This is a genomic window from Anaerococcus lactolyticus ATCC 51172 (genome assembly GCF_000156575.1).
In the GTDB taxonomy this organism is placed as follows: domain Bacteria; phylum Bacillota; class Clostridia; order Tissierellales; family Peptoniphilaceae; genus Anaerococcus; species Anaerococcus lactolyticus.
This window is the reverse complement of sequence record NZ_GG666045.1, coordinates 250,359-308,029: the sequence shown is the minus strand read 5'-3', so window position 1 is coordinate 308,029 and position 57,671 is coordinate 250,359. Positions and strand designations below refer to the sequence as shown.

Genomic DNA, 57,671 nt, shown 5'->3' with positions numbered 1-57,671 from the left:
AAAAAGTTCAACTTGTTGGTGATGACCTATTCGTTACAAACACAAAGAAACTTTCAAAGGGTATAGCTGAAGGCGTTGCTAATGCAATTCTTATCAAAGTTAACCAAATTGGTACTCTTACTGAAACACTTAATGCCATTGAAATGGCAAAAGAAGCTGGCTATACAGCAATAGTTTCTCACAGATCAGGTGAAACTGAAGATACTACAATCGCTGATTTAGTAGTAGGAGTTAATGCTGGTCAAATCAAAACAGGTGCACCTTCAAGAACAGACAGAGTTGCTAAATACAACCAACTTCTAAGAATTGAAGATGAACTTTGGGATGATGCAAGATTTAAAGGCTTAGATGCTCTTTATAACTTAAAATAATAATTTTTATAAAGACTTGTTCTTAATGGGCAAGTCTTTATTTTTATAATAAATATTGAAATATGAGCCTATTTGTGGTATTATAAAACAGTATGAACGGAGGTGTCTATATGTCAAATTTTCTTGCAGTAATAATGATGATTGCATCTGCAATAGTGATTGTTGCAGTTACTCTACAAGATCCTAAAACTGACGGACTAGGAGCATTATCTGGAACACAGACAAATGTTTTTGGTAAAAGTGCACATAAATCAAAAAATGAAATGCTAGATAAGGTTGTAATTTTTGGAGGAGTACTTTTATTTTTAGGAAGTATTATTTTTATAGCAATAAATTAAGGGGGTCAAGAGTATGACCTCTTTTTTTTATTAGTAGTCAAAAGGAGTAGGTATGAATATAAAAGATTTAATTTTGAACTTAATATACGATGGTGACTACATTCCAATGACCTTAAAGGAATTAGAACTTTATTTAAAAGCTGATAAGTACACAAAAGCCGCAGTTAAAGACATAATAGATGAACTAATTAAAGATAATAAAATTAGAATTTCAAATAAAAAAAGAATCTTGCCCTTAACTGAAGAAGAACTCAACCTAATAGGAAAGATTTCTATTGCTTCAGGTGGTTATGGATTTTTTATTTCTAATAATAGAAACTTTGACGATGTTTATATTTCAAAAGATAAGCTTAACAATGCTCATAATAATGATAAGGTAAGGATTAGAATTATTAGACAAAAGGAGAAATCCAAAAACGCAGAAGGTGAAGTTGTAGAAATCCTTGAAAAAGCAAATGAAGAATTAATAGGCACCTATCAAGCTAACAAAAATTTTGGTTTTGTAATTTGCGATGAGAAGAGTCAACATGAAGATATTTATGTCAATAAAGAAAATTCTCTAGGAGCTAAAAATGGAGATAAGGTAGTTGTTGAAATTATTACTTACCCAAAATCTGGAAATCCTGAAGGAAAAATTATTGAAATCATTGGTGGTAAAAATGACAAAAACATAGATATACTATCAATAGTGAGACAAAAGAAAATACCTACTGATTTTTCTAAGCAAACAAAAAAAGAATTAGTATTCATTGAAGATCAGGTAAATCAAAACGAACTTGAAGGTAGGACTGATTTAACAAAGTTGTTTACCGTCACTATTGATGGGAGGGATTCAAAAGACTTTGATGATGCCATTTCTATAGAAATAAATGGTGAAGATTATGATCTTTATGTCCATATAGCTGACGTGAGCCACTATGTAAAAAAACATACAGCCTTGGATGATGATGCCTATGAGAGAGGAAATTCTACCTATTTATACAATATCGTTATTCCAATGCTTCCAGAAAAATTATCAAATGGGATCTGTTCCTTAAATCCTGGCGAAATCCGCCTAAGCCTAACTGCAAAGATGACCATAGATAAAAAAGGTAAGGTTATTGATAATAATTTCTATAAAGCTTATATTAAATCGGATAAGAGGCTTGTATATGATGATGTCAATGATTTCCTAGAAGGTGATAAGGACGTCTTCGATGATTCAGTCCTAAAAGAGAAATTGGGTCTTTTTGATGAACTCTATAAGATTTTAAAAAAGTCTAGGGAAAATCGTGGATCAATTGATTTTAATTTTGAGGAAAGCCAAATAGACGTGTCTGAAACTGGAGAAGTGTTAAATATAGAGGCTCTTGAAAGAGGACCTGGCAATAAAATGATTGAGGAATTTATGCTTATAGCCAATGAAACTGTCGCAAGTTTATTTGCCTATATGGATTTCCCTTTTATCTACAGGATTCACGAGAAACCAAGTGAAGAAAAACTTGACGGCTTTAAAAGAGCTTTAAATGCTATGGGTTACAATATAAAGGGAAATGACCTTCACCCAAAAGATTTCCAAAATATTTTGAAAGAAGTAGAAGGTAAGAAGGAAGAAAAAATCATTAATATGCTTATGCTAAGGACAATGAAAAAGGCAAGGTATGCAAACTATAATGATATACATTTCGGCCTTTCTACGAAGTTTTACACCCATTTTACAGCCCCTATAAGAAGGTATCCAGACCTAATTGTTCATAGGATTTTAAAATTCTTTATAGAAAATAAGCTCAATAAAATAAATCAAACAAGTCTTGAATCAAATCTAGAAGAGGCTGCCGATCACTTATCTATAACAGAAAGACGCAGTGAAGATGCAGAAAGAGCTGTGGAAGACTTGATGAAGTGTAAGTATATGACTCGCTTTATTGGAGAAGTCTTTGAGGGCAGGATATCATCAATAACTGAATTTGGAATGTTTATAGAGCTTGAAAATACAGTTGAAGGCCTATTTATGTATAAGTTTTCAGACCACAGGTATGACTTCATTGAAGATAGCCTAAGAGCTTTTGATGTTGATACTAAGATATATTACAATATTGGACAAGAAGTGAAAATTAGGGTTGTAAATGTAGACCTTGTGAAAAGAGAAATAGACTTTTATTTGGAGGATGAAGATGAAATTATTAGCCAATAATAAAAAAGCCTTTCATGATTATTTCATAGAAGAAAAATATGAAGCAGGGCTTGAATTAAAGGGTAGTGAAGTAAAATCTATCAAAGCTGGAAAGGTATCAATCAAGGAAGCCTTTATATCTGATAAAAAAGGTGAGATGTTTGTTTATGGTATGCATGTAACTCCTTATATGGAAGGATTTGATAAGATAGATCCAACAAGGACTAGGAAACTTTTGCTTCATAAAAAAGAAATAAATAAATTAGTAGGCAAAAAAACAGTTGATGGTTATACCCTAGTACCTCTTAAAGTTTACGAAAATAATGGTCTAGTAAAGATTGAAATCGCTCTAGCTAAGGGTAAAAAAATGTACGACAAGAGAGAATCAATCAAGAGAAAAGATGATAAGAGACGCATGGAAAGAGCCCTTAAGAATTACTAAACCCATTTTAACATAAATGTCGGATTTATTTTCTTAACTAAGGAGGGCTTCAAGATGATAGATAGCATTTTAATTAATAAGTTAGAAATGAATTCCTTAATTATATATTCTAGAGATAAGGGAATCCTATTTCACGATTCAAAGGACGAAAAAATTAATATCAGATCTCTAGCCAAGCTTGTAACAAGCCTTGCTTGCGGAATTTTAATAGATAAATCAAATGGAGATTTTACTGAAGATACACTTATTTATGATATTTTAAAGGATAAGGTTAATATATCCAATAAGAAAAATCTTTCAAAACTTAAGGAAATCCGTGTAAGAGATTGCCTAACCCATACAATGGGCTATAGGGATATTATTTTAATGAGTAAAGATATAGGGAATCTAGATAAGGATAGGCTCTTAGAATATGCCTTATCATATCCTTTATATTCAAAACCGGGTGAAGAGTTTTTATATTCTAATGCAGGTTATTATGTACTTTCTGCTGTCATGCAAGAATATCTTGCTTATGACTTGTATAATTTTATTAATGTTAATCTTTTTTCAAAATTAGGAATTATTAATCCCTGCTGGGATAGGTATGGTAACTACCTTGTTGGGGCCAGTAAATTATATCTGTGTGCGGACGAATTATTAAAATTAGGAAAGATTGTAATAGATGATGGAGTATATGATGGTGAAAGGATAGTTTCATCAGAGTGGACAAGAGCAATATCTAGTAGATTTTATAAAAATGACAAGGACTATATAGATAGAACTTATTTATCTGATGATTATTATGGTTATGGTATTTGGACCGGTAAAGATGGTGTGACCTATGCATCAGGAGCTGGGGGACAGTACCTTATCTTTTTAAAAAAAGAGGGTATTATCATAGTAGCTTGTAATGCAGGAGATTCAAATAAAGTTCCTGCCATTAAAAATCAACTTGATTCTATTATAAAAAGCTTAAGAGAGGAAGAAAATGGACTATAATTACTTAATTAAACACACAGAAACATACGAAAATTATAAGGAACTTTTGGTAAAGGTTAATGAAATCTTAGATAAATTAGAAAATGACAGGGAAGACTTTGATAAGCTGGTTGAATATTACTATAGCGATCAATTCCAAAAGGACTACGATGATTCGAATGAAGGTAAAATTGATTCTTCAATCAACCAAGGAATCTTAACAGAAGATGCTATCTACGATCTTATGGGAGATGATTATTATCTAGCCTTAAGATTTTTGAACCTAGCCAATAAAATGATACAACATCAATAAAAAATGCACTCTAGCTTAATAGCGAGAGTGCATTTTTCTTACCTTCTTCTTTTACTAAATGATGTAACAACAGCGCTTGCTACGAGTATTGCAACAATTGCTTCTGGTATAGCATTTGTGACAAAAGCAGAAAAAATAGCTTTTGCAGCAAGGTCAGCGCTAATACCTATGGCCTCTGCATATTTTTGTGCATAGAGAATATAGATTAGACCAAGCACTAGACCTGAGTTTGTTAGGGTGCCCATAAATGAACTAACTGCTATAGCAAAATTTGCCTTTTTATTTTTGACTGATAAGTAGAGCATTACACAAGCAATAATTAAAAATATAATTGAAAATATTTTATTTATTAATGCTACATCAGTCATAAAAGACTTAACAGTTACATAGGCTAAGACTATTACAATAGCTGACCAGAATATATTCATAAATAAACGAAGTCTGTTATTATCCTTATCTTTAAGAGCCTTGTAGAAAAGACCTGTTACCACACCGATTAATATTCTTGGTAGTATAGAAATAAGTGGGTTATAAAAGACAAAAGATATTGGTCCTGGTCTTGTCATTGCATTAAATAGGGAGAAAAATCCAAATATTAGTCCAACTAGACCTCCAACAATAGGACCTTCCAGAATGCCTGCTATTATTACTGGTATATGTAAGCTAGTAATAGAAAGCATACCTAGGGGGATGAAACCCAGAGGGGTCAAGCCAAGCATAATTACAATGGCTCCCAGTATACCAACAGTGGTGAGATTTTTTGTTTCTAATTTCATTAATTCCTCCTAAATCTCAAACTTTATAATATTATACGGCGAAAAATGAAAAGTAAAGGGCAAATTGATAAAAATTTAATAATTTATTTTAATTTATAAAATCAAAATTACTTCTGACTAATATTTAACAAAATTTAGGAAAAATATATTTGAATACAAAAAAAGAAGGCATAAGCCTTCTGTTTAAAAATTCTTGGTGCACCATCAGGGATTCGAACCCTGGACGCCCTGATTAAGAGTCAGGTGCTCTACCAGCTGAGCTAATGGTGCATAATGTCTTTTGACTACCTTAATACTATAACACCATCGCCATCTTATGTCAAGTTTTTATTTGGTAAATTTCCAAATTTTTAAAATTTGGTTAGAGATATCGTCATAATCCCATTCTATTATAGAGTTTCTGACACTATTAGGGTCATTTATTAAAAATTTTCCATCTTTGTATGAATCAATAACGAGAATATGGCCATAAAGAGTAAAGTAACCACGACCTACAGAAATCAATAGGGGACCTTCTTCTAGGGCCTTAATCATTTTTTCCTTATCAAGGATGATGTCACTAACTTTAAGTTTATATTCCTTGGCTATGTGATCTATAAAAACCCAGTCCATACCTCCGTCGTTCATAAACTTAGAAGCTTTTTTTGCCATTTCATTTGGATAGATTAGTTTGTTTGTCATTCTTGATACTATCATGGCAAGAGATGTCGGGCCACAGCCAGATACACCTATGTTAGTAGGGTAGAGAGCATCATATGCCCACCTGTTGTCCCATTGGATGAAATAAGGAGTTTTCCTTTTTAATTTTACAGATTCACCCTTATAAAAATTAAAATCGGTAAAATTGTGGTTTTTGTTATATACAAACTCTATAGTGTCTGGATCATTTCCAGTTAAAAATGCATCTACATTATCTAAATTGTAGAAATTATCATAGACCCATTGGGCTTTTTTATCTTTTTTTGCTGCCTCTTCAACATTTTTTATTAAATCTTCTCTAACATCTGATTTCTTTTTTGGTTTTACTTCATATGTAAAGTCAAGAAAATTTTTCCTTTTAAAGGTATCGCTAGCAAGTGATTTTATATCTTCAATTATTTTTACGCTTTCTTCATCTATAAAGCCTTTGATGTCAAAATTTGGTTTTTTTGAACAAGAAGTTAGGCTAAGTAGAGATATAAGTACTATAAATATTTTTTTCATAATATCATTTTACTAGAAATTAGTATTGCTTCAATTAAATAAAACTTTAAAATTTTTTTATTAAGCATATAATAATCGAGTAATGTTTCTTGGCACCCATTACTAAAAAAATATCAAGGAGAAAAAAATGAAAGAGAAGTATTTTAGTTTAGATGACACTAATTTCTTAGTGAAATCTGCAGTTATAGCAGCTTTGTATGCTGTTTTAACAGTTATGTTACCAGTAGCATCTTATGGTCCAATCCAATTTAGGTTTAGCGAAATCTTAGTTTTGCTTGTTTTTTACAACAAGAGATTTATCCCTGGTCTTGTTTTGGGATGCGCTATAGCAAATTTATTTAGTCCAATGATGCTATTTGACGTTGTATTTGGTACACTTTCATCATATATTGCTTTTATGCTAATGATAAAGGCTAAAAACTTATACATCGCATCAATTTTTCCGGTTTTATTAGTTTCTATACCTGCTATTGGTACCTGGATATATCTAGCTAGCGATGAAGTATTTTTTGTACTTTTAATGCAATTTATGTTAAGTGAATTTGTTATGGTTTCAATTATCGGCGTAATGCTATTTAAGATGCTTGAAAAAAATGAAGGATTCATGTCATATATTTATAATTTTTAACTTTAAAACTCCTCTGGCCATGTTGGCTAGGGGAGTTTCTTTTACTTTTAGATTTTATTAAGTTTATCGATAATTTTTTCTATCTCATCGATTTTTTCTTTTAAATCATCTTCATTTTTTTGCTTCATACTGTCATAAACACAATGTTCGAGATGACCTCTTAAGACATCTTTATTTATATTTTTTAGGATTGAAATAGATGCCATTACCTGGTTTGAAATATCGATACAATATCTATCATCTTCTATCATTTTTATCAAACCATCTATCTGTCCACCGACAGTTTTAAGCTTTCTAATAGTCTTTTTTTTGTCAGCTTTCATTTATTTATTGTATGCCCTTAAACTCGTATCCTGCCTCTGTAATAGCATTTTCTATTGTTTTTTCATCAATGTTACCTTCATAAGTAAGCTCTGCATTTTTCTTATCAAGATTTACAATAACAGAATTTACATTATTAATCTCTTCAAGTGCGTTCTTAACATGTTTTGCACAGTTATTACAGCTCATTCCATCAACATTAACAATCATTTTTTTAACTTCGTTCATTTCATTCTCCTTTATATTTTCTTTTGTATTTTGGTATTTATTAGCGCTTAATTCAAACTTCCTAAGTCTAAGTGAATTTAAGCAAACAAAGACTGAAGAAAAACTCATAGCAACTGAGGCAAACATTGGATTTAGTGTCAAACCAAATTTTGGATATAATAAGCCTGCAGCAAGGGGGATTAGGATAATATTATAAAAGAAAGCCCAAAACAAATTTTCTTTTATTGTTTTTATTGTTGCTCTAGATAGGTCAATTGATCTTACTAGATCAAGAAGGTTATTCTTAACTAATACGACATCAGCCGAGTCTATAGCGATATCAGAACCCTTTCCAATGGCGATTCCTATATCTGCCCTTGCAAGAGCAGGAGCGTCGTTTATTCCGTCACCTACCATAGCAACTTTTTTATTTTCTGCTTGTAGGGTCCTTACAACCTTATCCTTATCTTGAGGGAGGATTTCAGCAAACTTTTTGTCAATATTTAAGCTTTTTCTGATTGCCTCCGCTGTCAAATCATTATCACCAGTGACCATTGTGACTTCAAAGTTCTCATTTTTGAGGATATCAATGGCGATTTTTGATGTATCTTTAGGTATATCCTTAGCGGCTATAAGACCAATTATTTCATTTGCGTTTGCAAAATACATTGATGTTTTACCATCTTTTGCTAATCTATCATTGATATTTTCATATTCATTTATACTGATATTATTTTCTTCCATTAGTCTGAGGTTTCCTGCATAATAGATGGTATTATTTATAATTCCCTTAATACCTCTACCTACTAATGACTCAAAACCTTCTACAGATAAGAGGCTTATATTTTTTTCTTCAGCATAAGCGTTAATTGCATTTGAAAGTGGATGCTCTGACAAGTGTTCCAAAGATGCAGCTATTTCTAAGAAAGAAACTTCATTCATCTGTGTAAATAAATCTGTCACAACAGGTCGGCCTTCTGTGATAGTTCCAGTTTTATCTAATAGGATGGCATCAACCTTGTGTAGATTTTCTAGACTTTCAGCATTTTTAAATAAAAGTCCAAGTTCAGCAGATTTGCCAGTGGCAACCATGATTGCCATTGGAGTTGCTAAACCTAGTGCGCATGGACAAGATATAACTAAGACAGAAATCATAAGGTTTAGGGCAAATTCAAAATTCTTTGTGTAAGAATACCAACCAATAAATGTAACTATAGAAATTAATATTACAGCTGGTACAAAAATGGCAGAAATCTTATCTGCAAGTTTTGCTATAGGTGCCTTTGTCTCGTTAGCTTCGTTCACAAGACTTATAATTTGTGCAAGTGTTGTATCTTCTCCGACCCTTGTAGCTTTAAACTTAAAAGACCCTTGGATATTTATTGTAGCTGATATTACATCATCACCAATATTTTTACTAATGGGTATGGACTCTCCAGTAATTGCAGACTCATCAACTATAGAAGAACCTTCAATAATTACTCCGTCTACAGGAATTCTTTCACCAGGTCTAATAATTATAATATCATCTTTTACTATGTCTTCTGTTGATATTTCAACTTCTTTATTATTTCTAATCACCCTTGCTCTATCAGGGGTAAGACTCATTAGGTTTTTTAATGAAGCCTTTGTTTCGCCCTTACTCCTAGCTTCAAAAAATTTACCAAGAGTAATTAAAGTTAATATCATAGCAGATGATTCAAAATAGAGATTATGTCTATATGAATCTATTGTTGCAAAATCTCCTCGACCTGCAGCATGAGCCATACGCATAATAACAAAAATGCCATAAATCAAGGCTGATGAAGATCCCAGACCTACAAGGGCGTCCATATTAGGATTCTTATTTATAAGCGACTTAAAACCAGAAATGAAAAATTTCCTATTAACAAAAATGACGGGAATTGTTAGCAAAAATTGCACAAATGCATAATTAATTGCTCCCTCCGTACCTGCTAAAAACATCGGAATAGGTAGCCCTACCATAGGGCCCATAGCAACATACATAAGAACAGCCATAAAGAAAAATGAGATTTTAAGCCTGAATTTAGTGTTTTCTTCCTCAATTTCTTTAAGATTATCACTTGCCTTTGCTTTGTTTTTTTTCATGTTTTTTACACGAGCTTCATATCCTGCCTTTGAAACAGCGTTAATTATGTCTTCATCTGATATTTTATTTGGATCATAGTTAACGCTCATTGTTTCATTTATTAGATTGACATTGACATCGTCTACGCCAAGTTTCTTGACAGCCCTGTCAACAGCTGCTTGGCATGAAGCGCATGTCATTCCATAAACATCAAATCTTTGTTTCATCTAACCTCCTTTCACACCCCTAGGGGGTATCTGGTATAATTATATTTTTCCTATTATTTTTGTCAAGTATAATAAACTTAAGGAGTTATTATGAAAAGGTATCATATAATTTTTAAAGGCAGGGTCCAAGGAGTGGGCTTTAGGTTTCAAGTGAAAATATTGGCAGATAGAATTGGATTAACAGGTAGTGTTAGGAACCTATATGATCAAAGTGTTGAAGTATATATCCAAGGAAACGATAATCAGTTAATGAGATTTTTTAAGGGACTTGAAAATATTAACTTTGCAATTATAGAAAGTAAAAATATTTTCGAAGTCCCACTTGATGAAGCAGAAACAAGTTTTGAAATAGTTTATTAATATTGAAATATTGGTAAAAAAAGGATATAGTAATTGCATGAGTTTAAAAAGCAAATTGGTTAAAGTATTAGCCAAATCAATTAGAAGTACATTAAAGCTATTGAATAGAAAAGCTACATCCCTGCCGGGTTATGTTGCATACAAACTAGATAAGGATATTCTAAAAGAGTTATCAAAAAATACCAAGTTTATTTTTGTAACCGGCACTAATGGAAAAACCATGACAACACATTTCTTGGCAACTATCCTTAAGGAGCACTATCCAATAGTTTTAACCAATGAATCTGGCTCAAACATGGTACAGGGTATTATTACATCGCTCTTAGATAATCCGCCTAATGAACAAACAGTTGCTGTTTTGGAAGTAGATGAGGCCAATATAGTTAGAATTGGCAAATATCTGAAGGCTGATTATGTTGCTCTGACAAATATATTTAGAGATCAAATGGATAGGTTTGGGGAGATTTATAATATTTTAGATAAAATTATTGAAGGCCTAAATCTAATGCCAGAAGCAAGAATTATTGCTAATGGCGACCTGCCAATTTTTTCTTATGATAAACTTAAGAAATTTAACCCAATATATTTTGCAATTAGAGATGATGATCATATAGGTTATGATAGGGATGCTGAGTTTAACTCAGATGGTATTATTTGTCCTTCATGCCACAGTATCCTAAAGTATAGGACAGTAAATTATTCTTCTTTAGGTGATTTTGCTTGTCCTAATTGTGATTTTAAGTCGCCTGAAATAAGGTATACAATTGATAAAATTGCAAGTCTTGATCCTAATCATTCTAAATTTTTTATTGATGGGCGAGCCTACGAGGTAAATGTTGGTGGAGTTTATAACATTTATAATGCCTTGACTGCGCTGGCAGTTGCTTATGAGTTGGGATTATCTTATGATGAGATATATAAGGGGCTTAAAAAACAGAAAAATGTTTTTGGTAGGCAAGAAAATATAAATGTTTTTGATAAAAATGTTGTTATAAATCTTGTCAAAAATCCAACTGGCCTTAACCAAGTTATCGACTTGGTAACCCTAGAAAAAGAACCTATTAGTCTTATTTGTTTACTTAATGATAATTATGCTGATGGATTGGATGTTAGTTGGATATATGATTCATATTATGAAAAACTATCAGGGCTTGATATAAAAGATATATATGTATCTGGTAAAAGAAAAATTGATATGAAAAGAAGGCTTGAAATAGCTAATCTTTTTGATGGAGAGATCATAGAGTTTGATTATGTAAACCAGATAAAAGATGTTATTAAAAACGCAAAAACAGATAATATTTATATCTTATCAACCTATACAGCTATGCTTAAGTTAAGGGAGGTGCTTGCCTTATAAGAAAGATAAGAATATGTCACCTATATGGGAACCTTCTGAATACCTACGGTGATGTTGGAAATTTAATGGCCTTTGAGTATGAACTAAAAAGAATGGGTATAAATTCAGAAAGAAAGATAGTGTCTCTAGGTGATGATTTTAGAGCTTCTGATTATGACTTTGTATTTTTTGGGGGTGGTCAAGACTACGAACAAAATATAGTTAAAGATGATCTTATTAAAAAAAGAGATGAACTCGTTAATTATATCGAAAATGACGGGTTATTCCTTGCTATATGTGGTGGCTATCAACTATTAGGCAAGTACTACTATGGTGCTAATGGAGAAAAGATAGAAGGTCTTAATATTTTTGACCACTATACTTTAAATCAGGAGTCAAAGAATCGATTTACGGGCCAAATAAAAATTTATGTAAAAAGATTTGATGAAACATGCGTTGGCTTTGAAAATCATGGTGGTAGGACATTTTTGTCCGACAATCAAACTCCATTTGGTCAGGTTATAGAAGGAAATGGCAACAATGGAGAAGATAATACTGAAGGTTTTATCTATAAAAATACTATCGGGACATACTTGCACGGTCCAATTTTAGCGAGAAATGAGAATTTGTGCAGAAAAATCATAAAAATAATTATTTAAGGAGAATGATATGATGACAGAATCAAAACTAAGAACAAAAGAAGCTGATGAGTTATTTGAAGCTATTTTAATGCTTAAGGATATTGAAGAGTGCTACCAATTCTTTACTGATATATGTACAGCTAGAGAAATTCAATCTATTTCACAAAGGCTTCATGTAGCAAAACTACTTAAGATTAGAAAAACATATTCAGTAATTGAAGAAGAAACGGGAGCTTCAACTGCTACCATCTCTAGGGTAAATAGATCACTTAACTATGGTTCAGGTGGTTATGAGTTAGTCCTAGATAAATTAATTGAAAAGGATTTAAAAGAATCAAAAGAGTAAGCCTACTTACTCTTTTTTTTGCGGTATAATGTTAGGGTTAAGGAAGGATGTGTAGATGAATTTAGATAGGTTAAACGACAGGCAGAAAGAAGCTGTATTACATAAGGATGGACCTCTTTTGGTGCTAGCTGGAGCTGGAAGTGGTAAAACTTCAGTGCTCACTTCTAGTATTGCCTATAAGATAAAAGAAGAATCTGTAGATCCCAGAAATATTATAGCCATAACCTTTACCAATAAGGCAGCCAATGAGATGAAAGAAAGAGTAAGCTCTTTACTTGACATGGATGTTGCCTATTTATGGATTGGTACATTTCACTCTATATGTGCTAGAATTTTAAGGATGAATATTGAAAAGATTGGATATTCTAATAATTTTACCATCTATGATACCCAAGACCAGAGAACCCTTATAAGAGACATCATAAAAGATCTAGGCTACAAAGATGATATAAATCCAAGGCTTGCTCAAAGCATAATTTCGAATGCAAAAAATAAGTCGATAAGTCCGGAAGATTTTTTAAAAATGAATTTTTATATGCAAAATGCAGATGAAATCGCTGAAATTTTTAAGAAATATGAAAAAAAGAAATACGAATATAATGCACTTGATTTTGATGACTTAATAGAGAAAGTTTTGGAGTTATTTGTTAAAGATTCAGAAACTCTTAGGTATTATCAAAATAAGTTTGATTATATTTTTGTCGATGAGTTTCAAGATACAAACAATTCACAGTATGAACTAATAAGATTTATTGCTGGTAAAAAACAAAATGTGGTCGCAGTAGGCGATGCTGATCAATCTATTTATTCTTTTAGGGGAGCTGATATTAGAAATATCCTCAGTTTTGAAAAAGACTTTAAGAATACAAAGATTATTAAACTTGAGCAGAATTATAGGTCTACATCTAAGATTTTAGAGACCGCTAATGTTTTAATTGCAAATAACCTTGAAAGAAAAGAAAAAAATCTTTGGACCGAAAATGGCGATGGAGCTGATGTCTTATATAAGGAAACCTCAATAGAAAGCGATGAAAGTAAATTTGTTATTGATACTATTAAAAATTTATTAGCTGATGGTTACAAGGAAAGTGATATGGCAATTCTTTATAGGACCAACGCCCAGTCAAGGCCCTTCGAAGAAGCTCTCCTTAAAAATCTAATTGCCTATAAGGTTGTTGGCGGCCTAAAGTTCTATGATAGGAAAGAAATTAAAGATTTAATTGCCTATCTAAATATTTTGGTTAATAGCAAGGACGATGTTAGTTTAAAGAGGATAATCAACGAACCAAAACGTGGTATAGGTGATAAATCAATAGATCAGATAGAAAAAATTGCCATTAGTCACGGTATATCAATGCTTGACTTAATTACTGATGATAATTTTTCAATCTTAATGACTGATAGGTTAAAAAATCTCACTGATAAATTCTATAAACCTCTTGAGGAAATATTTATAAATGTTGATAAATATAAGATAGTTGATCTAATTAATGAAGTGTTAGAAAAGACTGGCTATCTTAGGTCGCTAGAAAAATCTCTTCTTGTTGAAGATAGGGCAAGAGTTGATAATATTAATGAATTTATTTCTTCAGCTGCTGACTACCAGGAGGCAAATCCTGAGGATGATTTAAGAGATTACTTAGAAAACCTATCCCTTTTATCTGATATTGATAAGACTGAAGAAAATAATGAATCTATTTCACTTATGACTATGCACCAGGCAAAGGGGCTCGAATTTCCAGTTGTCTTTATAGTTGGTCTTGATGAGGGATTATTTCCAAGCAAGAGGAGTTTGGATGAGGGAAATCTTGAGGAAGAAAGAAGACTTTTTTATGTCGGAATCACTCGTGCTGAAGAAAAGTTATTTTTGACAAGTGCTCAGATGCGAAGAAATTATGGCAAGGTCACATATTACAAGCCTTCTCGTTTTATCGATGAAATAAAAGATTTAATAAAAAAAGAAACAAGTAGGGAATATATTGACTATAAATCCAAATCTTATGAGCAAGCAATGAACGAAGATTATATGAGGGAAAAGACCAGACAATCTGTTCTTGACCTTAAGATAAAAGCCTTTAAGAAAGATGACTCTACCTACCAGGTAGGAGATACTATTGAACATAGCAAGTGGGGAAGAGGAATGGTCGTCCAAGTTAAGGAAAGTCCAGAAGGAAATGAACTTGTAATTGCCTTTGATAAAAAAGGACTTAAGAAACTTAACCAAGCCTATGCACCAATTAAAAAGGTATAGATATGAATAAATTAGATGAACTTAAAAAAATAATTGAAAGAATAAATGAACTAGACTATCATTACTACACTTTAGATAAGCCTCTAGTTTCTGATGGTGAGTATGATAAGCTATATAATCAATTGATAAAATTACAAAAAAATTTAGCTTATGTTCCAGAAAACTCACCTACTAATAGGGTTGGGGGACAAATTCTAGATAAATTTGAAAAACATTACCATCTAACAAGACTATTAAGTCAAGATAAAGCTCAATCTTACGATGAAATAAAAGAGTGGATTGAAAGATGCAAAAGACTTAAGGAAGCATACGAAAGTACAAGTGGTGAGCGCTTACCTAATTTAGAATTTGTCATGGAATATAAATTTGACGGTCTTACCATTAATTTGACCTATGAAGATGGCATATTAAAAACAGCTGCGACACGTGGAAATGGAATAGTTGGTGAACAAGTTAAGGCTCAGGCAGAAACTATAAGGTCCATACCTTTTACCATTAAGGAAAAATCTTTACTTGAAATTCAAGGTGAAGCACTTATGCCTCTTTCGGAGTTAGACAGGTATAATAAAGAAAATGAAACTCAGCTTAAGAATGCTAGAAATGCAGCGGCTGGTGCTATTAGAAATCTAGATACTAAGGAGACAGCAAAAAGACATTTAACTGCATATTTCTATGCTGTTCCAACAAATAGTATTAATTTTAAAAATGAAGAAGAAATGTTATCGTTTTTAAAAGAGATGAAATTAAATGTTCATCCCTATCACAAGAAAGTTACAAGTCTTGATGAAATAATTAATGAACTTGAACGTATAAAAGAAGAAAGAAAAACTCTAGATGTTTTAACTGATGGAGTTGTTATAAAAATAAACGATAAAAAAACACAAGAAGTACTGGGAGTTACTGAGAAATTCCCTAGGTGGTCAATAGCTTTTAAATTTGAACCAGAAGAATTCACAACTAAACTTCTTGATGTTATTTGGAATGTTGGTAGGACTGGTAAAGTAACTCCTTCTGCTATTCTTGAACCGGTTGATTTTTCGGGAGTTACAGTATCTAGAGCGACCCTAAATAACTATGATGATATCGAAAGAAAAAAAGTAAAAATTGGATCAGACGTTTTTATAAGAAGGTCAAATGATGTAATACCTGAAATCTTAGGAGTAGTTGATGAAAATCAACCAGGCACAATAAAAATAGAAAAACCTACTCATTGTCCATATTGTCATAGTGAATTAATTCAAGAAAAGGTCCACATAGTTTGTCCTAATTCAATATCTTGCACACCTCAGCTTCTAGCTAGGATGGAACACTATGCATCAAGAAATGCTATGGATATTGAGGGCTTATCAGAAAAAACAATTGGTCAATTAATAGAAGAATTAAGCATAAAAGAAATTTATGATATTTATGACTTAACCTATGACGAGTTAATAAAACTTGAAAGGTTCGGTCATAAAAAAGCTAAAAATCTATTAGCTTCAATAGATAATAGCAAAAATAGGGATTTAGATGCTTTCATTTACGCCATCGGTATCCCAAATGTTGGCGAAAGAACAGCTAGAGATTTGGCTAACAAATTTAAATCATTTGATAAATTAAGAAATGCTACAGTAGATGAATTAATTGAAATTGATGATATTGGTGAAATTACTGGTGAAAATATAGTAGAATTTTTCCACGATAAAAATATAGTAGAATCTATAGATATACTTTTATCTAAGGGTATTAATCTCAATAATCCAAGAGAAAACACAAGTGATTCAAAAAAATTAGATGGAATTAACTTTGTAATTACTGGAACTATTGATGGTTATAACAGAGATGATATTAAGAAGATGCTCGAGGATAACGGAGCAAATGTAAGAGGTTCGGTATCAAAAAATACAGATATTGTACTTGCTGGAGAAAAAGCTGGATCAAAAAAAGATAAGGCTATAGAATTAAATGTAGAAATATATGAAGATGAGAAGCTATATAGTTTCTTATCTGAATTAAAAGGAGAATAGGATGGATGTAAAAGAAGTAGAGAGAATCTACAACCTTAGCCATTTAAGTTTAGAAAATCAAGATAAAGAAGTGATTGCAAATAAATTCAACAGGGTTTTAGGTTTTATTGAAGAGATTTTTGAAGTTGATACAAAAGATGTTGAGATGACAGAATATATAAAAAATCATAAGGCTGTATTTAGAGAAGACACACCTAAAGAATCACTTGCAAGGTCAAAAGCACTAGAAAATGCAAAAGATACTGAGTTTGGTTACTTTAGATTAGATTGGAAACTATAGGAGCAATGATGGATATAAAGGCTATTATAGATAAATATAAAAATAGAGAAATTAGTGTAGAAGAGAATACAAAAAACATTCTTGAAAAAATCAAAAACGATGATACAAATGCCTATATTACTTTTGATGAAGAAGATTCATTAAAAAGAGCTAAGCTGCTTGATGAAAAGTTAGCGAGTGGCGCAGAACTTGGTTCGCTTTTTGGTATAGCTGTTGCAGTTAAGGACAATATTTCATATAAAAATATGAATATGACCTGTGCATCAAAGATGCTGGAGAATTTTAGACCTATGTTTGACGCAAAAGTTGTGGAAAATCTTTTAGCAGAAGATGCAATTATTATCGCTAAAACCAACATGGATGAATTTGCTATGGGTGGTAGAGGAAAAACTTCTTATTTTGGTCCTGTTAAAAATCCAGTTGATAAAACAAGATTAACTGGAGGTTCTTCATCAGGATCAGCTGCAGCTGTTGCAAAAGAAGATGTGCTAATTGCCCTTGGTACTGATACAGGTGGATCTGTAAGGTGCCCTGCAAGTTATTGTAATATCCTTGGATATAAGCCAACTTATTCTATGGTAAGTAGAAATGGTGTTGTTTCAATGGCAAACACCTTAGATCAAGTTTCAGTTTTTGGAAAAAATGTTGCAGATATTAGGACTATCGCTCAAGTTATAGAAGGTCCAGATGAACATGATATGACCGTAAGACTTGATGATTACAAGTATGAGATGGATACCTATGATTTTAAGGGAAAGAAAATTGCTTATATTCCATCAGATGATGAGATGCATATGGATATTGATTCTACTGTAGAAAAAGATTATAATAGCGCTCTAGATGAGCTTAAAAAGCTGGGAGCCGACCTTTCTCCAATAAATCTTAAGTATTCTAAATATGCTAATCCAGTATATAATGTTGTTATGTCAAGCGAAGTATCATCTAACATGTCAAGATTTGATGGAATCAGGTTTGGTTACCAAAGTGATAAGTACACATCAGTTGACGAATTATTTATAAATTCAAGATCAGAAGGTCTTGGTGAGGAAGTTCAAAGAAGGATAGCTCTTGGAACCATGTACTTATCTGCTGATGATAATCAAAGAGTCTACAGACAAGGTCTTAAATTAAGAACGTTAATCAAACAAGAACTAGAAGAAGTATTTAAAACTTATGATCTTATAATAACCCCAACAGTTACAAACCTACCACCAAGTTTAGATGACGATTACCAAGATCCATTAAGCGATTTTAAATCTGACGGTTTTAACGTTATTGTAAATCTATCTGGAATGTGTGGATTATCTGTTCCTGTTAGAAAAGGAATTTCAGGTTCTGTTCAATTTATTGCAAATGCAAACGAAGATAGCAAATTATTAAATGCCGGAGAAGAATTTTTAAGGAGATTAAATGAAAACTAAAACAATAATAGGTCTTGAGATCCACGTTGAGTTATCTACAGATACAAAAATGTTTTGCTCCTGTAAAAATGAATTCGGAGCAGTACCTAATACAAACGTATGTCCTATTTGTCTAGGTCATCCAGGCACATTGCCACAAATGAATAAAAGAGCTGTAGAATATGCAGTTATGGCAGGACTTGCCTTTAATTGCAAAATCCGAAATGAACAAAAGGTCGATAGAAAAAAATATTTTTATCCAGACTTAGTTAAAGGTTATCAGCTTACCCAGTTTGATAAGCCATATGCTTATGAAGGATACTTGGAGCTTGCTAGTGGTAAACACATTAATATAAGGGAAATCCATATGGAAGAAGATACTGGAAAATCAAACCACAATGATGACGACACAGTACTTATGGATTATAACAGAGCTGGGGTACCTCTAATAGAGATAGTTACAGATCCTGACATATCTTCACCAGAGGAGGCAAGAGAATTTGTAGAAAATCTTGCAGCAACTCTAAAATTCCTTGGAGTTTCTGATTGTATAATGGCTGAAGGTTCTATGCGTGTGGATGTAAATGTCAACATTAAAGACGAAGAGTTAAATCTTAGAACCGAAATAGCTGAAATTAAAAATATCAACTCAATAAGAGCTATAGAAAATGCCTTAAGTTATGAGGTCGAAAGACAAACAATACTTTTGGAAGAAGGTAAGACTGGTGTTAAGGAAACCAGAAGGTGGGATGATATTGAGCTTAAGACTATTCATATGAGAAATAAGGAAGTCGGAAATGACTACAGATTCTCAGCTGATGGTGATATTCCTGATATTTATCTTTCTGATGAGTTTATTAACCATATTAGGGAACATCTGCCAGAATTACCAAGCGAAAAACAAGCAAGATACATCAAAGACTACAAGTTGTCTGAGTATGATGCAAATCTTTTAAGCCATGATAGAAATCTGGCTAATTTATTTGAAGAGACAGATAGGCTTGTAAAAGATCCAAATACAACTGCTAATTGGATTCTAACAGAATTATCTAGAAGATTAAATGAAGCTGATGAAACTGCTGAGAATATGAAATTAACAGTTGATAATTTTGCTAAATTGATTAATCTTGCTAAGGAAAATAAGGTTAACAATAATGTGGCTAAAAAACTTCTAAGAGATATCTACACTACTAACGAAGATCCAGAAAAACTTGCAGAAGAGAGAAATCTTCTTCAAATCTCAGATTCTTCATTCTTAGAGGATATTGTAGTCGAAGTTCTTAAAGAAAATCCTCAATCTATCGAAGATATCAAAAATGGAAAAGATAGAGCCTTTGGATTCTTGGTTGGTCAAGCTATGAAAAAAACAAAGGGTAAGGGTAATCCTCAAGAAATCAATAAACTTTTAAAAGAAAAGATAGGAGAATAGGAAGTGTGAGGACACTTCCCTTTTTCGAATTAAGAATATAATTTAAAATGCAAACATTCTTTAGTAGAAAAGTCCGAATTTAAAATAAATAAAACTAAAATATTCATACAAGAAGTTGAAACAAGGTGGGTATTCAGTGATAGGCATTGATATAATTTCAGTAAGCAAAATAAAAGAAAAATCAGATAAATTTTTAAGGAAAATTTTCACTTCAAATGAGCTTTCATATGCTTTTAAGAAAGAAAATCCTTATCAGACTTTAGCGGGAATTTTTGCCTTAAAAGAGGCTGTTATAAAAGCCTACAATCTTGACATCATATATCTTAAAGAAGCAAAGATTGAAGTTTTACACGAAAAAAATCGTCCGTATATTTATATAGATGGTGAAATATGCGAATGCGAAGTTTCGATTTCTCATGATGATGGTAAGGCCATAGCTGTTTGTATGAATAATGAGATACCAAATCTTACAATAGAAAATGAAATGAGAAATATTTTGCCTAAAAGAAAAAAAGAAAGCCATAAGGGCACTTATGGAAAAGTCGCTATACTTGGTGGATCAGAAGGCATGTCCGGTTCTTGTTTTCTATCTTCAACTGCTTGCCTCAGAGCAGGGGCAGGGCTCGTTTATCTACTGGTTCCATCATCTATTAGTAAAATTTTACAGATTAAGTCTTGCGAGCCTATTATAAACACTATTGATTCTTATAATTTAAAGTATAATAATTATATACTTGATCAGATTTTTGGATATTTAAATGACAAGGATGTCCTAGCTATAGGCCCAGGCATGGGTACAGATCCAAGCTTAAATAAGTTAATAGGTAATATAATTAATGAGTTTAATGGTAAAATTATTATTGATGCAGATGGATTAAACGCGGTAGCTAAAGATAAATCGGTATTAAGTAAGAAAAATATTATCTTAACTCCCCATTTAAAGGAATTTTCAAGATTAACTGGACTTTCTATAAGTGAAATAAATAAAGAAAGAATTAAAATTGCAAAGGAATTTGCAAAAAAATATGAGATAATACTTGTTTTAAAATCTGAAAACACCCTAGTAACTGATGGGGACAAATTATATATAAATAAATTAGGTAATCCTGGAATGGCAACTGCTGGAAGTGGGGACGTTTTGACGGGCGTGATATCAGGCCTGCTTCCAATTTTAAATGAATTTGATGCAGCAAAACTAGGAGTTTATCTTCACTCTCTTGCTGGAGATCTAGCTAGTAGTTACTTATGTGAAGAATCTCTTATTGCGAGTGATATAATCTCTTATTTACCAAAAGCAATTCGACTTTTGAGGTAGTTATGCAAGAAACATATTTAGAAGTAAACATCGATAAAATTAGAAATAATATTATTAAAATAAAAAATTTAAATCATCGTTCGAAATTTTGTGCTGTGGTAAAAGCTAATGCCTATGGACTAGGTTCTGATATAGTTGGCAGAGAAATAGAAGATTTGGTAGATTATTTTGCTGTAGCTAGATTAAGTGAAGGAATTTTGTTAAGAAGGGCTGGTATAAAAAAACCAATCCTCATTTTAGGCTATGTTGGCTTGGATGATATTAGTAAATGTTTTGAAAATGATATTGATATTTCAGTTTATGATTTAGGCCTTGCCAAAGAAATTGATAAACTCGGTTACAAGCTTAAGGCTCATCTTGTCTTGGATACAGGGCACGGCAGAATAGGATTTAGAGCTGACCAAATTGAAAATATTAGGCAATTAAAGACCTTAAGTAATATCAAGATAATTTCAGCCTTTAGCCATTTCTCAACCGCTGATGAAGAGGATAATAGCTTCACTGAGAAGCAAGAAGAGATTTTCGACTATATAATTGAACAGATAAAAAATGATTTTGATTTAGAATTTGTTCATCTTGCCAACTCTGCTGGGACAATTAGGCAGAAGATTTTTAAAGATATGTATAGGATAGGCATATGCCTTTATGGCCTATATCCATCAGAAGTTGTCAGGGATAATACTGAAATAAAACTTGAAAAAACATTTAAGCTTTACTCTTTTGTGCATTTTATAAAAAATATTGATAAAGGGACGCCGATTTCATATGGAAGAACCTTTGTAAGTAGTAAACCTATGAAAGTAGCAACCGTCGCAATAGGTTATGCAGATGGTTATTGTAGGGCTTTTTCAAACATGGGTAAAGTTTACATAAACGGTTATGGTTGCAAGGTTTTGGGTAGAGTATGTATGGATCAGATGATGGTCGATGTAACAGGCCTTGACGTTAAAATAGGCGATAGGGTAGAAATTTACAAAGAAATAGATAAGGATGCTAATCTTATCGGAACTATATCCTATGAGCTTATGACAAATATATCTATGAGAGTTAAAAGGATTTATATAAAAGAAGGAATGGTTATAGCAAGACGCGATTATTTAGGAGAAATATATGAAAGTTAAAAGAGGAGACTTATATTATGCAGATCTTTCTCCTGTAGTCGGTAGCGAACAGGGAGGGGTAAGACCTGTTATAGTTGTACAAAATGATGTAGGCAATAAATATTCACCTACAATAATTGTTGCTCCAGTCACAAGTCAAATGAATAAGGCTAAACTTCCAACCCACGTTAAACTAAAAGGAAACAAATATGGTCTTCCTAAAAATTCTGTGGCATTGATGGAGCAATTAAGGACTATTGATAAAAAAAGACTTAGGGAAAAAATTGGAACTTTTTCTGTAGATATAATGAACAAAATAGATGAGGCAATGACAATATCACTTGCCCTTGCACAAGACTAAAAAACCAGCCATATAAGCATTTGCTTATGTGACTGGTTTTTATTTGGCTATTAAATAGTTTTTAGATATTTACAAGATTTTTTTGGTCTTCTACAATCATTTTTGCAAGTTTATCTGGGTTTCCACATCCTGTGGTTATTACAAGGTCATCATCTTTTATTATTGTGTATATATAATCTCTAGCTTCTTCGAAAGTTGAGATATATTTGGCATTTAGCCCTTTCTTAACCATTGCATCAACAACATCCTTGGAATGGATAGTAGGGTCGAATTTTTCTCTAGCTGCATAAATATCTGTAACTATTATTTCATCGGCAGAATTAAAACTATTTAAGAAATCATTAAACAAGGTTTTGGTTCTTGAATATGTGTGTGGTTGCCAAACACATATTAATCTACCCTTAGTATGCTCTTTTAATGCATCTAAAGTCACTAAAATTTCAGATGGATGATGACCATAGTCTGTCATTATTGTTGTCTTGTTTACATGACCAATGATTTGCATCCTTCTATCAAGACCTGTGTATTTTAGTATATTTTCTCTAATTGTATTAATATCAATCCCATTTTCATAAGTTGCAATAATTGAAGCCATAGCGTTGTTTATATTATGTCTTCCAATTACACCAAGTTTAAAATGCTCAACATCGCCATTTTTCATCATTAGGTCAAAACTTGGTCTACCAACTTCATCAAAATTTATATTGGTTGCGTAATAATCAGCATCAGGATTTTCCTGACCATAAGTAATAAGATCACCTTGGACAGCATCAAGGATTAGTTTATTGTTTTCTTCATTAAGATTTAAAATAGTCTTTGAATTTTCATCTTGGTTTCTTAGGTATTCTTTAAAGGTGTTAACTATATCATTTAAATCTTTATAATAATCTAAGTGGTCTTCATCAATATTTAAAATAATAACTGTTTGTGGAAAATAATATCTGATGTTACCCTTATATTCACAAGCTTCAGTTACTAGGAAATCTTCATTACCAACTTTAACATTACCCTTCATATCGTCTAAAATACCACCAAGAAGGATAGTAGGATTTTCATCTGAATGTAATAAAATTTTTGAAATCATACTGGTTGTTGTTGATTTACCATGAGAGCCCGAAATTGCAATAGAGTTCTTATAATTTCTCATTAGGGCACCTAAGAATACGCCTCTTGTAACAACAGGAGCATCAAGTTTTTTAGCTTCAATTAATTCTTCGTTATCATCAGCTATTGCATCTGTATATACGACAAGGTCAGGATTTTTAATATTTTCTTTTCTTTGACCAATATAAACTTCTATGCCAAGATTTTTTAAAATTTTAACTGTATCTGATTCGCTTCTATCAGATCCTGTAACCTTATAACCCTTTTCAAACAATAGATGGGCAAGTCCACTCATTGAAATACCACCTATACCAATAAAATGAACGTATTTATAATCGTGTCCATCTAAATTAAATTCAAACATATATTTATAATCTCCTTAATAGTTCAGTCTTTAAGTATATTTATTATATTATACCATATTTAATATTGAAAACTTGTCAAGTTCTACTTTAAATATAAGAATAGATGACGTATATTTATATTAGAATGTAAAGTTAAAAGGAGGAACCATGAAATTTGTTATAGCTAATGATCATGGTGGTATTGATTTACAGCCTGCTGTTTGCGAAAAACTTCAAGAGCTTGGACATGAAGTTGTCCATGTAGGTACATATGATAAAGAATCTTGTGACTATAGTGATTTTGCTGTCAAAGCTTGTGAAAAAGTTATCAATAACGAAGCTGATTTTGCTATTCTAATTTGTGGTACAGGCTTAGGCATGTCTATTTCTGCAAACAAGATCAAAGGAATTAGAGCTGCTTGTGTTTCTGAACCATTTTCAGCAAAGATGAGTAGGGCACATAACAATGCTAATGTATTATGTATTGGAGCTAGAGTTATTGGAAGCGAGCTATGTAAAATGATAGTAGAAGAGTTTGCAAAAACTCCATTTGAGGGTGGACGCCATCAAAGACGCGTAGATAAAATTTGTAAAATAGAAGAGGAAAATTGAGACTTTTTGAGTCTCTATTTTTGTTTATGAAAAAGGAGTATATATGACAATACCAACACCGCACATATCGGCTACAAGCAAAGATCAAATAGCAAAAACTGTGTTAATGCCGGGAGATCCATTGAGAGCTAAGTATATAGCTGATAATTTCCTTGAAGATGTAACACAATTTAATGAAACTCGAGGCATGCTAGGATTTACTGGTTACTATAAGGGTAAAAGAGTATCAGTAATGGGAAGTGGAATGGGCATCCCATCTTCTATGATTTATTTTAATGAGCTTTTCGATTTTTATGATGTTGATTGCATAATAAGAGTAGGCACAGCAGGTTCAATGCAAGAAGATGTTAAACTACATGATATTGTAATAGCGCAATCTGCTTGTTCTGAATCATCAATAAATGATAATTTATTTGGAAATATACATTTCTCTGTAAATCCAGATTTTGATTTGCTAGTTAAAGCAGTTGAGAAATCAAGAGAATTAGGATATAGGACCCACTGTGGTCAAGTTCATTCATCAGACCAATTTTATAACAATATGGAGCCTAAAGTTTTTGAAAATTTACGAAAATATGGGATCCTATGTGTTGAAATGGAATCTTATGGTCTATTTATGGCAGCAAGAAAACATGGGAAAAAAGCCTTGGGTATTTTTACTATCTCTGATTCTCTGATAGAAAATGTTTCGGATAGTGCAGAAAATAGGCAAAAATCATATACTAATATGATGCAACTTGCCTTAGAGGTGGCAGAAGGTTAGGATGATTAAAACTATAATAATGGCTGCTGGTGAAGGAACAAGAATGAAATCAGAAACTTCTAAGGTTCTTCACAAGTTGATAAATAAAGAAATTATAAAATACGTAAAAAATGCAAGTGATTTTAATCAATCAGAAACTATTATTATTGCAGGAAAAAACAAAGATAAACTTAAAGAGTTATTCCCAGATGTAACAATAGTTGAGCAAAAAATTGGACCAGGTATTCCTTATGGTACCGGTTACGCAGCTAGTCTTGCCTTAGATTATATAGAAGACAATGACCAAGTACTAATTTTGAATGGTGATATTCCACTAATAAAGAAAGAATCTCTTGAGAATCTTATTGCTTACCATGCTAAGACTAATTCTTCTTGCACTATACTTTCTACTAAAATAGATAATCCTAAGGGATACGGAAGAATTATCAGAGACGATAATGATAACTTTATAAGAATAACAGAGGATAGAGACCTAAATGATGGTCAAGAAAATATAAATGAGATTAATGTTGGAATTTATATTTTTAAGGCTCAGGATTTGAAAGAAGCACTCGCTAAAATTGATTCAAACAATGATCAAAATGAACTTTACCTAACCGATTGTATAGGTGTTCTAAAAAGTGAAAACAAGATAGTCACAGCTTTTGTAAGTAATGATTGTGATGAGTTTTACGGTATTAATAATAAGTATGAACTTTATAAGGCAAGCAAAATTTTACAAAATCGAATTAATAAAAAACATATGTTAAATGGTGTAGTAATTGAAAGCCCAGATACTACTTTCATTGAAGAAGGCGTTGAAATTGGAAGCGATACTGTTATATCAGGTTTTGTAAAAATTTATGGAAACTCTAAGATAGGCAAGTCTTGTTTAATTGATGGCTCTACAAGGATAATCAATTCGACAATCGAAGATAATGTTAGGGTTGATAATGCTGTCATTGAAGACTGCTACATGGAAGAAAATAGTAACATTGGCCCATACTCTAGGATAAGACCAAATTCTCATATAGGCAGGGGAGTTCACATCGGCAATTTTGTTGAAGTTAAAAATTCAAGACTTGGTGAAGGTACCAAGGCAGGTCATCTTGCTTATATTGGTGATAGTGATCTTGGTAAGGATGTAAATGTTGGTTGCGGTGTAGTTTTTGTAAACTATGACGGCAAATTTAAGCATAGGTCAATCATAGGAGACGGCGCTTTTATTGGATCAAATGCAAACATAGTTGCACCAGTAAAAGTCGAGAAGGAAGGTTTTGTTGCAGCTGGTTCTACTATTACCGAAGATGTTAGTTCGGGCGAACTAATAATCGAAAGGGCAGAACAAAAACATATTAAGGGTTATGTTGAAAGAAAAAAGGAAAGAGATAAAAATCATAAGGAGTAAAAATGTCATCTAAAGGAAACAAATACATTCAAAGAGGGGAATTGAAGTTATTAACAGGCAATTCAAATATTAAATTAGCAGAAAGTGTTGCAAAAAACCTTGGAATCGAACTCACTAAGGCTGATATCAATAAATTTAAAGATGGTGAAATCAGTATAAAGATTAATGAATCAATCAGGGGAAAAGATGTTTTTATAGTTCAACCTACATCAAATCCAACCAATGATAATCTAATGGAATTATTAATAATGATTGATGCATGTAAGAGAGCTTCTGCTGGCTATATTAATGCAGTTATCCCTTACTATGGCTATGCAAGACAAGATAGAAAAACTAGGGGAAGAGAACCTATTACAGCAAAACTTGTAGCAAATCTTCTTACTGTTTCAGGTGCTGATAGGGTTATAACCATGGATCTTCACGCAGGTCAAATTCAAGGTTATTTTGATATTCCTGTTGACCATTTTTCTGCTATTAGACTTCTTTCAACACATTTTCAATCATTTGCCTTTGATAAACCAGAAGAATTTGTAGTAGTAAGTCCTGACTTAGGTGGTGTAAGACGTGCTAGAGAATTTGCCGATTATCTCAAGCTTCCTATAGCCATTATAGAAAAAAGAAGACCAATGCCTAATGTATCCGAAGTTATGTCTGTAATCGGAGATTTTAAGGGCAAACATGCTATAATTGTTGATGATATGATTGATACAGCTGGTACTATTACAAATGCAGCAGATTATCTAGTAGAAAATGGAGCTAAGGATGTTTATCTAGTTGCAACTCATGGAGTATTCTCAGGTGATGCTATTACAAAACTACAAAAACCATCTGTTAAGGAAGTTGTAATTACCGATACAATTGCCTTGCCAGAAGAGAAGAAAATTGACAAGATTACTCAGCTATCAATAGCACCACTTTTAGCTGAAGCTATTAACAGAATCAATACTTACGAATCAATAAGTGGTCTGTTTACGGTTATAGAATAATGTATTATATTGTAGGATTAGGTAACCCTGGATTACAATATGAAAATACTAGACATAATGTCGGTTTTATGACTATTGATTATTTGGCGAACAAATATAATATAGATGTAAGAAAATTAAAATTTAAATCACTATATGGTCAGGGAGAAATTTCTGGCCATAAAGTCATGCTCATAAAACCTCAAACCTATATGAATAATTCAGGCGAGGCTGTAAGAGAATTAAGAAACTTTTATAAGTTTGATATAGATAAACTTATTGTAATTTATGACGATATTGATATTGACTTTGGCACTGTTAGAATTAGAAAAAAGGGTTCAGCAGGCAGTCACAATGGTATGAAATCAATTATTTATCAAATACAAGATGATAAATTCCCACGAATTAAGGTTTCTATAGGAAAAAAACCAGAAAAATGGGACTTAGCAAACTTTGTTTTAAGTGGCTTTTCCAAAGATGAAGTAAGTATACTCGAAGATGAAATTAGACTTGCTGCCAAGGGGATTGAAATTATTCTAAAAGAAGATATAGATATGGCAATGAACAAGTGTAATTCAGTCAAACTGGTAGAAAATAATAATGAATAAATTAATTGAACAATTAATTAACGTTGATCAGATTAAAAAAATTAAATACGGACTTAAAGACTATTCTCCACTATATATCCAAGCTTTAACTGATGGTATTAAGGCTCATCTTGCTCTGGCTATCTTTGAATTGCTTGGAGAAAATGTGGTCTTTATAACAGATAATCCTAAAAGATCTGAAAAGTTTTTGCAGGATATAAATCAAATTTCTGCTAAAGCTAAACTTTATCCCGACTTAGATACCAACTTTTATAATATCAAATCAATTGATGATAAAAAAATCAATCAAAGATTGGAATGTTTGATTAGTTTGTCAAAAGGTGAAAAGTTTATTACAGTTACAAATTTTGCTGCAATAAAAAATAAACTTACGACTTTAGATAGATTTAACAAATCTTTTGTTATTATAGATGAAGAGAGCATAATAGATGTCGATGATTTTATTAACAGTCTTAGTGCTCTTAATTATAATTCAACAGATTTTGTAGAGGAAAGAGGTGACTTTGCAAAAAGAGGTTCAATAATTGATATTTGGCCAATTAATTATGAAGACCCAGTTAGGATTGAGCTTTTTGATGATGAAGTTGATTCTATAAGAATCTTTGATAAAAATACCCAAAGAACAATAAAGAAAATAAAAAACGTAGAGATAGGCCCAGCCAATGAACTTTTATACGATTCTGATGACTATAAAAAAGTAATTAAGGCTATTTCTAATGATATAGACAAGAAAGAAGTTACTAATACAAAAGATCAAAAGCTAGTAGATAAGTATAAGCAAATTATTTCTTTTTTAGATCAAAAAATGTATGTTGCAAATAAAGACTTGATTAATGCCTATAGAACAGAAAATTATTCAAGCTTTATTGACTACCTACCAGCTGGAACTATCTTTATTTTTGATGATATTTCAAGGATTTATGAGTCTGTCACAAAAGATGATGAAAAATTCTTAGAAGATTTAACCTATCAAATGGAAAATGGTGAAGTCTTTGGTAGTTTTGCTAATTATTTGTTAGATAGTAGTGAGATATATAAAAATATATCGGAAAAATCAATTATAAATTTCACATCTATCCTTAAAAGAACAAAATTATTTTCACCAAGGAAAATTATCGATTTAAAGACAATAGAAGCAGAAAATTTTAATAAGGATATAGAAAATTTCATAAGAACAAGTATTGATCTAGCAAAAAGAGATAAAAAAGTTTATGTATTTGCAGGTTCTAAGTCTAGAAAAGAAAATCTATTAAAAAGTTTTATCGATCACGACTTTTTGCTTGCTGGTTTTGAGGAAAATTCCACAGACTTTGACAAAACACCAATCATTATTTCTGATAAAAATTCCAGTGAAGGATACTATATCAAAGATGTAGATCTTTTCGTATTTACAAGTAAAGAGGTTTTTGGTAAGACTAGTTCTAAAAAGAATAACCGCAAAAAAGTATCATCTAAGAATATTATAAATTATTCAGATTTAGAGATAGGCGATTATGTTGTTCACGAGAACAATGGGATTGGAATTTATAAAGGGCTTACAAAAATTGAGAGAAATGATGTTGAAAAAGATTTTATATTAATAGAATATAGAGGAAACGATAAGCTTTACATACCTGTAGATCAAATGAACTTGGTTAGTAAATACATTGGTAATAGGGGAGAAAAACCAAAACTATCTGCTCTAGGCTCTCTACAGTGGCAAAAATCAAAGCAAAGAGCAAAAAAAGCAGTTGATGAAATAGCTGATGATTTAGTAAAATTATATGCAAAAAGAGCCAAAGAAAAGGGGCATGCTTTTTCTAAGGATACTACTTGGCAGGTAGAGTTTGAAAATTCCTTTCCATATGATGAGACTTTTTCTCAATTAAGAAGTATTGAGGAGATCAAAGCTGATATGGAAAGCGAAAATCCTATGGATAGGTTGTTATGTGGTGATGTAGGTTATGGCAAAACTGAAGTAGCTTTAAGAGCTGCTTTTAAAGCTATCATGGATGGATATCAGGTTGCCTTTCTTGTGCCAACCACAATTCTTGCCAACCAACATTATCATACAATGGTAGAAAGGTTTAAGGATTTCCCAATTACTTGTGCTATGTTATCCAGGTTTAATACCAAGGCTAAGGATGATAAGATATTAAAAGATATAAAGTCTGGCAAAATTGATATTGTTGTTGGAACTCATAGGCTGTTGTCTGATGATGTTAAGTTTAACAAATTGGGGCTATTAATTATAGATGAAGAGCAAAGATTTGGCGTAAAGCATAAGGAAAAATTCAAAAAATTCAAGGCATCAATTGATGTGTTAACTCTTTCTGCAACACCAATTCCAAGGACGCTTCAGATGTCCTTATCAGGTATAAGGGATTTATCAACTCTAGATGATCCTCCTGAAGAAAGACTTCCTGTAAATACTTATGTTTTAGAATTTGATTCTGGAATAATAAGAGATGCTATACTTAAGGAAATAAATAGAAATGGTCAAGTTTACTTTGTTTATAACAGGGTAAATGACATAGAAAAATTATTTTTGAAAATAAAAGATTTAGTTCCAGAAGCCAGCATTGAGATTGTCCATGGGCAGATGAGTCCTAGACAAATCGAAAATATCATGATGGATTTCATAGATGGCAAGATAGATATACTACTTGCGACAACAATTATAGAAACGGGTATGGATATAAAAAATGTTAATACCATAGTAATCTATGATTCAGACTTAATGGGTTTATCTCAGCTTTATCAGTTGAAAGGTAGAATAGGAAGGGGATACAGATCATCTTATGCTTATTTTACTTACAGGTCAGGAAAAATTTTGACCGAGATTGGAGAAAAGAGATTAAAATCCATAAGAGATTTTTCGGATTTTGGTTCTGGTTATAAAATAGCAATGAAAGACTTGGAATTAAGAGGAGCAGGAAATCTCTTAGGTGAAAGTCAATCTGGTCATGTTGAAGCTGTTGGTTATGACCTTTACGTAAAATTCCTTCAAGAAGCTGTTGAAAAAGCATCAGGCAAGGAAGTTAAAATTAAATTAGAAAACCAAACTTTCATTGATATAAAAATAGATGCATATATTCCAAATTCCTATATCAATGATTCTTCGCAAAAAATTGAAATTTACAATCGTATAGCAAATATAAATGATAAAAGTGATTACGATGCTTTGGTTGAAGAATTGATTGATGTTTATGGAGATATTCCTGTAATAGTGGATAATATAATGTATGTATCTCTTATTAAAGCTATCGCTTCAGAAAATGGTTTCACTGAAATAAGAGAAATTAATAATAGCATATATTTATTTTTTGCAAGTAAGGATAATTTTACATTTGAAGAATTAAAATATATAAATGAAACCTACAAGGGGGTGATGAGCCTAGATTTATCTGACAAACCAGCATTTATAATTCCTGCAATAAAGACTAAATTACTTGACACATACGAACTTTTAGATACAATTAAGAAAATAAGGAGTAAATAATGAAAAAGAAATTATTAATCGCAATGTTAGCATCAACAATGGTGCTAGGCGCTTGTGGAAATCAAGCAAATGACAACAAAAAAGATTCGAAAATGGAAGAAAAAGCTAGTGATATTAAAGAACTAGATAAGGGAACTATCGCTATTGTAAATGGTGAAAAGATTTCAAAGGATGCTTACAAGGCTGAGATGAGTTTCTACGGATCAATGCTTGCTAGTAGACAAAATTTGAAGAACTCAATTGTTCAAATGATGGTTCAAGACAAATTAATTGCTGACGATATGAAGGCTAATAAAATTGAAATTTCTGATAAAGAAGTTAATGATGCATTCTTAAATTCAGTTAAACAATTTGGTGGTCAAGAACAATTTGACAAGATGCTTGATGATTACAATATGGATGTAGAAAAGTTTAAAGAAACTGTTAAAAAAGATTTGATGTATAAAAAACATAGAGAATGGTTTGAAAAAGAACATCCTGTAACAGAAGAAGAGATTAAACAATATTACGAAGATAATAAAGATAAATTTGCTAAGCGTGATGCTTCACATATTCTTGTAGCAGACGAAAAAACAGCAAAAGAAGTAAAAGATAAGCTTGATAAGGGAGCAGACTTTGCCGCTCTTGCAAAAGAATACTCAAAAGATACAGCTAATGCAGCTAATGGCGGCGAGTTAGGAACTTTTTCAAGAGGCCAAATGGTAAAAGAATTTGAAGATGCTGCATTCTCTCTAAAAGAAGGGGAAATATCTGGTCCAGTTAAGACTCAATTCGGATATCATATTATAAAGGTAAATAAGATTGCTGATTCAATTGAAGATAACAAAGAGGCAATTACTAAAGCCTTAAATGATAAGAAATATTCAGACTATATCAAAGAGCTTAACAAGAAAGCGAATGTTGTTACAGAAGCAACTATAGCTGAAAAGAAGGAAGCAGAAAAAGCTACAGAAGATAAAAAAGTAGATACTAAAGAAGATAAAGCTGAAGAAAATAAAGAAGATGAAAAAGATAAAAAAGGTAATAATTAGTATATTATCTTTATGTACTTGTATTTGCTTATTAGCATCTTGCGCTAAGAGCAAGGACGAAGCAAATTCTATTGCCATAGTTGATGGGAAATCAATCGCTAAGCAATCATTTGATAAGGAATTAGAATTTTATCTTGCTTTTTATACAAAAAAATATGGTGATTCTTATCTAGAATCCAAAAATGCTAAGGGCAAGACAAATAAAGAAATTCTTAGAGATGATTTATTAGATTCAATGATAAAAGACCAGGTTATGTTAAATGACCTGGCAGATAAAAAAATAGAAATTGATGATAATACTGCAAATAAACTAAGAAGTGATATGGAAAAAGAGTTGGGAGATAAAAATTCACTTAAGGCTAACATAAAAGCATTAAATATGAGTGAAGCTGATTTCTCCGATGTAATTTTCAACGACTCAATTAGAAAAATGCACTATGAGTATTTCTTAACCCATAATAAGATTAAGGATTCAGAGATACTTCAATATTACAAAGCAAATGAAGAGCTTCACAAGATGTATAAGTATAATGTATTAGTTTTTGATACTAAAGAAGCTTGCGAAGAAGTTAAGGCTAAGATTAAAAATCAGGTCGATTTCAGACAGGCTTTAAAAAGTCCTGTTAAAAATTTTGATGTTATAAATTCAGACTTTGTATATATAGATGATCCTCTTTTAGTAAAATCAAAATTAAAAGAAAAGGATAAGGTTAGTGACATATTTGAAGATAATAACAAGTTTATGATATTGATGATTAACTCATACAATGAGAATGAAAATGAGTTATTAATGCAAACAAAAGATAAATATCTTAAAGATGCCTACGATGATTACCTAAATAAATTAGTAAAATCGGCAAAAATTAAGGTTTTTATTTGATAAAGCTTGAAATTATTGAATTTGTTATGTATAATCAATTTAGAGTTAAACAGAAATCATGTTGATTTATAGGAGGAAATATGAATAAATCAGAATTATTAAATAGCATATCAGAAAAAAGTGGTCTTAAAAAAGTTGAATCTGAAAAAGCATTAAACGCATTTTTAGAAACAGTTCAAGAAGCCCTTGTAAAAGGTGACAAAGTTCAACTTGTTGGATTTGGTACATTCGAAGTTAGAGACAGAAAAGCTAGAGAAGGTAGAAACCCAAGAAAACCTGAAGAAGTAATCCAAATCCCAGCTTCAAAAGCTCCAGTATTCAAAGCTGGTAAAACTCTTAAAGAAGCTGTTAATAAATAAGAAAATATTTTAGAAATTTAAAAACCGGATCTTGAAATAAAGAGCCGGTTTTTTATGTTATATTTTTTTTAAATTAAATTTTGTTTCTTTATCTAAGTCTATAGTTATAGTTGAGAATTTTTCGTAATATACCATTCCTTCTTTTGCTCCCTTAGCCTTGTTGACATTTTTCTTCTCTGTATAATCTACATCAACTTTATTATCATTTGTTAGTGAAGAATTTTTAGCTGCTAGGTAGGCGGCTGTTAGTATATCTTCCTCGTATATATGGTCAGTTTTTAATACTACATGGCTACCTGGACTATCCTTAACATGGAACCATAAATCATCTTTTCTTGCGACTTTAAGGGTAATATAATCGTTTTGTTTAGAGTTCTTACCTACATATATATCCGCACCACTCTCAGTTTGATAATGAAGAGGTTTTGAAGGTTTCGCTTTCTTTTTATCCTTTGCTTTTTTCTTTATAAGTTTATTTTCTTGCATCTCATCTCTTATATCCTCTAAATCAGAAATTGAGTCTGCTCTAGTAATAAAATCCTCTAATTGCTCGAGATAGGTAAGTAAAGATTTTTGGTTAGGTAGGTCTGCTTGAGCATAAACAATAGCTGCTTTAATTTTTTTTGCCCTATTATAATAGCCATTAATATTTTCCCAAGGGCTCTTCATCGGATTTAAAGAAATTTTTATAGGCTTATTTTCATTATAAAAATCTTCGAGAATTATTTCTTTTGCCTTATTTTCTATCCTGTAGAGATTGGCTGCAAGTAGGTCTGCGTTCTTTTTGGCATCATCGGCTAGGGCTTCTTTGGCGATATTTTCATTTAGGATGTTAATTTTCTTTTTTACTGATTTTTTATGACTATTTATCTTTTTTAGTAGAGAATCTTTCATTTGATCTAATCTGTCATTAGACTTATTTGTAGAATAGAAATTATCAATAGCAAGACTCATCAAATCATATTTATTCTCTGTAAAATTTAAATGGTTTAACCTAATTGCATGGTATTCTTTAATTTTTCTTTCATCCCTATAGTCATAAGCTCCTAAGTTATCATTTAAAATATCATTTCTTAAAGCAAGAAATAGATTATTCAATTCCTTCTTTTCATCTTCGCTTACAAGCCCCCAATTTATCCTAGGATCAATCTTAGCTCTGTGGACTAATTCTTTACCTATAATAGGAGAGAGGCCCTCGTAATAGGTGTAAAAGATCTTATAGGGCTGAAAACTATTTGGGAGTTTTGGGTTTAGATAAAAAATATCTTTATTAAAGTTTTCATCAGTAATATCTATCTTTTCGCTTTTTATACGCTCGTAAGTTAAAGATGGGAAAATTTGTCTGACAGAAGACATCTGCTCGTTAATTCTTTTTATAGAATCAATTATCTTGTAATTAGTATCCGTAAGAATTACATTTGAATGTTTTCCCATAATTTCAATAATTAGTTTTTTGCTAGTATCAAATCCCATTTCATCGATAGAAACTATAGAAAGTTCAACAACCCTATCGAGTCCATATTGTTTTATATCAATAATTTTTCCTTGGTTAATATGTTTTCTCAAAACCATACAAAAATTGTCTGGTTTTTCTGGATTCTCGTATTTTTTTTCTGTAAAATTAATTCTAGCTTCATTATTATTTGCGCTAACAAATAATTTATAAGACTTTCTCATTGAGTATATATTAAAAATAATATCATTTTTAGAAGGCTGAGATATTTTTTGAATTTTACCACCTAAAATCTCTTTTTTTAATTCATTTACAATTTTTCTTGTTACTATTCCGTCAAAACTCATAATTCACCTCACCCTTATTATACTCTATGACATCATAGATGATACTTGAAGTAAAAGCATATAAAAGTAAAATGATTTAAATAAGGGGGAGTGATGAAAAAGGGATTTTTATTAGTTATATCAGGTCCGTCTGGAGTCGGTAAAGGTACTGTTCTTCACGATTTGATGAATACTCAAACAAACTTAGTATATTCTGTATCTGCCACAACAAGAAAGAAAAGGGATGGGGAGATAGAAGGAGTAAGTTATTTTTATTTAAACCACGACGAGTTTGAAAAAATGATTGAAGAAGACAAGTTCCTTGAATATGCTCATGTCCATAATAATTATTATGGAACACCCAAAGAATTTGTGGAAAAAAAGATAAATGAAGGCAAAATCGTAATACTAGAAATTGATGTACAAGGAGCTCTTAATATCAAGAAAAATACTGATAACGGAGTTTTTATTTTTTTAGCCCCTCCTAGCCTTAAAGAATTAAAAAAGAGAATTGTAGGGCGTGGTACTGAAACCGACGAAGACATAAAAATCAGAATGAATAATGCTAAAAAAGAGCTTCAACATATTAAAGATTATGATTATATAGTTATTAATGACCACCTAAACTCAGCTATTACATCTGTAAATGAAATAATTAATGCAGAAAAACATAAGGTGTTTAGGGAAGAAAATTTAGAATTCAAGGAGGATTAATGAAAAATCCATCATTTAAAACATTATCAGAAGTAAGTCCTAGCAGGTATGAAATCTGCATGATGTGTGCCAAAAGAGCTAGAAGAATTGTTAATGGCTCAGCACCTTTGACAAAAGAAATTGAAGCAAAACCTGTTACTCAAGCCTTAAATGAGATAATACAGGGAAAGGTAACTAAAAAACAATAATATGCTAGAAAATAAAAACATTCTCCTAGGGGTAAGTGGAGGAATAGCAGCCTATAAAGTCTTAGATTTATGTTCTCGACTAAAAAAAGTAGGTGCAAATTTAAACATAATTATGACTAAGTCTGCTACAGAATTTGTTAATCCATTAAGTTTCGAAACTATGGGAAAATGTGAGGTTTATACAGATTTATTTGTTGGCCACCATGAAAAAGTTCACCACATTGAGCTTGCTAAGTGGGCAGATATTATGCTTATAGCACCAGCAAGTGCAAATACAATTGCTAAAATGGCAAATGGTATAGCAGATAATTTTCTTCTATCAACTTACCTTGCTTGCGATAAGGATGTTGTTATAGCTCCTGCTATGAATACCAACATGCTAAAGGCAAAGGCAACACAAAGAAATTTAAAAATTCTTAAAGAAGATGGTATTAAAATCATCAAACCCGAACCAGGGATCCTTGCTTGCAATACCGTTGGAGATGGAAGGCTAGAAGAGCCTATTGAAATTGTTGACTTTCTGGATGAATACTTCACAGAAAAAGATTTATCAGGAAAGAAAATAATTATCACAGCTGGTCCTACTGTTGAGCAAATTGATTTTGTTCGCTACATATCAAATAATTCTAGTGGTAAAATGGGCTATAATATTGCCAATGAAGCTCGTAAGCGTGGAGCAGAGGTGATTTTAATTTCTGGTCCAGTAAATCCTTTCAAGATAAATGGAATTAAAAAGATTCAGATTAAAACAAATACTGAAATGAAAGATGCCATTGATAGAGATTTTGAAGATGCTGATGCTTTGATTATGTCAGCTGCTCCTGTAGATTATAAGGTTGAAAAAGCAAGTGATAAAAAAATTAAAAAGACTGGTTCGAGCTTAAAATTAGAATTGATAGAAAATACTGATATTATAAAGTACTTCGGTTCTATAAAGAAAAACCAGACTATAATTGGATTTGCCGCAGAAACTGATGATTTAATAAATAATGCAAAAGCTAAGCTTGAGAAGAAGAATTTAGATTATATTATTGCAAATGACCTAAAAAAATGGGGAGCTGGTTTTGATGTCGATACCAACGTTGCATCAATTATATCTAAAGATAAAGTTGTTAATTTAGATATTATGCCAAAAAGCGAGCTTGCCAATAAAATATTAGACCTATTAAGGTGATGATTTGTACGCAGAAGTAATTATTGATAGTAAAAGCAGATTTTTAAATAGATCTTTTACCTATCGTATACCAGAAAAATTAAATAATAAATTACAAAGAGCAATGAGAGTATTGGTACCATTTGGTAAAGGCAACAAGACTGTCGTTGCTTTTGTTTATCAGATAGTAGAAGAATTTAATTGCGATTATGAGATCAAAGATATAATTTCTATTATTGACGATAGCAAGTTAGTAAGTGATGAACTTTTAGATTTAGCTTTTTTTATGTCAAAAGAGTATCTTTCTCCAATCCAACTTTCTCTTAAACAAGTACTACCACCCACAACTATTGATAAAATAAAAACCTTTTATAAGGCAAAGGTAAAAGGTGATGATTTTCTTAATTTTTTACAAGTAGAAAGAAGTAGGGAAGATATCATAAGATATTATCCTGATTCTTTGGACCTACTAAATGATTTGATAAAAAATGATAAAGTTAAAATCTTTTATGAGGCCAGGGATAAAATAAAAATCTCCTTTGATACCTATATTAAACTTAAAGATTTTAATGCGACAATTTCTAATAATGCTATAAAACAGAAAAAAATTATAGAATATCTCAAAGTCAACGGCTTGACCAAGCAGAGTGATTTGCTTAAAAATACTTCATCTTCCTTATCTTCCTTAAAATCTCTTATTAAAAAAAATATTATAGAGGAAGTCCAAAAGGAAGCAAACAAGGAAATTAAATTAGATGTAAAAAATTATGATAAACATCAATTAAATAAAGAGCAAGCCCTTGCCTATCAAAAGATTCTTGCAAAACCAGATGGAAAATTTCTTTTATTTGGAGTTACTGGATCAGGTAAGACAGAGATATTTTTACAAGTCGTAGAAGAAGTGATTAAACAAGGAAAGGAAGCTATTATATTAGTTCCAGAAATTTCTTTAACACCTCAGACTATAGAGAGATTTTCAGGCAGATTTAAAGAAAAAATAGCAATAATTCATTCGAGACTTACTCCAAAAGAAAAATTTAATCAATGGATGATGATAAAAAATGGCGAAGTTAAAATAGCTATAGGTGCACGATCTGCAATATTCGCTCCCTTTAAGTACCTAGGAGCAATTATTATAGATGAAGAACATGATAGCTCTTATATATCTTCTAAAGATCCTAAGTATCATACAAGAGAAATTGCCAAATTTAGGGCTAATTATCATTGTTGTAATCTTATTATGGCATCTGCCACACCTTCTATCAAAACAATGAATGAGGTAAGAGATGGTAAATTAGATTTCCTCCATCTTAGAACTAGGGTTAACAAAAATATGCCAGATATTTCAATTGTTGATATGAGAGAAGAACTAAAAAATTCGAATTATTCCATGCTTTCAATCGAACTTCAGAGACAAATTAGACATAATTTAGAAAATGGTGAACAAACAATTTTGTTTTTAAATAAGATTGGGCACGATTCTTTTACTTTTTGTAGAGCTTGTGGTTATGTTGTAAAATGTGAGGCATGCGATGTAGCAATGACCTTCCACAAACGTGTTAATAAACTTGTATGCCATTACTGTGGAAGAACAAAAAACCAAGTTAATATTTGTCCAAATTGTCATTCAAAAAAGATAAAAGAATTTGGTGCAGGAACAGAAAAGCTTGAAGAAGAAGTAAGAACACTTTTCCCTAATGCAAATATCCTAAGAATGGACTCCATGGTAGCGACAAGTAAGGCAAGATATGAACACATGTATAAAGATATGAAGGATGGAAAGATTGATATCCTACTTGGTACACAGATGATTGCCAAGGGTCTTGATTTTGAAAATGTAACCCTCGTAGGAATCATTTCTGCAGATTTATCTTTAAATGTTGGTGATTTTTCTGCCCAAGAGACAAGTTTTCAACTTCTAACTCAAGTTGCAGGAAGAGCTGGAAGAGCTAATAAATCTGGCAGGGCCATCATACAAACCTACAAACCAGAAAATTTTGTTATTCAAGCTGTTAAAACTAATGATTATCAAAGTTTTTTTGAAAGTGAGCTTGAAATTAGAAAGGCTTTTTCCTATCCACCATTTAAAAATATAATTACGATTAAGATATTAAATGATGATAGAGTAAATACTATAGATATTTCTATGGAATTTACTAAAATGTTAAAAGAAGCTATGAAAGATCAGGTAGATATTGAAATAATAGGGCCAAATCCATGTAAAATATCAAGAATAAATAATAAATACAGGTATAATATACTTATGAAGGTTTATGACAAGGACCTCGATATTTGTAGAGATACCATAGGCAGGATTAGGAATCATCTTATCAATAAATACACAGATACATCATTTATTGTAGCAATAAATCCTGCAAATATAAATTAAGGAGTCGGTATGTTTAATTTTTTTAAGAAAAAGAAGAAAAAAACTGAAGAACTTGAAAACAAAAATTTTATAAAAGATACTGAAGAAAAAACAACTTGTGATTGTTGTTCTAAATCAAATGATGATACGACTAATGACGAATTTAATAAGTTTAATGAAGCTAATAAAAACAACAACTTAATTGAAGAAGTTGAAGAAAAAGCAAATGAAATTAAAGAAGAGATAAAATCTGAAGTTGAAAAAGTAGAAAAAAAGACCAAAGAAGTAGTCGAAGAAATCAAGGATGAAGAAAAAGAAAATAAAATCAAAGCAGGAAGATTTATAGATTTAACTAAGTCTGAAAATACGGAAAAAAAAACTCTAAAAACTGAAGATTTATCCTTAGAAAACACTAATAAAGAAAATGAAGAGGATAGATCTGAAGAAAATCCCAATGAAGCTAATGAAGAATTACATGAAGAAAATCTAGCGGAAGCTGAAGAATTTATTGAAGAAAAAGAATCTATTTTTGATAGGCTAAAAAAAGGTCTAAGTAAGACAAGGGATAGTTTCACCTCGAGTCTTTCAAATCTATTTACTAGAAATGTAAAGATTGATGATGACTTATATGATGAACTTGAGGAAATATTAATTTCTGCTGATATTGGTATGTCGTCAACTATAGAAATTGTCGATAGCTTAAGATCTGAAATTAAGAAAAGGTCTATTAAAGATTCAGATAAAATTTATCCTGTTTTAAAAGAAATAATGACACAAAAGTTAGATGAGAATAATCTTGATAATGGGATTAAGTTTGAAAAAGGGAAATTAACTGTAATTCTTGTGATAGGCGTAAATGGCGTTGGAAAAACTACAACTATCGGTAAACTTGCAAATAACTTTAAAAATGATGGTAAAAAAGTAATGTTAGCTGCAGCTGATACCTTCAGAGCTGCTGCTATTGATCAGCTTCAAGAATGGGCAGAAAGAGCAGATGTTGAGCTTATAGCACATAAGGAGGGAGCTGACCCATCCGCTGTTATTTTTGATGCAATTAAATCAGCACGCAGTAAGGATGTTGATATCCTAATTTGCGATACTGCTGGTAGGCTTCACAATAAGAAGAATCTAATGCAAGAACTTGAAAAAATAAATAGAACTATTGATACTCATGCTGTAAATGCAAATCGAGAAAATCTCTTAGTTCTTGATGCTACAACAGGTCAAAATGCAGTAAGCCAACTTAAGGAATTTAAAAATGTTACTGATATTACAGGCTTGATATTGACTAAATTAGATGGTACTGCAAAGGGTGGAGTAATCTTTCCTCTACAAGTAGAGGTAGAAGTTCCTGTTAAATATATTGGAGTCGGGGAAGGTATTAACCACCTACAAAAATTTGATTCAAATTCTTTTGTAGAAGCGATGTTTTAATGTTGAAATTTAAGTTTTAGGTGGTATATTATCTAGGTACTACAACAATCACACTCATGGATGGATATTACGTTGCCAATTGTGGTTTAATATCCAGTTGAGATGGGTGGAAGAAAAAACGGAGGTAAATATGGCAGTAGTTTCAATGAAAAAATTATTAGAAGCAGGTGTACATTTCGGACACCAAACTAGAAGATGGAACCCAAAAATGGCAAGATTCATCTTCACAGAAAGAAACGGTATCTACATAGTAGATCTACAAAAAACAGCTAACCAAATCGAAGAAGCTTACAAAGTTATGAGAGATATAGTTGCTGATGGTGGTAGAGTTTTATTTGTTGGTACAAAAAAACAAGCGCAAGACTCAATTCAATCAGAAGCTAAGAGATCTGGTCAATACTATGTATCTCACAGATGGTTGGGTGGTATGCTTACTAACTTTAAAACAATTAGAAAAAGCGTAGAGAAACTTCAAAGATATGAAAGAATGGAAGAAGATGGTACATTTGATCTTCTACCAAAGAAAGAAGTTCTACAATACCAAAAAGAAATGGACAAACTAGAAAAGAATCTTGGTGGTATAAAAGATATGGAAGAACTACCAGATGTATTATTTGTAGTTGATCCAGGCGAAGAAGCTATAGCTGTACACGAAGCTAAAATCCTAGGTATTCCAGTAATAGCAATAGTTGATACAAACTGTGACCCTGACGAAGTTGATGTTCCAATACCAGGAAATGATGATGCTATTAGAGCTGTAAAACTTATAACTTCTGTAATGGCAGATGCTGTTATTGAAGCAAATCAAGGCAACGAATTTGATCCTTCTAACGAAGAAGTTGAAGAAGATGAATTTGAAGAAGACTCTGAAGTAGAAGTTGAAGAAGAAAATCTTTCTGACGAAGATTTAGAAGAAGCAGCTGAAGAAATAAAAACACAAGAATTCGACGAAAACGAAGCAGAATAAATAGAGGAGATATAGATGGCAATTAGTGCAAAATTAGTTAAAGAATTAAGAGAAAGAACTGCCGCTGGAATGATGGACTGCAAAAAAGCCCTCGAAGAAGCAGGTGGAGATATTGACAAAGCTCAAAAAATCCTAAAAGAAAAAGGACAAGCAACTCTTGATAAGAAATCTGGTAGAATTGCTGCAGAAGGTGTTATTGGTTCTTACATTCACAACGATAAAATCGGCGTAATTGTAGAAATCAATACAGAAACTGATTTTTCTGCAAATACTGATACAGTAAAAGATTTTGCAAGAGACATTGCAATGCACATTGCTGCAAGTGCTCCTAAATACATCTCTGAAGCTGACGCTGATGAAGCTGATGTAGCAGAACAAAGAGAAATACTAATCAACCAAGCTATAAATGAATCAAGCGATAATATGCCTGAAGATAAGAAAAAAATGATTGCTGAGAAAAAGGTTGAAGGAAGACTTAAAAAATGGTTCTCTGAAGTTTGCTTATTAGATCAACCATTCATCAAGGACCCAGATTTAACAATCGAACAACTACTTAGACACACAGCTAATGAAGTTGGAGAAAACATTAAGATTAGAAGATTTGCAAGATTCCAAGTTGGTGAAGGTCTAGAGAAAAAAGAAGAGGACTTTGCTGCTGAAGTTGCAAGCCAAATGAACATGTAATAAATTATAAAGAGAGATTTATTCTCTCTTTTTTTTACTCAATTTTAAATCATTCATTTTTATAGTATAGTAAATGTGTCGGATTTAGAATAGCTAATTTCTTAATCGATGATTCAGAAATAGCTATAAATTATTTTAGTTTATAAAGGAGTTTTTAATGATAAAAAATAATTCAACAGATTTAATTGGAGGTACTCCTCTTCTAAAATTAAATTCTTTAAAAAAAGAAGGTAGAGCTGACATATATGTAAAAGTTGAGAAAAACAACTTAGCAGGCTCTATCAAAGATAGGATTGCACTTTACATGATAGAGGATGCAGAAAAATCTGGAAAACTTAAAAAAGGAGGAACAATAGTTGAGCCTACAAGTGGAAATACAGGAGTAGCCCTAGCTGCGATTGCTGCTGCAAAGGGATACAATTTAATTTTAACTATGCCAGCATCAATGAGTATTGAAAGAGCAAAACTCGCAATGGCTTATGGTGCAAAGGTAATTAGAACTACCGAAGGAGCGCTCCAAGGTGCTGTAGATAAGGCTAAAGAACTTGCTGAGGAAAATGGATATTTCTTGCCTGATCAGTTTTCAAATCCTGCCAATATTAAGGCTCACTATGAAACAACTGGACCTGAAATTCTATCAGAAATTAAGCCAGATGCTTTTATAGCAGGTGTAGGTACAGGTGGTACTGTTACAGGTACAGGAAAAAAACTTAAAGAAGAAAATCCTAATATCAAAGTTTATGCAATAGAACCAGCTGAAAGTCCGCTTTTATCAGGTGGTAAAGCTGCCAGTCATAAAATTCAAGGTATTGGTGGAAATTTTATACCAAAAAATCTTGACTTTGATATCTTAGATGGAATTGTCGATGTTAAAAGTGACGATGCAATTAATATGTCTAGAAAAATAGCAAAAGAAGAGGGTCTTGCAGTTGGTATATCATCAGGTGCTAATGTTGTAGGAGCTATTGAAATCGCTGATAAATTAGGAGAAGGGAAAGTTGTAGTTACTGTTTTACCTGACACAGGCGAAAGATATCTATCAACAGAATTATACGATAATGCTCAATTATAATGAATATAAAGAAGAATTAATAAAAAACGCTTTAGCTAATGACCCTGCACTAAAAAGTGAAGAGGAGGCAATACTCTTTTCTGCAGGGATTAAAGCGCTCTTGTCTCACTACATCGCCCATAAATTATATTTGCAAGGCAAGGTATATGAGGCACAAGAAATTGCATTTAAGTCAAGAATGGAAACAGGAATCGAAATTCATCCTGGTGCAAAAATTGGTCGTAGATGTTATATAGACCATGGAATGGGAGTTGTGATAGGGGAAACAGCTGAAGTTGGTGATGATGTATTGATGTATCACTCGGTAACTCTAGGTGCAGTCACAAATGAAAAAGTAAAAAGGCACCCAACAGTAGGAAATCATGTTATGATTGGTGCTGGTGCCGTTTTACTTGGAAATATTACTATAGGTAATAACTGCCAAATTGGGGCAAATTCAGTTGTTTTAGAAGATGTTCCAGATAATTCTACAGCCGTTGGAGCTCCAGCAAGAATAATAGCACATAAAAAGTAGTCATCGACTACTTTTTTTATTTCTTAATAATTTAATGAAAACTATTTCGTATAATTATAATTAAATGGTATAATAATAATTGGAATATAAATTTCCGTATTTTGGAGGTGATATGATGTTAAATAATATGAATCCAATTGTTGTTCTCATCATAGTTGTCGCCTTCGTATTGTTAGCTTTTTATTTTGGCTATCTTTATCGTAAGAAAATTGGAGAATCTGTAATAGGTGGTGCTGAAAACTTAAGCAGACAGATTATAGACGACGCCAATAAACAAGCAGAAGCATTAAGAAGAGAAACTCTAATTGATGCTAAAGATGAAATTTCAAAATTGAAATCTGAAAATGAAGAAATGCTAAATCAAGCCAGAAACGACCTAAATAAAAGGGAAGCTCGCTTGATTAAGAAAGAAGAAAGTTTAGACAATCGATCTTTATTGATTGACAAAAAATCTGATCAAATCTCTAGTGATCAGAAAAAGTTAAAACAAAAAGAAGAGAAAATTGACAAGTTAATAGAACAACAAGAGTTGGAATTACAAAATATCGCTGGACTAACCAACAATGAAGCTAAAGAAATAATTTTAGCTAAAGTAAAATCTGAAACTATCCATGAATCAGCAAGGATGATTAAAGAAGCTGAAGAAAAAGTTAAGGCAGAAAGCAAAAAAATGGCTACAGAAATTCTGGCAACTACTATACAACGATTTGCACCAGAGCAAGTAGCTGAGTACACTGTTTCTGTTATTTCTTTACCTAATGATGAAATGAAAGGCCGTATTATAGGTCGTGAGGGTCGTAATATTAGAGCTTTTGAACAAGCAGCAGGGGTTGATTTAATAATCGATGATACACCTGAAGCAGTCGTAATTTCTTGTTTTGAGCCAGTTAGACGTGAGATAGCTAAGGTAGCTTTAGAAAAATTGATTCAGGATGGTAGGATTAATCCTTCTAGAATTGAAGAAATGCTTCAAAAAGCTAGTGATGAAGTTGAGACTAGGATAATTGAAGATGGTGAAGCTGCCGCTGAAGCTGTCGGAATTATTAATCTTCATCCTCAATTAATTAGACTGATTGGTAAAATGAAGTTTAGAACTTCTTATGGCCAAAATATCTTAAAACATTCTGTAGAAGTTGCACTTCTAGCTGGAATGTTAGCAGATGAAATAGGTGCTGACAGTCAATTAGCCAAACGTGGTGGATTACTTCACGATGTAGGAAAAGCAATAGACCAAGAACAAGAAGGTACACATGTTGCCCTAGGTGTTGAAGCTGCTACTAAGTATGGTGAAAACAAATATGTTATAAACGCTATTCAATCTCACCATGGCGAAGTTGAACCAAATTGTGTAGAATCAATTTTAGTACAAACTGCTGATGCAATCAGCGCTGCCAGACCAGGCGCTAGACGTGAAAGTCTAGAAAGTTATATTAAGAGACTAGAAAACTTAGAAGGAATCGCAAATTCTTTTGAAGGTGTAGAAAAATCTTTTGCACTACAAGCTGGTCGAGAATTAAGAATACTAGTCAAACCAGAAAAAATTTCTGATGATGAAATGATTGTGATTGCTAGAGAGATTGCAAAGAAAATTGAAAATGAATTAGAATATCCTGGTGAAATTAAAGTGAACTTATTAAGAGAGTCCAAAGCGATAGATTATGCAAAATAATAATTAATCAAGCTGCCATTATAATGATGGCAGTTTTTAATTTAAAAAATAAAGGTATAAATACATTGGTAAAAAAATAAAATGCCTTAAAACGCAAAATGCGGCGTCAGATTTTACTTAAATATTAAAATTGATCAAGAAATTAGAGCTAAAAATCATAGGAATCTAAAAAATATCTTATAATTAAAAATACTCTATAACCATACAGGAAACTGAGAAATGATTTTTTAGATTTGTAACTTAATCGATACATTAGACATATCAATATGAATTGTTAAAATTAATTTACTTGTAAAGGCCAACTTAAAAGAGAGGATATTAATCCAGAAAAATTATTGCACAAAATAATAATTTTGTGCAATAATTTGTTTTTATTGTCGAAATAGGTATAATTTACATATGGAGTTTAGAAAACAATCGCTTGAACTAATTTCTAACACTTACGCTCGCATACGGATTTGAACGGAGAATTTTATGGAAAAATTTATCAAACCTCTTTTGCTAACAGATTATTTAAATTATTTGAAATCTATCAAAGGGCTTTCTGAATCAACAATTAAAGAATACGCATACGATCTTGAAACATTTATAGAATATCAAATCGTAAGAAAAATCTATAATAATAACAAAAAAGATTATGAAAATGATTTTGATTATAAGAAAATAAATTTCTTCGTAGACAATATCTTTTTCGAGAAAATTACTATTCAAGATTTTTATGCCTTTCTATCTTATCTTGATAATGACAAAAATGATTCGGCGACTACAAGATCAAGGAAGATTTCCGCTATAAAATCCTTCTATAAGTATATGTATAGCGAAATCGAAGTAATAAATACTAATATTGCCGACAAACTAACAAACCCCAAAATAAGCCAAAGGCAGCCTGTCTACCTCACATTGAGCGAAACTGAAAGGCTTATAGAGACAATAAGTAAAGAGAAAAATACTTTTCTAAAAGCAAGGGACTTGGCTATTGTTTTTACCTTTCTTACTACGGGTATGAGGCTTTCTGAGCTTATTTCAATCGACTTATCTGATGTAAATAAGGATAGTTTTAATATAATAGGCAAAGGCAATAAAGAAAGAACGGTTTATCTAACAAAAAATTGTCAAGACCTTATTAATAATTATATTGTAATTAGGTCTGAGTATTTAAAGGATGATACAGTTAATGCCCTATTTATATCTACAAGAAAAAATAGAATCTCTAACCGAGCAGTTCAATCTACTATAGAAAAGTACCTTGCGAAAGCTGGTTTTGATACTAGTGTTTATTCGACACACAAACTAAGACATACAGCAGCAACTCTTATGTATAAGTATGGTAATGTTGATATCAGAGCCTTAAAAGATATTTTAGGTCACGCTTCTGTTTCAACTACCCAAATATATACTCACCTTGACAACGAAGATTTAAAAAATGCTGTAAATAAAAACCCTTTGTCAGATTTAGAATTTTAATTTAAAAATCGTTCTAACTATAAAATTAGAACGATTTTATTTATAAGAAATTATTTTTAGCAAACCTATCTAAGACTATTTTTAAAGCAAGCTTACCATGATAATAATTAAGACCTCCTTGTAGATATGCCATATAAGGAGCTCTTAAAGGTCCGTCAGCTGATAATTCAGATGTCGCTCCTTCCACAAATCCTCCAGCAGCCATTATAACAGGGTCTTCATATCCTGGCATAGGATACGCTTCTGGAACAAAGGTAGAATCAACTGAGCAAGCCTCTTGTATAGCCTTACAAAATGTCTTTAACTTTTCTGGATTTTCTAATTTTATGGCAAGAATCACATCAGACCTTGGGTCATCAAGGCTTGGAGTAACGTTATATCCTAATTTATTAAACACACTTGCAAATAATAAAGCTACTCTTATAGCTTCTTTAACTATATGTGGAGCAAAATACAACCCTTCTACAACCAGTCTATTTATACCAAAGCTAAGGCCCTCATCTTTACCAATTCCAGGTGCAGTAAGAGTGTTAGCGCAATATTCGATCAAGTCTTTTCTGCCGCTGATGTAGCCACCTGTAATAGCAATTCCTCCACCAAGATTTTTTATAAGGGAGCCTGCAACAATATCAGCACCAATTTCAATAGGTTCTCTTGTTTCAGTGAATTCTCCATAGCAATTGTCAATAAAAATAACAATATCTTTAGATATTTTTCTGATTTCGATTATTGCTTTTTCGATTTCATCAATTGTAAATGCCCTTCTTTGAGTGTATCCTGTTGATCTTTGAATTAAAATTACCTTGGTTTTATCATCAATCTTGTCTTTAATTTTATCATATTGAATTTTATTATTTTCATCAAGGGTTAATTTATCATATAAGATACCTTTTTCTATTAACGTTCCCTTTTTATTGCCTGCTATACCTATAACCTGTTGCATGGTATCGTATGGATCATCAGTAATTGATAATAGCTTATCTCCATAATGTAATAATGAAAATAAAACAATAGATAAGGCATGGGTTCCCGAAACAATAGAAGGTCTTACAAGGCTGTCTTCGGATTTAAATATCGAAGAAAATATAGCTTCAACGGTGTCACGTCCAGTATCTGCATAACCATATCCAGTAGAAGAATTAAAATCAGAAGTTTGAAGAGAATTTTCATTAAAGGCCTTCAATACTTTATATTGATTATATTCAGCTATTTTTTCGTGTTTTTTGAATAATTCTTCTAACTCCCTTTCAGAATCTTCTATCAAATCGTCATATTCATTGTCTATATTATAATTTTCATAAATCTCTTTAAAATTCATACATACCCTTTATTAAATCTTCGATAATTAAAGTAGCATCTTCCTTGTTCAAATCATCCATAATAATTTCTCTGGCAAACGGATAATTTAAATATCTTTTCATCCAGGTTATCTGTCTTTTAGCATATCTTCTAGTATTTCTTTGAATTAAGCTAACCATCTCATCTAAACTTATCTCGCCTCTCACATAAGGAAAGATTTCCTTATATCCAATAGCTGCCATAGATTGACTATTTTCATCTAATTTGTACTTATCAATCAAGAAATTAAATTCATTAATGAGGCCGAGATTTATCATATCATTTACCCTATCATTAATTTTGTTATAAAGTATTTTTCTATCTCTATAATTCAAAAATATCAATATAGGATTAATGTTACTTTTCAAAACTTTTTCTCCGGTACGTTTTTCGGATGGTTTTTCTCCTGTAATTTCATATATTTCTAGGGCTCTAATAATCCTGTTTAGCTCATTAGGATGATATTTATTTGCTGTTTTAGGATCGATTTCCAAAAGCTTTTCATATAAATAATTGTTACCATGAACATCAGCTAATTTTTGTAAGGCCATTCTTGTATAAATATCTTTTTTTACCTCACCGTAATTCATGTCAAAAAGCAAGGAATCAATATAAAATCCTGTACCACCGGTGATAATCGGCATAATAAATCTTGAATTTAATGTAGAAATTATCTCCTCTGCATCTTTCTTGAAATCATCAACGGTGAACTCTTCATTTGGATTTACAATATTCAACAAATGATGGTTAACGTAACTTGGATTAGTCACTTTATTAGTACCTATATCCATATCTCTGTATACTTGCTGGCTATCAGCAGATATAATTTCACCTTCAATTTTTTTGGCAATATCTATAGCTATATCACTTTTTCCACTTGCTGTAGGCCCGGTAATAATAATAAATTTATCTTTCAAAATATTTCTCCAAATCCTTATCTTCCAATGTTATTATCGTAGGTTTACCATCATATGTTCTGTAAGGATCTTCTTCTTTCATTAGTTTCTTATAAAGTTCAATAGCTTCGTCTTTATTTATGGTATTACCTTTCCTAAACGAAATATTTTTAACTAATTTTCTTAAATTCTTAAAAAGAATATTTTCATTATCATCAAAATCTAATATCTCATAGAAAAAGTTATTGTTTTCAGGTATATCAAAAATTATTGGAATTTCCCTTATTATTACAGACTTATCAGATATCAATTCAATATCAAAACCCAACTTATTAAACAAATCTTGTTTTTGCTCGTACCTACCTATATCAATTTTATTAAGATTGATTTTAATCGGATTTAAAACTAGCTGTCTAGATATCTTATTACTATTATAATCATTGATATATTCACTCATTTTTATCTTTTCTTCAGCTTTTCTATGATCTAAAATATAGATTTTCTCTTTATCTTCAAATATTGAATACCTTCTAAAGATAGATGTTTTATAGGATGGAACTTCTATGTCACTAAAAAATGAATCTTCCCTTATTTTTTCTTCGTTTGTATATAAGTCTATTGAAATTTTATCATTAAAAAAATCCTGGTTGCTTTCAATACTATTATAAGGTTTTTCTTCTTCTCTAATAAGCATTTCTGCTGGAGAATATTTGTCTAATACCGCCTTATAATCAGTAAAATCTAAGATTTCATTTTGTTTCTTATCTTTAATATCAATTGAATTTATTGCTTGTTTTGACTTTAGTAAATTTTTAACGCTGTCATTTATTAATTCAACAAGTTCATCCTCGTAGGTATATTTGACCAATTTTTTATTAGGATGGATATTTACGTCGATATTTTTTGGGTCAGTGTAAATAAAAATAAAGAACACTGGAAATCTTCCCTGAGGAATAAGCCCTATATATTGGCGCTCTATTGTCTTAGTAATTTCTTCATCTTCAATAAGTCTATCATTTACAAAAATGTATTGCATAGACCTATTTCCCCTATAATATGTAGGTAAACCAATCTCACCGTCAATCCTATAAGATGTATTTGTAGCTTTAAGTTCAAGAAGGTTTTCTTCTAGCAAGTTATCAAGTAAATCTGATATTTTAAACTTTAGGTCCAAACTTGTATTTGATTGAAATTGTATCCTATCGTCTTTAATATACTTAAAAGAAACATCTTTATAGCCAATTGCAAAAGCATACATAAGCTTTGTAATCTTATTTGACTCAGCTATATCAGATTTTAAAAACTTTCTCCTAGCTGGCATATTATAAAATAAGTCTTCAACAATAATGCTAGTTCCCTTATTTGTGGCTATAGATTTTTTAACTTTTACTCTTCCACTTAGATCTAGTTTTGTGCCAACATCAGCATCTTGAGTTTTTGAAATAGCAACAACTTTACTAACAGATGCAATACTCGGAAGAGCTTCGCCCCTAAAACCAAGGGAAGATATTTTAAATAAGTCATCAAATTTTGTTATCTTGCTTGTTGCGTGCTTCTCAAAGGCTAGTTCAATATCATCTTTAGCAATGCCTGAACCATCGTCTGTGACTCTTATATAAGTTTTACCACCATTTTTTATTTCTACGGTTATATTTTTACTTCCAGCATCTACAGAATTTTCAACTAACTCTTTAATTATGGATAAAGGGGATTCTATAACCTCACCAGCTGCAATTTTTTCAACTGTTTCCTTATCTAATTTTTTAATAGCCATTAAATCTCCCCTATCTTTTCCATAAGAATATTAAGCTGGTTCATCGCTTCAAGTGGTGTAAGTTCGTTGATATTTATCTTATCTGTATAACTCTTTAACTCGTTGATTTTTTTGTTTTTAATATCCTCTAATGAATTTTTTATCTCCTTGCCTTTATTGACTTCAAAGAAATCTTCATTCGCAAGTTTTTCCATAATGTTTTTTGCATTTTCAAGGATTTCATCAGGAAGGCCACTTAGTTTTGCTACCTCAATCCCATAAGACCTATCAGACTTGCCTCTTGATATTTTTCTTAAGAAAATTAAATTATTATTTTCTTCTAAGATTTCAATTTTGAGATTACGAACATTTTTTAGCTCGCTCTCAAGAACTGTGAGCTCATGAAAGTGAGTAGCAAAAACAGTCTTAACTTTTTTATGTTTAGACAAGTATTCTACAAGAGCCATTGCGATACTTAGACCATCATCAGAGCTAGTTCCCCTACCAACCTCATCAAGAATGACAAATGATTTTTCAGTGGAATTTTTGATGATGTTAGATACTTCATTCATCTCAAGCATGAATGTCGATTCGCCCTTGGAAATATTATCACTAGCGCCAATTCTTGTAAAAATTTTATCACATATTCCTATTTCGGCACTTTTAGCTGGTACGAAGGATCCAATTTGTGCCATAATTATAATGAGAGCCATCTGCCTCATATAGGTTGATTTACCAGCCATGTTTGGTCCAGTTATGATTTGAATAAGGTTATCATCCTGACCTATATTTGTATCATTTGCAATAAACTCATTTTCATCAAGATTTATTTCAATTACTGGATGTCTGCCTTCTATAATTGATATTTCATTTGATTCAGTTATATTTGGCTTGCAATATGAATATTTGTGAGCAATTTTTGCAAATGAATTTAAACTATCAATATTAGCAATCATTTTAGATAGACTCTGAAGTCTTAAAGTGCTGTTAAGTATATTTTCAACAATTTTGTTAAATAGTTCATACTCTAATAAGTTTATTTTTTCTTTGCCATTTAAAATCAAAGATGAAATATTTTCAAGCTCTTCAGTGGTGTATCTTTCTTGATTTTTTAATGTTTGCTTTCTAATATAAGATTGGTCAATCTTATCAATATTAGATTTAGTAACTTCTATAGAATAACCATTATTTTTATTAAAAATAACCTTTAAATTTTTGATTCCTGTTAATTCTCTTTGTTTACTTTCATATTCAATAAGTTTATCCTCAGCTGTATCAGCCATCTCTTTGAGATTATCTAAATCTTTATCGTATTGACTTTTTATGATCCCTCCCTCAGTAATGTTTATTGGTGGTTCATCAACAATAGATTTATTTATTAATTCATAGATATCTTCTACATCTGGTAGATTCAAACCAAGATTTTTAATTAGATTATTAGTCGAATCTGCTAATACATGCTTTAGTTTTGGCATTTCTTTTATAGAATTTTTGAGAGATATCAAATCTCTTGCATTAGCTCTTTTATATGATATTTTCGCAAGTAATCTCTCAAGATCATATACACTATCTAATAAATTCGAAACATTTCTTGATAGGATGCTATCCTCATAAAAACCATCAACTAAATCTAGTCTTCTATTAATTTTATCCCTATCAATCAAGGGTCTTTCTAACCAGTCATGGATCATCCTAGAACCCATAACTGTATCTGCCTGATCTAATATACTTATTAATGTATTTTCCTTATTATTGGTAGACAAATTCCTTGTTAACTCTAGATTTTTTCGTGTATTTGACTCAATCTCCATAAATTCATTAATTTTTAATATTTCGATATTATTTATATGGTCGAGTTTTTCTTCGTAATATTTATAGATATAATCCAAGAGATTGGCAAGAGCTACTATTATTAGTCTCTTATCTTTTATCTTATTTAAATTATCCTTACCTAAATAATTATTTACAGTCTTCACCCTATTTTCATAATCAGTTGTAAAGTTTATATAATTGATAAATATTTGATTATTGAGATTAAGATACTTTTTAATGTCTTCATTATCAAAATTGCTTGTTAATACCATTTCTGAAGGGTTGATCTTTTCTATTTGGTCTATAGCTTTTTTTCCTAAATTTTGACTTAGGGTCTTTATTTCAAGACCAACAAGTTTTCCTGTAGAAATATCACAATATGCCATAGCAAGACCATATTCATTTTCAAATATGGAAAGTAAATAGTTATTCTCTTTGTTTTCTAAAGATTCCATGTCAGTCAGAGTACCAGGTGTTATAACTCTTGTAATAGCTCTTTTTACTAGCCCTTTTGCATCCTTAGGATCTTCAATTTGATCACATAAGGCAACTTTGTAACCTTTTTTTACAAGTCTATTTACATAAGTATCTATTACATGGTGAGGAACTCCACACATAGGGGCTCTATCGACATGACCACACTCTTTGCCAGTAAGAGTTAATGACAAAACTTTAGCTGTTATAATTGCATCATCAAAAAAAGTCTCGTAAAAATCTCCAACCCTATAAAGGAGGAGTGCATCTTTAAAATCATTTTTGACATCAACATAATGTCTTAGCATTGGTGTTAAATTTTCGTATTTAAATTTGCTAGTCATCTTTCACTCATTTCTTCTTATCTTAATAAAATAAACTGTCACAGTTTAGTAACAGCCTATTTATTGAATATTAAGAGTTTTTACATTTGTTATCCAGCTATTAGCACTTTTGGTAGTAGTATCTATTACAACTAAAGAACCGTAAGAAGGGTTATATTCTATAACCGGCTCGCCATCAATTCTATAAACTAAATAAACCCTATCAACCTCAAGAGCTACAGACATTGGAAATCTATTTGAATTTCCATCTGTATCTTCTATTGAAATAACAGGTCTTTCTCTTAAATTATAGTCAAGATTTCCTACAAGTTTCTCTAGTGAAACACCCTCAACTTTTACTTTTTCCAAGCCATTGTTTATATAAACTTCTTTACTGCTTCCAGCTCTTTTTTTAAGCTCTCTAATAGAAAATGATTTTATCTCATCACCATTTCCTTTAATTATAATTATATTGTTATCATATTTAGCCATATTAATGTCATCTATTTTAGCTTTAATAAAAAAACCAATAATTATTAATACAACTATGAATGCGACCAACAAAAATAAGTTGTATTTATTTTTTCTTAAAAATCTATTCATAGTTATTACTTACCAGTTGACCCAAAACCGCCATCGCCTCTTTCGCTATCAGAAAGTTCATCTACTTTTTCTATGTCACAACTTAAATAAGGCTGGATAACTAATTGAGCAAGTCTATCGCCATTTTCTATAACTTGTTCTTCTTCTCCATAATTGTAGAAAAATATCATTAATTCTCCCCTATAGTCAGAATCAATTACGCCAACAGTATTTGCAAGCATTAAATGTTTTTTAACACCTGTTGATGACCTAGGGTAAACAGCTCCGAAGTATCCTTCAGGAATTTCTACGAAAATTCCTGTATGAATCTTAACAGTTTCTTTTGCTTTTATAATAATATCCTTGTCGCTATTACAGTATAAATCTATACCTGCAGAGTGCTCTGTAGCATAAGCTGGGATTTGGCCATCAGTTTTAATCTTCAAAATATTTTTTTTCATTACAATCACCTTCTAATTTAATATACCAATTTTAGCTACACTTTACAATTACAAGTATAATATAGAAAAGGAGTGAATATGGAAAATATAACAAAACGTTTTTTAAAGTATATATCATTTGATACAAAAAGTGATCCTGAAAAAGGTGAAAGTCAAAAACCATCATCTGATGGCCAATTATTACTTGCTAATGAATTGAAAAAAGAATTAGAAGATTTAGGACTAAATCCAACTATTAATGAAGAGGGGTTTCTATTCTGCAAAATACCAGCAAATTCAGATAAGGATCTACCTAAAATTGGTTTTATTTCACACATGGATACTTCTCCAGAGATGTACGGAAAAATAGAAGACCCACAAATAATCAATTATGAAGGTGGAGATATAAAACTTAATGATGAAAAATATATTAAAGTCGAAGACTTCCCTTATCTTGAAAAATTAAAGGGAACAACAATCATTACTACAAGAGGAAAATCTCTACTTGGTGCAGATGATAAAGCAGGTATAGCTGCTATTATGACAGCTATAGAACATATTGTAAACAATCCTGATTTTAAACATGGAGAAATAAGGATTGCCTTTACTCCAGATGAAGAAATCGGAACTGGATGCGATACTTTTGATGTTAAGAACTTCGACGCTGACTTCGCCTATACAATAGATGGAGGCATCCTTGGTGAGCTTGAATATGAATCATTCAATGCGGCTGATGCGAAGATAACTATACATGGCAAATCCATCCACCCTGGTAGCGCCAAAAACACAATGATTAACTCTATAACTATCGCAAATGAATTTGACAGGTTATTAGGCTATGTGAGACGCCCAGAGCATACTGAAGGCTATGAGGGCTTTTTTCACCTACTTAAGATTAACGGAGATATAGAAACAACTAAACTAGAATATATAATTCGTGATCATGACAGGAATACTTTCGAAAAAATGAAAAAAGAGATTATATCTAATGCAGATTTCCTAAATGAAAAATACGGAAATATTATAGATGTAAAATTAACAGATAGTTATTATAATATGGGTGATATTATAAAAGACAACTTAGATATTGTCGAATATGCTAAAAAAGCAATGGAAGATCTTGGTATAAAACCACTCATCAGCCCTATTAGAGGAGGTACAGACGGATCTAAATTGTCATTTATGGGTCTTCCTTGTCCAAACATTTTCACTGGCGGTATGAATTTCCATGGGATTTATGAGCTTATTCCAATAGAACATATGGTAAAATCTAGCCAAGTTGTTCTCGAAATTATTAAACTTATAGAGATGTCTAAATAAGAAAAGGTTTGTAAAATTTCCTGATTTATAGTATTATAAATATATGAGTAATGCATAGTTGAATTATAAAGGAGATATTATGACAAATCAAAAAATTTCAAATGCAAATCAATACAGAGGTAATGATGAACTCGACAAAAAAATGAGGGAATCAGATAAGAACAGTGGTGGCGAATCACTAGATAAAAAACTTGGTCCAGACCAAGAAAATCTTAGATCAATTAATGATGAAGCAGATGAAAACTCTAATGTAGGAGCAGAAGCCAGAAGAACTAGAGCAGATTTCTCAGAAAATCCATCAGAAGACTAAGTAAATTAAAAGCTAGCCATTTGGCTAG

Annotated in this window: 53 protein-coding genes and 1 tRNA gene (1 of these 54 only partly in view); 41 read left to right on the top strand and 13 right to left on the bottom strand. The window is 31.5% G+C overall.

Annotated features, from left to right (window positions below; translation table 11 throughout):
* The 6 genes from eno to HMPREF0072_RS04035 form a co-directional block, all read left to right on the top strand.
* Positions 1–371, top strand: the end of a protein-coding gene (gene eno, locus HMPREF0072_RS11965; protein ID WP_004827544.1) for a phosphopyruvate hydratase. Its footprint begins 922 nt before the window's first position; the window shows 371 of its 1,293 coding nt (coding positions 923–1,293); the start codon falls outside the window, past its left edge; it ends in the stop codon at positions 369–371.
* Between the two features lie 110 nt (positions 372–481).
* On the top strand, positions 482–709 hold the full coding sequence (secG, locus tag HMPREF0072_RS04055) for a preprotein translocase subunit SecG (RefSeq protein ID WP_037327559.1): 228 nt from the start codon (positions 482–484) through the stop codon (positions 707–709).
* 52 nt (positions 710–761) lie between these two features.
* Positions 762–2,882: a ribonuclease R gene (rnr, locus tag HMPREF0072_RS04050; protein WP_004827542.1), complete on the top strand. Its 2,121-nt coding sequence runs from the start codon at positions 762–764 to the stop codon at positions 2,880–2,882.
* On the top strand, positions 2,863–3,303 hold the full coding sequence (gene smpB, locus HMPREF0072_RS04045) for an SsrA-binding protein SmpB (RefSeq protein ID WP_037327555.1): 441 nt from the start codon (positions 2,863–2,865) through the stop codon (positions 3,301–3,303). The genes rnr and smpB overlap by 20 nt, the downstream gene beginning before the upstream one ends.
* 54 nt (positions 3,304–3,357) lie before the next feature.
* Positions 3,358–4,284 carry a serine hydrolase domain-containing protein gene (locus HMPREF0072_RS04040; RefSeq protein ID WP_004827540.1) on the top strand — a complete coding sequence of 309 codons (927 nt, stop codon included), beginning with the start codon at positions 3,358–3,360 and terminating at the stop codon, positions 4,282–4,284.
* Positions 4,274–4,576, top strand: coding sequence for a DUF4298 domain-containing protein (locus tag HMPREF0072_RS04035; protein WP_004827539.1), 303 nt, complete (start codon positions 4,274–4,276; stop codon positions 4,574–4,576). Before HMPREF0072_RS04040 ends, HMPREF0072_RS04035 begins: the two co-directional genes overlap by 11 nt.
* Before the next feature lie 38 nt (positions 4,577–4,614).
* Here HMPREF0072_RS04035 and HMPREF0072_RS04030 read toward each other — a convergent pair whose 3' ends face one another.
* The 3 genes from HMPREF0072_RS04030 to HMPREF0072_RS04020 all read right to left on the bottom strand — a co-directional run bounded on the left by HMPREF0072_RS04030 (position 4,615) and on the right by HMPREF0072_RS04020 (position 6,555).
* Complete coding sequence (locus tag HMPREF0072_RS04030) at positions 4,615–5,352, bottom strand: ECF transporter S component (protein ID WP_004827538.1); 738 nt, start codon at positions 5,350–5,352, stop codon at positions 4,615–4,617.
* A gap of 194 nt (positions 5,353–5,546) precedes the next feature.
* Positions 5,547–5,622: transfer RNA gene (locus tag HMPREF0072_RS04025), tRNA-Lys, on the bottom strand.
* Positions 5,623–5,679: 57 nt separating this feature from the next.
* Positions 5,680–6,555 carry a C39 family peptidase gene (locus HMPREF0072_RS04020; protein ID WP_004827537.1) on the bottom strand — a complete coding sequence of 292 codons (876 nt, stop codon included), beginning with the start codon at positions 6,553–6,555 and terminating at the stop codon, positions 5,680–5,682.
* Positions 6,556–6,682: 127 nt separating this feature from the next.
* Between HMPREF0072_RS04020 and HMPREF0072_RS04015 the strand changes: the two genes are divergently transcribed.
* On the top strand, positions 6,683–7,183 hold the full coding sequence (locus tag HMPREF0072_RS04015) for a QueT transporter family protein (RefSeq protein ID WP_004827536.1): 501 nt from the start codon (positions 6,683–6,685) through the stop codon (positions 7,181–7,183).
* Positions 7,184–7,230: 47 nt separating this feature from the next.
* On the opposite strand, the gene HMPREF0072_RS04010 is transcribed toward HMPREF0072_RS04015, so the two are convergent.
* Positions 7,231–7,506: a metal-sensing transcriptional repressor gene (locus tag HMPREF0072_RS04010; RefSeq protein ID WP_004827535.1), complete on the bottom strand. Its 276-nt coding sequence runs from the start codon at positions 7,504–7,506 to the stop codon at positions 7,231–7,233.
* A gap of 4 nt (positions 7,507–7,510) precedes the next feature.
* Positions 7,511–10,027, bottom strand: a complete 2,517-nt coding sequence (locus HMPREF0072_RS04005) for a heavy metal translocating P-type ATPase (RefSeq protein WP_004827534.1) — start codon at positions 10,025–10,027, stop codon at positions 7,511–7,513.
* Positions 10,028–10,117: 90 nt separating this feature from the next.
* Between HMPREF0072_RS04005 and HMPREF0072_RS04000 the strand changes: the two genes are divergently transcribed.
* From HMPREF0072_RS04000 to HMPREF0072_RS03945, 12 genes are all read left to right on the top strand, one after another.
* Complete coding sequence (locus HMPREF0072_RS04000; protein WP_004827533.1) at positions 10,118–10,387, top strand: acylphosphatase; 270 nt, start codon at positions 10,118–10,120, stop codon at positions 10,385–10,387.
* Positions 10,388–10,424: 37 nt separating this feature from the next.
* Positions 10,425–11,747, top strand: coding sequence for a MurT ligase domain-containing protein (locus tag HMPREF0072_RS03995; RefSeq protein ID WP_004827532.1), 1,323 nt, complete (start codon positions 10,425–10,427; stop codon positions 11,745–11,747).
* Positions 11,748–11,752: 5 nt separating this feature from the next.
* Positions 11,753–12,385, top strand: a complete 633-nt coding sequence (locus HMPREF0072_RS03990; protein WP_211204220.1) for a type 1 glutamine amidotransferase — start codon at positions 11,753–11,755, stop codon at positions 12,383–12,385.
* Positions 12,386–12,398: 13 nt separating this feature from the next.
* Entirely contained in the window at positions 12,399–12,713 is a 315-nt protein-coding gene (locus tag HMPREF0072_RS03985) for a YerC/YecD family TrpR-related protein (RefSeq protein ID WP_037327686.1), read from the top strand.
* 55 nt (positions 12,714–12,768) lie between these two features.
* Positions 12,769–14,964: an ATP-dependent helicase gene (locus tag HMPREF0072_RS03980; RefSeq protein WP_004827529.1), complete on the top strand. Its 2,196-nt coding sequence runs from the start codon at positions 12,769–12,771 to the stop codon at positions 14,962–14,964.
* Between the two features lie 2 nt (positions 14,965–14,966).
* The gene (gene ligA / locus HMPREF0072_RS03975; RefSeq protein WP_004827528.1) at positions 14,967–16,970 is read left to right on the top strand and encodes an NAD-dependent DNA ligase LigA; all 2,004 of its coding nucleotides are present in this window, start codon (positions 14,967–14,969) and stop codon (positions 16,968–16,970) included.
* Position 16,971: 1 nt separating this feature from the next.
* Positions 16,972–17,250: an Asp-tRNA(Asn)/Glu-tRNA(Gln) amidotransferase subunit GatC gene (gene gatC / locus HMPREF0072_RS03970; RefSeq protein WP_004827527.1), complete on the top strand. Its 279-nt coding sequence runs from the start codon at positions 16,972–16,974 to the stop codon at positions 17,248–17,250.
* 8 nt (positions 17,251–17,258) lie between these two features.
* On the top strand, positions 17,259–18,671 hold the full coding sequence (gene gatA, locus HMPREF0072_RS03965) for an Asp-tRNA(Asn)/Glu-tRNA(Gln) amidotransferase subunit GatA (RefSeq protein WP_039931093.1): 1,413 nt from the start codon (positions 17,259–17,261) through the stop codon (positions 18,669–18,671).
* Positions 18,661–20,079 (top strand): Asp-tRNA(Asn)/Glu-tRNA(Gln) amidotransferase subunit GatB, encoded by a 1,419-nt coding sequence (gene gatB, locus HMPREF0072_RS03960; RefSeq protein ID WP_004827525.1) that lies wholly within the window; start codon positions 18,661–18,663, stop codon positions 20,077–20,079. The genes gatA and gatB overlap by 11 nt, the downstream gene beginning before the upstream one ends.
* Positions 20,080–20,215: 136 nt before the next feature.
* Positions 20,216–21,394 carry an NAD(P)H-hydrate dehydratase gene (locus HMPREF0072_RS03955; RefSeq protein ID WP_039931090.1) on the top strand — a complete coding sequence of 393 codons (1,179 nt, stop codon included), beginning with the start codon at positions 20,216–20,218 and terminating at the stop codon, positions 21,392–21,394.
* Between the two features lie 2 nt (positions 21,395–21,396).
* Positions 21,397–22,515 carry an alanine racemase gene (gene alr, locus HMPREF0072_RS03950; protein WP_004827523.1) on the top strand — a complete coding sequence of 373 codons (1,119 nt, stop codon included), beginning with the start codon at positions 21,397–21,399 and terminating at the stop codon, positions 22,513–22,515.
* Positions 22,505–22,855 (top strand): type II toxin-antitoxin system PemK/MazF family toxin, encoded by a 351-nt coding sequence (locus tag HMPREF0072_RS03945; protein WP_004827522.1) that lies wholly within the window; start codon positions 22,505–22,507, stop codon positions 22,853–22,855. The genes alr and HMPREF0072_RS03945 overlap by 11 nt, the downstream gene beginning before the upstream one ends.
* Positions 22,856–22,916: 61 nt before the next feature.
* Here the strand turns inward: HMPREF0072_RS03945 and murC are convergent, their stop codons facing one another.
* Positions 22,917–24,323, bottom strand: coding sequence for a UDP-N-acetylmuramate--L-alanine ligase (murC, locus tag HMPREF0072_RS03940; protein WP_004827521.1), 1,407 nt, complete (start codon positions 24,321–24,323; stop codon positions 22,917–22,919).
* Between the two features lie 148 nt (positions 24,324–24,471).
* On the opposite strand from murC, the gene rpiB reads away from it, so the two are divergent.
* The 9 genes from rpiB to HMPREF0072_RS03895 all read left to right on the top strand — a co-directional run bounded on the left by rpiB (position 24,472) and on the right by HMPREF0072_RS03895 (position 34,389).
* Positions 24,472–24,915 carry a ribose 5-phosphate isomerase B gene (rpiB, locus tag HMPREF0072_RS03935; protein ID WP_004827520.1) on the top strand — a complete coding sequence of 148 codons (444 nt, stop codon included), beginning with the start codon at positions 24,472–24,474 and terminating at the stop codon, positions 24,913–24,915.
* Between the two features lie 43 nt (positions 24,916–24,958).
* Positions 24,959–25,678, top strand: coding sequence for a purine-nucleoside phosphorylase (gene deoD / locus HMPREF0072_RS03930; protein WP_004827519.1), 720 nt, complete (start codon positions 24,959–24,961; stop codon positions 25,676–25,678).
* Between the two features lies 1 nt (position 25,679).
* Complete coding sequence (gene glmU, locus HMPREF0072_RS03925) at positions 25,680–27,065, top strand: bifunctional UDP-N-acetylglucosamine diphosphorylase/glucosamine-1-phosphate N-acetyltransferase GlmU (protein ID WP_004827518.1); 1,386 nt, start codon at positions 25,680–25,682, stop codon at positions 27,063–27,065.
* Between the two features lie 2 nt (positions 27,066–27,067).
* Entirely contained in the window at positions 27,068–28,051 is a 984-nt protein-coding gene (locus tag HMPREF0072_RS03920; protein WP_004827517.1) for a ribose-phosphate diphosphokinase, read from the top strand.
* Positions 28,051–28,638, top strand: a complete 588-nt coding sequence (pth, locus tag HMPREF0072_RS03915) for an aminoacyl-tRNA hydrolase (RefSeq protein WP_004827516.1) — start codon at positions 28,051–28,053, stop codon at positions 28,636–28,638. Before HMPREF0072_RS03920 ends, pth begins: the two co-directional genes overlap by 1 nt.
* Positions 28,631–32,119, top strand: a complete 3,489-nt coding sequence (gene mfd / locus HMPREF0072_RS03910; protein WP_004827515.1) for a transcription-repair coupling factor — start codon at positions 28,631–28,633, stop codon at positions 32,117–32,119. The genes pth and mfd overlap by 8 nt, the downstream gene beginning before the upstream one ends.
* A complete protein-coding gene (locus HMPREF0072_RS03905) occupies positions 32,119–33,150 on the top strand; it encodes a peptidylprolyl isomerase (protein WP_004827514.1) in 1,032 nt (343 codons plus the stop codon). Before mfd ends, HMPREF0072_RS03905 begins: the two co-directional genes overlap by 1 nt.
* Positions 33,122–34,030, top strand: a complete 909-nt coding sequence (locus HMPREF0072_RS03900; protein ID WP_004827513.1) for a SurA N-terminal domain-containing protein — start codon at positions 33,122–33,124, stop codon at positions 34,028–34,030. Before HMPREF0072_RS03905 ends, HMPREF0072_RS03900 begins: the two co-directional genes overlap by 29 nt.
* Before the next feature lie 80 nt (positions 34,031–34,110).
* Entirely contained in the window at positions 34,111–34,389 is a 279-nt protein-coding gene (locus tag HMPREF0072_RS03895) for an HU family DNA-binding protein (protein WP_004827512.1), read from the top strand.
* A gap of 57 nt (positions 34,390–34,446) precedes the next feature.
* Here the strand turns inward: HMPREF0072_RS03895 and HMPREF0072_RS03890 are convergent, their stop codons facing one another.
* Positions 34,447–36,189 carry an Rqc2 family fibronectin-binding protein gene (locus HMPREF0072_RS03890; protein ID WP_004827511.1) on the bottom strand — a complete coding sequence of 581 codons (1,743 nt, stop codon included), beginning with the start codon at positions 36,187–36,189 and terminating at the stop codon, positions 34,447–34,449.
* 93 nt (positions 36,190–36,282) lie between these two features.
* Here HMPREF0072_RS03890 and gmk point away from each other — a divergent pair, with 93 nt between their 5' ends.
* The 11 genes from gmk to HMPREF0072_RS03835 all read left to right on the top strand — a co-directional run bounded on the left by gmk (position 36,283) and on the right by HMPREF0072_RS03835 (position 48,395).
* Positions 36,283–36,882, top strand: a complete 600-nt coding sequence (gmk, locus tag HMPREF0072_RS03885; RefSeq protein WP_004827510.1) for a guanylate kinase — start codon at positions 36,283–36,285, stop codon at positions 36,880–36,882.
* The gene (gene rpoZ, locus HMPREF0072_RS03880) at positions 36,882–37,070 is read left to right on the top strand and encodes a DNA-directed RNA polymerase subunit omega (RefSeq protein ID WP_004827509.1); all 189 of its coding nucleotides are present in this window, start codon (positions 36,882–36,884) and stop codon (positions 37,068–37,070) included. The genes gmk and rpoZ overlap by 1 nt, the downstream gene beginning before the upstream one ends.
* 1 nt (position 37,071) lies before the next feature.
* Positions 37,072–38,244, top strand: coding sequence for a bifunctional phosphopantothenoylcysteine decarboxylase/phosphopantothenate--cysteine ligase CoaBC (gene coaBC, locus HMPREF0072_RS03875; RefSeq protein ID WP_004827508.1), 1,173 nt, complete (start codon positions 37,072–37,074; stop codon positions 38,242–38,244).
* Positions 38,245–38,248: 4 nt separating this feature from the next.
* The gene (gene priA / locus HMPREF0072_RS03870) at positions 38,249–40,612 is read left to right on the top strand and encodes a primosomal protein N' (RefSeq protein WP_004827507.1); all 2,364 of its coding nucleotides are present in this window, start codon (positions 38,249–38,251) and stop codon (positions 40,610–40,612) included.
* A gap of 9 nt (positions 40,613–40,621) precedes the next feature.
* Positions 40,622–42,025: a signal recognition particle-docking protein FtsY gene (ftsY, locus tag HMPREF0072_RS03865; RefSeq protein WP_004827506.1), complete on the top strand. Its 1,404-nt coding sequence runs from the start codon at positions 40,622–40,624 to the stop codon at positions 42,023–42,025.
* 130 nt (positions 42,026–42,155) lie between these two features.
* The gene (rpsB, locus tag HMPREF0072_RS03860; RefSeq protein WP_039931087.1) at positions 42,156–42,992 is read left to right on the top strand and encodes a 30S ribosomal protein S2; all 837 of its coding nucleotides are present in this window, start codon (positions 42,156–42,158) and stop codon (positions 42,990–42,992) included.
* A gap of 15 nt (positions 42,993–43,007) precedes the next feature.
* Positions 43,008–43,676: a translation elongation factor Ts gene (gene tsf / locus HMPREF0072_RS03855; RefSeq protein WP_004827504.1), complete on the top strand. Its 669-nt coding sequence runs from the start codon at positions 43,008–43,010 to the stop codon at positions 43,674–43,676.
* A gap of 157 nt (positions 43,677–43,833) precedes the next feature.
* Positions 43,834–44,748 carry a cysteine synthase A gene (gene cysK, locus HMPREF0072_RS03850; RefSeq protein ID WP_004827503.1) on the top strand — a complete coding sequence of 305 codons (915 nt, stop codon included), beginning with the start codon at positions 43,834–43,836 and terminating at the stop codon, positions 44,746–44,748.
* On the top strand, positions 44,735–45,262 hold the full coding sequence (epsC, locus tag HMPREF0072_RS03845; RefSeq protein ID WP_004827502.1) for a serine O-acetyltransferase EpsC: 528 nt from the start codon (positions 44,735–44,737) through the stop codon (positions 45,260–45,262). Before cysK ends, epsC begins: the two co-directional genes overlap by 14 nt.
* A gap of 127 nt (positions 45,263–45,389) precedes the next feature.
* Positions 45,390–46,931, top strand: a complete 1,542-nt coding sequence (rny, locus tag HMPREF0072_RS03840; protein WP_248601164.1) for a ribonuclease Y — start codon at positions 45,390–45,392, stop codon at positions 46,929–46,931.
* 474 nt (positions 46,932–47,405) lie between these two features.
* On the top strand, positions 47,406–48,395 hold the full coding sequence (locus HMPREF0072_RS03835; protein WP_004827500.1) for a tyrosine recombinase XerC: 990 nt from the start codon (positions 47,406–47,408) through the stop codon (positions 48,393–48,395).
* Positions 48,396–48,435: 40 nt separating this feature from the next.
* Here HMPREF0072_RS03835 and HMPREF0072_RS03830 read toward each other — a convergent pair whose 3' ends face one another.
* The 6 genes from HMPREF0072_RS03830 to dut are packed head-to-tail and all read right to left on the bottom strand — an operon-like array spanning position 48,436 to position 56,034.
* The gene (locus HMPREF0072_RS03830) at positions 48,436–49,713 is read right to left on the bottom strand and encodes a methionine gamma-lyase family protein (RefSeq protein ID WP_004827499.1); all 1,278 of its coding nucleotides are present in this window, start codon (positions 49,711–49,713) and stop codon (positions 48,436–48,438) included.
* Positions 49,703–50,650 carry a tRNA (adenosine(37)-N6)-dimethylallyltransferase MiaA gene (gene miaA / locus HMPREF0072_RS03825; RefSeq protein WP_004827498.1) on the bottom strand — a complete coding sequence of 316 codons (948 nt, stop codon included), beginning with the start codon at positions 50,648–50,650 and terminating at the stop codon, positions 49,703–49,705. The genes HMPREF0072_RS03830 and miaA overlap by 11 nt, the downstream gene beginning before the upstream one ends.
* A complete protein-coding gene (gene mutL, locus HMPREF0072_RS03820) occupies positions 50,640–52,403 on the bottom strand; it encodes a DNA mismatch repair endonuclease MutL (RefSeq protein ID WP_004827497.1) in 1,764 nt (587 codons plus the stop codon). The genes miaA and mutL overlap by 11 nt, the downstream gene beginning before the upstream one ends.
* Complete coding sequence (gene mutS / locus HMPREF0072_RS03815) at positions 52,403–55,012, bottom strand: DNA mismatch repair protein MutS (RefSeq protein ID WP_004827496.1); 2,610 nt, start codon at positions 55,010–55,012, stop codon at positions 52,403–52,405. The genes mutL and mutS overlap by 1 nt, the downstream gene beginning before the upstream one ends.
* 60 nt (positions 55,013–55,072) lie before the next feature.
* On the bottom strand, positions 55,073–55,594 hold the full coding sequence (locus HMPREF0072_RS03810; RefSeq protein ID WP_004827495.1) for a hypothetical protein: 522 nt from the start codon (positions 55,592–55,594) through the stop codon (positions 55,073–55,075).
* A 5-nt stretch (positions 55,595–55,599) separates the two neighbouring features.
* Positions 55,600–56,034: a dUTP diphosphatase gene (gene dut / locus HMPREF0072_RS03805; RefSeq protein WP_004827494.1), complete on the bottom strand. Its 435-nt coding sequence runs from the start codon at positions 56,032–56,034 to the stop codon at positions 55,600–55,602.
* A gap of 78 nt (positions 56,035–56,112) precedes the next feature.
* Between dut and pepT the strand changes: the two genes are divergently transcribed.
* Together pepT and HMPREF0072_RS03795 are read left to right on the top strand one after the other, a co-directional pair.
* Positions 56,113–57,333 (top strand): peptidase T, encoded by a 1,221-nt coding sequence (gene pepT / locus HMPREF0072_RS03800; RefSeq protein WP_004827493.1) that lies wholly within the window; start codon positions 56,113–56,115, stop codon positions 57,331–57,333.
* Positions 57,334–57,412: 79 nt separating this feature from the next.
* On the top strand, positions 57,413–57,643 hold the full coding sequence (locus tag HMPREF0072_RS03795; RefSeq protein WP_004827492.1) for a hypothetical protein: 231 nt from the start codon (positions 57,413–57,415) through the stop codon (positions 57,641–57,643).
* The last annotated feature ends 28 nt before the right edge of the window (positions 57,644–57,671 follow it).

Bases quoted from the DNA above. Each gene is read 5' to 3' on its own strand.
- secG (WP_037327559.1), top strand. From the start codon at position 482: ATGTCAAATTTTCTTGCAGTAATAATGATGATTGCATCTGCAATAGTG.
- rnr (WP_004827542.1), top strand. From the start codon at position 762: ATGAATATAAAAGATTTAATTTTGAACTTAATATACGATGGTGACTAC.
- smpB (WP_037327555.1), top strand. From the start codon at position 2,863: ATGAAATTATTAGCCAATAATAAAAAAGCCTTTCATGATTATTTCATA.
- HMPREF0072_RS04040 (WP_004827540.1), top strand. From the start codon at position 3,358: ATGATAGATAGCATTTTAATTAATAAGTTAGAAATGAATTCCTTAATT.
- HMPREF0072_RS04035 (WP_004827539.1), top strand. From the start codon at position 4,274: ATGGACTATAATTACTTAATTAAACACACAGAAACATACGAAAATTAT.
- HMPREF0072_RS04030 (WP_004827538.1), bottom strand. From the start codon at position 5,352: ATGAAATTAGAAACAAAAAATCTCACCACTGTTGGTATACTGGGAGCC.
- HMPREF0072_RS04020 (WP_004827537.1), bottom strand. From the start codon at position 6,555: ATGAAAAAAATATTTATAGTACTTATATCTCTACTTAGCCTAACTTCT.
- HMPREF0072_RS04015 (WP_004827536.1), top strand. From the start codon at position 6,683: ATGAAAGAGAAGTATTTTAGTTTAGATGACACTAATTTCTTAGTGAAA.
- HMPREF0072_RS04010 (WP_004827535.1), bottom strand. From the start codon at position 7,506: ATGAAAGCTGACAAAAAAAAGACTATTAGAAAGCTTAAAACTGTCGGT.
- HMPREF0072_RS04005 (WP_004827534.1), bottom strand. From the start codon at position 10,027: ATGAAACAAAGATTTGATGTTTATGGAATGACATGCGCTTCATGCCAA.
- HMPREF0072_RS04000 (WP_004827533.1), top strand. From the start codon at position 10,118: ATGAAAAGGTATCATATAATTTTTAAAGGCAGGGTCCAAGGAGTGGGC.
- HMPREF0072_RS03995 (WP_004827532.1), top strand. From the start codon at position 10,425: ATGAGTTTAAAAAGCAAATTGGTTAAAGTATTAGCCAAATCAATTAGA.
- HMPREF0072_RS03985 (WP_037327686.1), top strand. From the start codon at position 12,399: ATGACAGAATCAAAACTAAGAACAAAAGAAGCTGATGAGTTATTTGAA.
- HMPREF0072_RS03980 (WP_004827529.1), top strand. From the start codon at position 12,769: ATGAATTTAGATAGGTTAAACGACAGGCAGAAAGAAGCTGTATTACAT.
- ligA (WP_004827528.1), top strand. From the start codon at position 14,967: ATGAATAAATTAGATGAACTTAAAAAAATAATTGAAAGAATAAATGAA.
- gatC (WP_004827527.1), top strand. From the start codon at position 16,972: ATGGATGTAAAAGAAGTAGAGAGAATCTACAACCTTAGCCATTTAAGT.
- gatA (WP_039931093.1), top strand. From the start codon at position 17,259: ATGGATATAAAGGCTATTATAGATAAATATAAAAATAGAGAAATTAGT.
- gatB (WP_004827525.1), top strand. From the start codon at position 18,661: ATGAAAACTAAAACAATAATAGGTCTTGAGATCCACGTTGAGTTATCT.
- alr (WP_004827523.1), top strand. From the start codon at position 21,397: ATGCAAGAAACATATTTAGAAGTAAACATCGATAAAATTAGAAATAAT.
- HMPREF0072_RS03945 (WP_004827522.1), top strand. From the start codon at position 22,505: ATGAAAGTTAAAAGAGGAGACTTATATTATGCAGATCTTTCTCCTGTA.
- murC (WP_004827521.1), bottom strand. From the start codon at position 24,323: ATGTTTGAATTTAATTTAGATGGACACGATTATAAATACGTTCATTTT.
- rpiB (WP_004827520.1), top strand. From the start codon at position 24,472: ATGAAATTTGTTATAGCTAATGATCATGGTGGTATTGATTTACAGCCT.
- deoD (WP_004827519.1), top strand. From the start codon at position 24,959: ATGACAATACCAACACCGCACATATCGGCTACAAGCAAAGATCAAATA.
- glmU (WP_004827518.1), top strand. From the start codon at position 25,680: ATGATTAAAACTATAATAATGGCTGCTGGTGAAGGAACAAGAATGAAA.
- HMPREF0072_RS03920 (WP_004827517.1), top strand. From the start codon at position 27,068: ATGTCATCTAAAGGAAACAAATACATTCAAAGAGGGGAATTGAAGTTA.
- pth (WP_004827516.1), top strand. From the start codon at position 28,051: ATGTATTATATTGTAGGATTAGGTAACCCTGGATTACAATATGAAAAT.
- mfd (WP_004827515.1), top strand. From the start codon at position 28,631: ATGAATAAATTAATTGAACAATTAATTAACGTTGATCAGATTAAAAAA.
- HMPREF0072_RS03905 (WP_004827514.1), top strand. From the start codon at position 32,119: ATGAAAAAGAAATTATTAATCGCAATGTTAGCATCAACAATGGTGCTA.
- HMPREF0072_RS03900 (WP_004827513.1), top strand. From the start codon at position 33,122: ATGAAAAAGATAAAAAAGGTAATAATTAGTATATTATCTTTATGTACT.
- HMPREF0072_RS03895 (WP_004827512.1), top strand. From the start codon at position 34,111: ATGAATAAATCAGAATTATTAAATAGCATATCAGAAAAAAGTGGTCTT.
- HMPREF0072_RS03890 (WP_004827511.1), bottom strand. From the start codon at position 36,189: ATGAGTTTTGACGGAATAGTAACAAGAAAAATTGTAAATGAATTAAAA.
- gmk (WP_004827510.1), top strand. From the start codon at position 36,283: ATGAAAAAGGGATTTTTATTAGTTATATCAGGTCCGTCTGGAGTCGGT.
- rpoZ (WP_004827509.1), top strand. From the start codon at position 36,882: ATGAAAAATCCATCATTTAAAACATTATCAGAAGTAAGTCCTAGCAGG.
- coaBC (WP_004827508.1), top strand. From the start codon at position 37,072: ATGCTAGAAAATAAAAACATTCTCCTAGGGGTAAGTGGAGGAATAGCA.
- ftsY (WP_004827506.1), top strand. From the start codon at position 40,622: ATGTTTAATTTTTTTAAGAAAAAGAAGAAAAAAACTGAAGAACTTGAA.
- rpsB (WP_039931087.1), top strand. From the start codon at position 42,156: ATGGCAGTAGTTTCAATGAAAAAATTATTAGAAGCAGGTGTACATTTC.
- tsf (WP_004827504.1), top strand. From the start codon at position 43,008: ATGGCAATTAGTGCAAAATTAGTTAAAGAATTAAGAGAAAGAACTGCC.
- cysK (WP_004827503.1), top strand. From the start codon at position 43,834: ATGATAAAAAATAATTCAACAGATTTAATTGGAGGTACTCCTCTTCTA.
- epsC (WP_004827502.1), top strand. From the start codon at position 44,735: ATGCTCAATTATAATGAATATAAAGAAGAATTAATAAAAAACGCTTTA.
- rny (WP_248601164.1), top strand. From the start codon at position 45,390: ATGAATCCAATTGTTGTTCTCATCATAGTTGTCGCCTTCGTATTGTTA.
- HMPREF0072_RS03835 (WP_004827500.1), top strand. From the start codon at position 47,406: ATGGAAAAATTTATCAAACCTCTTTTGCTAACAGATTATTTAAATTAT.
- HMPREF0072_RS03830 (WP_004827499.1), bottom strand. From the start codon at position 49,713: ATGAATTTTAAAGAGATTTATGAAAATTATAATATAGACAATGAATAT.
- mutL (WP_004827497.1), bottom strand. From the start codon at position 52,403: ATGGCTATTAAAAAATTAGATAAGGAAACAGTTGAAAAAATTGCAGCT.
- mutS (WP_004827496.1), bottom strand. From the start codon at position 55,012: ATGACTAGCAAATTTAAATACGAAAATTTAACACCAATGCTAAGACAT.
- HMPREF0072_RS03810 (WP_004827495.1), bottom strand. From the start codon at position 55,594: ATGAATAGATTTTTAAGAAAAAATAAATACAACTTATTTTTGTTGGTC.
- dut (WP_004827494.1), bottom strand. From the start codon at position 56,034: ATGAAAAAAAATATTTTGAAGATTAAAACTGATGGCCAAATCCCAGCT.
- pepT (WP_004827493.1), top strand. From the start codon at position 56,113: ATGGAAAATATAACAAAACGTTTTTTAAAGTATATATCATTTGATACA.
- HMPREF0072_RS03795 (WP_004827492.1), top strand. From the start codon at position 57,413: ATGACAAATCAAAAAATTTCAAATGCAAATCAATACAGAGGTAATGAT.